This is a genomic window from Kribbella sp. (genome assembly GCF_035687465.1).
In the GTDB taxonomy this organism is placed as follows: Bacteria; Actinomycetota; Actinomycetes; order Propionibacteriales; family Kribbellaceae; genus Kribbella.
Window position 1 is genome coordinate 1 of sequence record NZ_DASRXP010000101.1, and the last position, 40627, is coordinate 40627.

Annotated in this window: 37 protein-coding genes; 18 read left to right on the forward strand and 19 right to left on the reverse strand. The window is 67.2% G+C overall.

Annotated elements, in window-relative coordinates; genetic code table 11:
- A partial coding sequence (locus VFG33_RS05015) for an RNA polymerase sigma factor (protein WP_325022869.1) occupies positions 1-461 on the reverse strand: 461 nt, incomplete at its 3' end.
- A gap of 233 nt (positions 462-694) precedes the next feature.
- Between VFG33_RS05015 and VFG33_RS05020 the strand changes: the two genes are divergently transcribed.
- From VFG33_RS05020 to rsrA, 5 genes are all read left to right on the forward strand, one after another.
- A complete protein-coding gene (locus tag VFG33_RS05020) occupies positions 695-1510 on the forward strand; it encodes a hypothetical protein (RefSeq protein ID WP_325022871.1) in 816 nt (271 codons plus the stop codon).
- A gap of 147 nt (positions 1511-1657) precedes the next feature.
- Positions 1658-2458 carry an SOS response-associated peptidase gene (locus VFG33_RS05025; protein WP_325022873.1) on the forward strand — a complete coding sequence of 267 codons (801 nt, stop codon included), beginning with the start codon at positions 1658-1660 and terminating at the stop codon, positions 2456-2458.
- 217 nt (positions 2459-2675) lie between these two features.
- Positions 2676-3308 (forward strand): alpha/beta hydrolase family protein, encoded by a 633-nt coding sequence (locus VFG33_RS05030; protein ID WP_325022875.1) that lies wholly within the window; start codon positions 2676-2678, stop codon positions 3306-3308.
- 142 nt (positions 3309-3450) lie between these two features.
- Positions 3451-4098 (forward strand): sigma-70 family RNA polymerase sigma factor, encoded by a 648-nt coding sequence (locus tag VFG33_RS05035; protein WP_325022877.1) that lies wholly within the window; start codon positions 3451-3453, stop codon positions 4096-4098.
- Complete coding sequence (rsrA, locus tag VFG33_RS05040; protein WP_325022878.1) at positions 4095-4367, forward strand: mycothiol system anti-sigma-R factor; 273 nt, start codon at positions 4095-4097, stop codon at positions 4365-4367. The genes VFG33_RS05035 and rsrA overlap by 4 nt, the downstream gene beginning before the upstream one ends.
- 626 nt (positions 4368-4993) lie before the next feature.
- On the opposite strand, the gene relB is transcribed toward rsrA, so the two are convergent.
- Both relB and VFG33_RS41220 read right to left on the reverse strand, forming a co-directional pair.
- Positions 4994-7429 (reverse strand): type II toxin-antitoxin system RelB family anti-toxin, encoded by a 2436-nt coding sequence (gene relB / locus VFG33_RS05045; protein ID WP_325022881.1) that lies wholly within the window; start codon positions 7427-7429, stop codon positions 4994-4996.
- 294 nt (positions 7430-7723) lie between these two features.
- Positions 7724-7798, reverse strand: coding sequence for a 50S ribosomal protein bL37 (locus VFG33_RS41220; protein ID WP_369759046.1), 75 nt, complete (start codon positions 7796-7798; stop codon positions 7724-7726).
- Between the two features lie 267 nt (positions 7799-8065).
- On the opposite strand from VFG33_RS41220, the gene VFG33_RS05050 reads away from it, so the two are divergent.
- Complete coding sequence (locus VFG33_RS05050; RefSeq protein WP_325022883.1) at positions 8066-9415, forward strand: HD-GYP domain-containing protein; 1350 nt, start codon at positions 8066-8068, stop codon at positions 9413-9415.
- Positions 9412-10695: an HD-GYP domain-containing protein gene (locus tag VFG33_RS05055; protein WP_325022886.1), complete on the forward strand. Its 1284-nt coding sequence runs from the start codon at positions 9412-9414 to the stop codon at positions 10693-10695. The genes VFG33_RS05050 and VFG33_RS05055 overlap by 4 nt, the downstream gene beginning before the upstream one ends.
- On the opposite strand, the gene VFG33_RS05060 is transcribed toward VFG33_RS05055, so the two are convergent.
- The 4 genes from VFG33_RS05060 to VFG33_RS05075 all read right to left on the reverse strand — a co-directional run bounded on the left by VFG33_RS05060 (position 10657) and on the right by VFG33_RS05075 (position 16427).
- Complete coding sequence (locus tag VFG33_RS05060; RefSeq protein WP_325022888.1) at positions 10657-11241, reverse strand: DUF5317 domain-containing protein; 585 nt, start codon at positions 11239-11241, stop codon at positions 10657-10659. The genes VFG33_RS05055 and VFG33_RS05060 overlap by 39 nt on opposite strands.
- 69 nt (positions 11242-11310) lie before the next feature.
- Positions 11311-14349 carry a S8 family serine peptidase gene (locus VFG33_RS05065; RefSeq protein ID WP_325022890.1) on the reverse strand — a complete coding sequence of 1013 codons (3039 nt, stop codon included), beginning with the start codon at positions 14347-14349 and terminating at the stop codon, positions 11311-11313.
- A gap of 150 nt (positions 14350-14499) precedes the next feature.
- Positions 14500-16155, reverse strand: coding sequence for a monocarboxylate uptake permease MctP (gene mctP, locus VFG33_RS05070; RefSeq protein ID WP_325022892.1), 1656 nt, complete (start codon positions 16153-16155; stop codon positions 14500-14502).
- Entirely contained in the window at positions 16152-16427 is a 276-nt protein-coding gene (locus VFG33_RS05075; protein WP_325022894.1) for a DUF3311 domain-containing protein, read from the reverse strand. Before VFG33_RS05075 ends, mctP begins: the two co-directional genes overlap by 4 nt.
- Positions 16428-16507: 80 nt before the next feature.
- On the opposite strand from VFG33_RS05075, the gene VFG33_RS05080 reads away from it, so the two are divergent.
- Positions 16508-17569 (forward strand): endonuclease/exonuclease/phosphatase family protein, encoded by a 1062-nt coding sequence (locus VFG33_RS05080; RefSeq protein WP_325022896.1) that lies wholly within the window; start codon positions 16508-16510, stop codon positions 17567-17569.
- Here the strand turns inward: VFG33_RS05080 and VFG33_RS05085 are convergent.
- A complete protein-coding gene (locus VFG33_RS05085; RefSeq protein WP_325022898.1) occupies positions 17566-18471 on the reverse strand; it encodes a DUF2785 domain-containing protein in 906 nt (301 codons plus the stop codon). The genes VFG33_RS05080 and VFG33_RS05085 overlap by 4 nt on opposite strands.
- Positions 18472-18565: 94 nt before the next feature.
- Here VFG33_RS05085 and VFG33_RS05090 point away from each other — a divergent pair, with 94 nt between their 5' ends.
- Positions 18566-20041, forward strand: a complete 1476-nt coding sequence (locus tag VFG33_RS05090) for a sensor histidine kinase (RefSeq protein ID WP_325022900.1) — start codon at positions 18566-18568, stop codon at positions 20039-20041.
- A 50-nt stretch (positions 20042-20091) separates the two neighbouring features.
- On the opposite strand, the gene VFG33_RS05095 is transcribed toward VFG33_RS05090, so the two are convergent.
- Positions 20092-20343 carry a WhiB family transcriptional regulator gene (locus VFG33_RS05095; RefSeq protein ID WP_012922773.1) on the reverse strand — a complete coding sequence of 84 codons (252 nt, stop codon included), beginning with the start codon at positions 20341-20343 and terminating at the stop codon, positions 20092-20094.
- Positions 20344-20752: 409 nt separating this feature from the next.
- Here VFG33_RS05095 and VFG33_RS05100 point away from each other — a divergent pair, with 409 nt between their 5' ends.
- The gene (locus VFG33_RS05100) at positions 20753-21163 is read left to right on the forward strand and encodes a hypothetical protein (protein ID WP_325022909.1); all 411 of its coding nucleotides are present in this window, start codon (positions 20753-20755) and stop codon (positions 21161-21163) included.
- Positions 21164-21167: 4 nt separating this feature from the next.
- On the opposite strand, the gene VFG33_RS05105 is transcribed toward VFG33_RS05100, so the two are convergent.
- The 5 genes from VFG33_RS05105 to VFG33_RS05125 all read right to left on the reverse strand — a co-directional run bounded on the left by VFG33_RS05105 (position 21168) and on the right by VFG33_RS05125 (position 24961).
- A complete protein-coding gene (locus VFG33_RS05105; protein ID WP_325022911.1) occupies positions 21168-21962 on the reverse strand; it encodes an RNA polymerase sigma factor SigF in 795 nt (264 codons plus the stop codon).
- On the reverse strand, positions 21959-22351 hold the full coding sequence (locus VFG33_RS05110) for an ATP-binding protein (protein WP_325022913.1): 393 nt from the start codon (positions 22349-22351) through the stop codon (positions 21959-21961). Before VFG33_RS05110 ends, VFG33_RS05105 begins: the two co-directional genes overlap by 4 nt.
- 194 nt (positions 22352-22545) lie before the next feature.
- Entirely contained in the window at positions 22546-23298 is a 753-nt protein-coding gene (locus VFG33_RS05115) for an amino acid ABC transporter ATP-binding protein (protein ID WP_325022915.1), read from the reverse strand.
- On the reverse strand, positions 23298-24119 hold the full coding sequence (locus tag VFG33_RS05120; RefSeq protein WP_325022916.1) for an amino acid ABC transporter permease: 822 nt from the start codon (positions 24117-24119) through the stop codon (positions 23298-23300). The genes VFG33_RS05115 and VFG33_RS05120 overlap by 1 nt, the downstream gene beginning before the upstream one ends.
- Entirely contained in the window at positions 24116-24961 is an 846-nt protein-coding gene (locus VFG33_RS05125) for an ABC transporter substrate-binding protein (protein ID WP_325022917.1), read from the reverse strand. The genes VFG33_RS05120 and VFG33_RS05125 overlap by 4 nt, the downstream gene beginning before the upstream one ends.
- Positions 24962-25247: 286 nt before the next feature.
- On the opposite strand from VFG33_RS05125, the gene VFG33_RS05130 reads away from it, so the two are divergent.
- From VFG33_RS05130 to VFG33_RS05145, 4 genes are all read left to right on the forward strand, one after another.
- Positions 25248-26447, forward strand: a complete 1200-nt coding sequence (locus VFG33_RS05130) for an NAD(P)-dependent malic enzyme (RefSeq protein ID WP_325022919.1) — start codon at positions 25248-25250, stop codon at positions 26445-26447.
- Between the two features lie 316 nt (positions 26448-26763).
- Entirely contained in the window at positions 26764-27732 is a 969-nt protein-coding gene (locus VFG33_RS05135) for a zinc-binding dehydrogenase (RefSeq protein WP_325022922.1), read from the forward strand.
- A 7-nt stretch (positions 27733-27739) separates the two neighbouring features.
- On the forward strand, positions 27740-28297 hold the full coding sequence (locus VFG33_RS05140) for a GNAT family N-acetyltransferase (RefSeq protein WP_325022924.1): 558 nt from the start codon (positions 27740-27742) through the stop codon (positions 28295-28297).
- Between the two features lie 421 nt (positions 28298-28718).
- Positions 28719-29021: a WhiB family transcriptional regulator gene (locus VFG33_RS05145; RefSeq protein WP_325022926.1), complete on the forward strand. Its 303-nt coding sequence runs from the start codon at positions 28719-28721 to the stop codon at positions 29019-29021.
- 70 nt (positions 29022-29091) lie between these two features.
- On the opposite strand, the gene VFG33_RS05150 is transcribed toward VFG33_RS05145, so the two are convergent.
- On the reverse strand, positions 29092-30324 hold the full coding sequence (locus VFG33_RS05150) for a calcium:cation antiporter family protein (RefSeq protein WP_325022928.1): 1233 nt from the start codon (positions 30322-30324) through the stop codon (positions 29092-29094).
- Positions 30325-30438: 114 nt separating this feature from the next.
- Between VFG33_RS05150 and VFG33_RS05155 the strand changes: the two genes are divergently transcribed.
- Both VFG33_RS05155 and VFG33_RS05160 read left to right on the forward strand, forming a co-directional pair.
- Complete coding sequence (locus VFG33_RS05155) at positions 30439-30795, forward strand: ArsR/SmtB family transcription factor (protein ID WP_325022930.1); 357 nt, start codon at positions 30439-30441, stop codon at positions 30793-30795.
- 89 nt (positions 30796-30884) lie between these two features.
- Positions 30885-31529, forward strand: coding sequence for a collagen-like triple helix repeat-containing protein (locus VFG33_RS05160; RefSeq protein ID WP_325022932.1), 645 nt, complete (start codon positions 30885-30887; stop codon positions 31527-31529).
- A gap of 407 nt (positions 31530-31936) precedes the next feature.
- Here VFG33_RS05160 and VFG33_RS05165 read toward each other — a convergent pair whose 3' ends face one another.
- The 4 genes from VFG33_RS05165 to VFG33_RS05180 all read right to left on the reverse strand — a co-directional run bounded on the left by VFG33_RS05165 (position 31937) and on the right by VFG33_RS05180 (position 37561).
- On the reverse strand, positions 31937-32680 hold the full coding sequence (locus tag VFG33_RS05165; protein ID WP_325022934.1) for an AAA family ATPase: 744 nt from the start codon (positions 32678-32680) through the stop codon (positions 31937-31939).
- A gap of 25 nt (positions 32681-32705) precedes the next feature.
- Positions 32706-32882 carry a DUF6104 family protein gene (locus tag VFG33_RS05170; protein ID WP_325022936.1) on the reverse strand — a complete coding sequence of 59 codons (177 nt, stop codon included), beginning with the start codon at positions 32880-32882 and terminating at the stop codon, positions 32706-32708.
- Between the two features lies 1 nt (position 32883).
- Positions 32884-36744: a multifunctional oxoglutarate decarboxylase/oxoglutarate dehydrogenase thiamine pyrophosphate-binding subunit/dihydrolipoyllysine-residue succinyltransferase subunit gene (locus VFG33_RS05175; RefSeq protein ID WP_325022938.1), complete on the reverse strand. Its 3861-nt coding sequence runs from the start codon at positions 36742-36744 to the stop codon at positions 32884-32886.
- 412 nt (positions 36745-37156) lie between these two features.
- Positions 37157-37561, reverse strand: coding sequence for a DUF3052 domain-containing protein (locus tag VFG33_RS05180; protein WP_325022940.1), 405 nt, complete (start codon positions 37559-37561; stop codon positions 37157-37159).
- Between the two features lie 67 nt (positions 37562-37628).
- Here VFG33_RS05180 and VFG33_RS05185 point away from each other — a divergent pair, with 67 nt between their 5' ends.
- Both VFG33_RS05185 and VFG33_RS05190 read left to right on the forward strand, forming a co-directional pair.
- Positions 37629-38300, forward strand: a complete 672-nt coding sequence (locus VFG33_RS05185) for a FadR/GntR family transcriptional regulator (protein WP_325022942.1) — start codon at positions 37629-37631, stop codon at positions 38298-38300.
- 160 nt (positions 38301-38460) lie between these two features.
- Entirely contained in the window at positions 38461-40041 is a 1581-nt protein-coding gene (locus VFG33_RS05190; protein WP_325022944.1) for an ABC-F family ATP-binding cassette domain-containing protein, read from the forward strand.
- Positions 40042-40627: the final 586 nt, after the last annotated feature.

Consider the following 40627-nt stretch of genomic DNA (forward strand, 5'->3'; position numbering starts at 1 on the left):
GGAGCGATGGCGGCGGGCTTCTCGCCCTCGACCTCGGTGTGCCAGAGGACGGCCTGCCAGCGCTCAGGCAGGCTCGCGAAGGCCTTCGCCGCGGCGCCACTCTCGAACCCCGTGACAGTCGGATCGTCGAATGTCTCGGGCTCACGCTCGTACGACGCGATGTCGTCGGTGGTCTGGACCTTCCGGCCCGAGCGGATCCGGTCGACGTGGACCCGGCGGACCGTGGTCAGCAGGTAGGCACGGAAGGAGATGTCCGGGCCGCCACCGTTGCGGAGGGCATCGAGCACCTTGGAGAAGGCGTCACTGGCCAGATCGTCGGCGTCATTCGGCGGGACCAGCTGCCTGGCCATCCGGACGGCAGCGTGCTGATGGCGGCCGAAGAGCTCGCCGTACGCCTCGAGATCGCCGGTGCGCACGCGCGCGATGAGTTCCGCGTCGCTAGGCGCTTCCGGCGTCTCCATCTGGCTTCCCCCTGTACTTGTCACTCCACCGTCACCGTCTGTCACATAGTTGCCGGAATCAAGGCTCCCATGGGTGACGGATTCGCGCACCTTTCATGACGACGACAGCGGTCCTGAGGTTACGCGAAAAAACTTCGGAGAATCCGCGTCATGAACGTGTCACGGCACTGTCTCACTCCCAGAACGACGCCTCCGGCCACCCGGGCGGGAGACGAAGGGACCTCAGGAGGGACATGTCGCTGTTCGCGGACTTCCGCAGGCGGTTCGATCTGCGTCCGTCCTGGTCCCTGAACCTGGCGGGGTCGCTCGCCCGGGACCGGTCGGAGGCGTCGTCGCCGGAGCAACCGTACGGACGGAGGGAGCCGTACGGCACAGCTGGCACCGACCGCAGCGCCTACCTCGCGATCGCGGAGGCGTTGCAGGACGGTGCCGACGTTGTGCCTGCGAGCGACGAGGTCGGCCGCCGTTTGGCGGAAGACGGAGTCTCGTTGCTCGAGGCACTTGATGGGCTGAGTGCGTTGTACCGCTCGATCGCCGGGGGCGAGCCGGCTTTCGACGCGGTACGCGCACTCAGTTCCAGCTGGGCCGAGGCATCACTGATCTATCTGCACTCGCTGTCGTGCGAGGACCCGCTGACCGGGCTGTCCAGCCTGGCGCACCTGCGGTCCCGGCTCGGCGAGATCTACCGGGAGGCTGAGCTCCGTGGAACTTCCGTACCGGCGACCCACGCACTGGTGGTTGTCGAACCGCTCACTCCGGCGGGGATCACGCCGGTCGAACGCGAACTCCGGCTCATCGACGTCGCGGAGTGCCTGCGGATCGTGTTCGCGGGTGGCGACGTACTGGGGCGCCTCGGCACACGGCGCGCGGCGGCGCTCGTCGATCGCAAGCCGAACCTGCCGGACCAGGTCGAGACGGTACGAGCCCTGATCACCCAGTGGCGGCTGGACAGCGACGAACCCCAGCTGGCCCGGGTCTGGATCGAGGGCCTGCCCGCCTCCTTCGAATGGGGCGGCCGGGTGCTGGACGAACTCGCAAGACCTTCCTAGGGACTTGCGTCCGGTCACCAACAGGGGGGTGCCCGGACGCAACAAGCCGGTGGCGGATCGCCTATCACGGGGTAGGCGATCCGTCGCCGCCGTCCTGAGCTCCCGTAGTACGGGAATCTGTCGGCGTGCTTGGCTAGGGTGGTTTTCATGTGTGGCCGATATGCGTCCAGCCGTGATCCCGCTGACCTCGTGATCGAGTTCGAGATCGAGGCGGGCAACGTGCGGGAGTCCGTCGAGGACCTGCCGGACAACTACAACGTCGCCCCCACCGACCCGGTGATCGCGGTGGTCGAGCGCCGCAACCGCGAGCAACCCGACGAGGTCGTCCGCAAGCTCACCACGGTCAAGTGGGGCCTCGTCCCGTCCTGGGCCAAGGACACCTCCATCGGCAGCCGGCTGATCAACGCCCGGATGGAGACCGTCGGCGAGAAGCCCGCCTTCAAGAAGGCTTTCGCCGTACGCCGCTGCCTGCTGCCGGCCGACGGCTATTACGAGTGGTACGAGACCGAGCAGAAGCTCAACGGCAAGCCGGTCAAGCAGCCGTACTTCATCCGCCCGTCAGACGGCGGCGTCCTCGCGATGGCCGGCCTGTACGAGATCTGGCGCAACAAAGCAGTCGCCGACGCCGACCTCGACGAGGCCTGGCTCTGGACCTGCACAGTCCTGACGACCACGGCCGAAGACGACCTCGGTCGCATCCACGACCGCATGCCGCTCCTCGTCGAACGCGACCGGTACGACGCGTGGCTGGATCCCCTCAAATCCGACCCGGACGAGCTCCTGGACCTCCTGGTCCCCGCCGCCCCCGGCCGCCTCGAGGCCTACGCCGTCTCCAAAGCCGTCAGCTCGGTCAAGAACAACGGCCCCCACCTCGTAGACCCCCTCCCACCCGACGGCGTCGACCCGCTGGACAAGCCCGCGGAGCCGGAGGAGACGACTCTCTTCTGACACACATCCGTCAGCGGCCAACTTAGTGGTCGGCACCGTCAATTCGTCGGCGTCTGCGGCGCCCAGGCGGGCACCTCGCCGCGTTGGAGAAGAAGCCACGATGAACACCGCATCGAGGCTCCTTCTCCGCCTTGCGATGCACCCACCTGGACACCGCAGCCACTCGACGAATTAACGGTGCCGACCACTTGTGGCCGGGGAGTGACAGGATGTGCGGGTGACCGACGAACGGATTGTGTCCACGCCCCACGGTGAGGCCCGGATTATGGCGCACCGCGCCCGCCGGCCGGTGGCGACTCTTGCTCTCGGTCATGGTGCGGGCGGTGGGATCGAGGCCGGTGACCTGGTCGCGCTCGCCGCGCGGCTGCCCAAGCAGGACATCAACGTCTTCCTGATCGAACAGCCCTGGCGCCGGGCCGGGAAGAAGCTCGCGCCGGCGCCGAAGATCCTGGACGAGGCGTGGATCGCGATCATCGGTCAGCTCCGGATCCGGACCCCGCTGGTGCTGGGTGGGCGGAGTGCCGGGGCCAGGGTTGCCTGCCGGACCGCCTCGCAGCTCGGAGGTTCCGGCGTACTGGCGCTGTCTTTCCCGTTGCATCCGCCCGGCAAGCCCGACAAGAGCCGGGTCGACGAGCTGAAAGGGGCCGGGCTGCCCACGCTGGTCGTGCAGGGGGAGCGGGATCCGTTCGGGACGCCCGAGGAATTCCCCCCGCTGACCGAGATGGCCGTCGTACCGGACGCCGATCACGCGTTCAAGGTGCCGAAGCGGGCGGAGCTCAGTCAGGACGAGAGTTTCGAGCTGCTGGTCGAAGCTGTGTTCGAATGGGTCAGCCGCGAGGTCTCGGGCTGACCTACGGGCCGGTTCTGGCGGCTTTCAGTGGGCTTCCGGGCTCGGGAATGACCTGGTTCCCGGGCGTGTTGTGACGAACATGATGGCAACGAGCCTGGCTCCCGCGCAGAAGACTGTGAAGACACCGGTATTCTCGATCACGATGCCGACTCCTACGACCACCGAGACACCCGAGCAGCGGACCGAGCGCTTCGAGCGCGAGGCCCTGCCTTTCCTTGACCAGATGTATGCCGCCGCGATGCGGATGACCCGCAACCCGTCCGACGCCGAGGACCTCGTCCAGGACACCTTCGCGAAGGCGTACAGCTCGTTCCACCAGTTCACGCCGGGCACCAACCTGAAGGCGTGGCTGTACCGGATCCTGACGAACACCTTCATCAACGGATACCGGAAGCGGCAGCGCCAGCCGACCCAGTCGCCGACCGAGGAGATCGAGGACTGGCAGCTCACCGCTGCCGAGTCGCACACTCCCGGTGGGCTGAAGTCGGCCGAGGCGGTCGCGCTCGAGCACCTGCCCGACTCGGACATCAAGTCTGCTCTGCAGTCGATCCCCGAAGACTTCCGGCTGGCCGTCTATCTGGCCGACGTCGAGGGCTTTGCCTACAAGGAGATCGCCGACATCATGGGGACGCCGGTCGGCACCGTGATGTCGCGGCTGCACCGTGGCCGGCGCCAGCTGCGCGAGTTGCTGGGCGACTACGCCCGCGAGCGGGGCCTGATCCCCGCCGAGGACGAGGACGAAACAGCCGGGGCCGAGGCCCCCGCCACCGCCAAGGAGGAGAAGTCGTGAGCTGCGGCGAGCACCACGACGTCGACTGCAGCGAGATCCTGCAGCGTGTGTACGTCTTCATCGACAACGAACTCGAAGACGCGAGCAACGACGAGATCCGCCAGCACCTGGAAGAGTGCGCTCCCTGCCTCGACCAGTACGACCTGGAACGCTGCGTCAAGAAGCTCGTCCACCGCTCCTGCGGCGACGAACACGCCCCCGAGGCCCTCCGCCAGAAGATCCTCTTGCGCCTCACCCAGATCCGGGTAGAAATCACCACCCAGGACTAGCTCCCGTCGCCAACGACGGCCTCAGAGAACTTGAGATCGCCCAGCGGGGGTTTCCGCCGGTCTCACGCGTCGACTCTTGCGGCGACGTGACGTTCAAGCGGAGCGAGTTTGCGCCCTTCGTCCAAGAACTTCGCAGGCTTGCCATCGGAGCATCGCCGTCGGTCGTGGCGGTCACCGGCGAACTCATCAGGCTCTGCGAGATCGGGCTGGACGCCACCTCTGCGGAACTCAGGTTCGTGGGACTGACGACAAGGGCAGGCGTGACGATCGCGGCGCGGTCGTTGGCGTCGGGGACGAGTCATTGCTCGCGTACTGGCGAACCTGGCGTCCGTCGCGCAAGGTTTGTGCGGGTCAACTGTATTGGTTGTCGCTGGTGGCGACGGGGCTGTCGCTGCAGAGTTGTGTGCAGAGGCTTCAGTGCTGGTACAGCGCTTCGGTGAGGATGTCGAGGGGAGTGATGGGCGACGGCCGTTGGGACTGGTAAGCGTTGGTAATCGGCAGGCGCAGCGTCGAGGCCGGGGGGCCGTCGGTCGCGGGCGATCGCCGAGAGCGATGTGAAAGGCGGCTCGCATTTGGTTGTGGTTAGGTGACGTGCCGTTCGACGGTGCATGGCCGTCGCGGATGTGCTACTGATCCTTTGTGTTCGGTGGATTCAGCTGCAGAAGTTCTAATGCAGCAGATTCGTCGCGGGGTGAGACGGGGTGGAGGAGGGTGGCGGCTTGGTGCCAGAGGGATTCGGCCTGAGAGAGGTCGCCGGCCGCTTGGGCGAGCTTGCCTAGTTCGGTGAGGAGTTGGCCTTCGCGTTGTTTGTTGCCGTAGGTGCGGGCCAGACGGAGCCCGGTCTCCGCCTGCGCGGTAGCGGTGGTCAGGTCGCCTCTGGATCGGTAGATGGCAGCCAGGCTGAGATGGCTTTCCGCCTGCGTGTTGCCGTCGGAGATCTGGCTGAACACCTCCAGGCTCCTGCTGAGTGAATCGATCGCCTGATCGTAGAGTCCCGCGGCTTCGTAGGACTGGCCGGCGATCTGGAAACGTTTGGCCAGTGAGCGGAGGTTGCTGGTCCCGTGTGCCAGCGCGAGGGAACGGTTGAACGAGCGTTCGGCCCGGAGGTGGTCGCCGCGGCGGTTATAGAGGGTGCCGAGCGCGAGGTAGCTGATGCCCTCGACCGTCTGGTCGTCGATCTGCTGGCTAAGGCTCAGCGCCTGTTCAGCCGAGGCCACCGCCTCGTCAATCAGCCCCTTCCGCTCGAGGACATGGCTGAGCGAAGAGCAGCATCGGGCTTGGCCGGCGAGGTCGGAGATCTCCTGGAACATGGTGAGACTGTTGCGCAGATGGGTCAGCGAGGGTTCGAGGTCGCCGGCCTCGGCATCCGGGATCGCGAGGTCGTGCTCGAGCCACGCGGCGAGGTGGCCGAAGCCGAGCTCGCCAGCAATCTCCCGGCCGACAGCGTCGAACAAGCGCATTTCTGCCCACCGTGATCGCGTCTCGTGGTAGCCGAAGAGCGCGAGCGCCAACTCTGGGAGTAGCGGACGCAGAGCGGAGGAGCGCCGCCCCTGATGGAAGGCCTCGACGATGTTGGCTCGTTCGTCGTCCAACCACTGCAGTATTGCGCCGATATCGGAGAGGATCGGCGCAGCCTGGAGGCTGTCGCCTGCCAAAGACAGTTTTGGAGTCTCTCTGTGCGTCAGCTGTTGGCATCGCCAGGCGATGCCGGTGTAGAGCTGCAGGACCCTTGCGAGCGCATCGATCCGTGCGCCCTCGGACAACACCTGGTTGGCGCGTTCACGGGCGTACGCGCGAATCAGGTCGTGGAGGCGGTAGCGACCTGGCGCCATCGACTCCAGCAGATTGAGGTCGACGAGCCGCTCCAGCAACTGCTCTGTGTGTTCGTCCGATTTGCCGAGTAGGCGCGATGTGGTCAAGGTGATCAGATCAGAGCCGTTGGGTAGGCCGAGCAGGTCAAGTGCAGCTGCCGCTTGCCGGTCGAGTGCCTGTTCGCTCGCAGCCAGGAATTGGACCGAACCGACGATGTTGGCCCGTACGCCGGACTCGCCCGTGCCGAGCTCATCCAGCCGCCGCCGCTCGTCCTGGAGCTGAGTCACCACGTGTTCGATCGGCCAGGTCGGGCGAGCAGCCAACCGCGCGCCGATCAGCCGCAGTGCAAGCGGCAGGTGTCCCGTGAGCTGGGCCAGAGAATGTGCCGCCGGACCCTCCGCTGACACCCGCGCGTCTCCCGCGATTCGTCCCAGCAACTCCACTGAATCTGTCTCCGACAGGGGAGCGAGACTGACCTGGAGAAAGCCGGGCAGGGTGGTCAGACCTCGCCGACTCGTAACGATCACCGCGGAACCCTGAATGCCTGGAAGCAACGGTCTGATTTGGGCGGCGCCGTTTGCGTTGTCGAGCAGTAAGAGAACACGCAGGCCGGCCATCCGCGATCGGTAGAGAGCAGCGGCCTCGTCGACGCCCTCAGGAATCGACTGGCCGCTGATACCGAGAGACCGCAGGAGTTGGCTTAGTGCGTCGGCCGGGGTGATCGGATCTCCGGGGCCATAGCCGCGTAGATCCAGATAGAGATTGCCGTCGGGGTAGGAGGCGGCGGCGAGATGAGCGGCATGAACGGCGAGCGCGGTCTTCCCGACACCGCCCATGCCCGTCACGGCAGCCATGCCCACCAACCCGACCGCCTCGCCCGGTGTCAAGACCCGAACCAAGGCCTCAAGCTCAGATGTGCGGCCAGTGAAGTCTGACAACGTCGGTGGAAGTTGTCGGGGAACGACAGTGGCTTCCTCGCGCAGGAGAGCCATGGACCGATTGGATGGCCCACGACGAGAGCCTCGAGCGGCCGATGACAATCGGTCTGCTGATTCGGAGTCGAGTCCCAAGGCTGCGGCGATGGCCTGCAGTGTCTCGGTCCGGGGGCGCTTTCGGGATCCACGCTCGAGCATGCTGATGGCCTGCTCGCTCAGACCGGCCTTCTCGGCCAGGGCGGCCTGGGTCAGGCCGGCGCGGGTCCGGTAGCCACGGAGGAGGTCCCCCAGCGTCTCCGTGCTCAGCCGACCCACCTCCGTCTCCCGCTCCGAGTCTGCAGTGATGCGGTATACAAAACATCACCCCGGCCAACTGTAGGAGGTTCGTGCGTCGACGTGCCGTCGATATCCACAGGGAAGGACAAAGGCTTCCCCAAGTGTTCGCCAGACTGAATAGCATGGAGCAACTGTTTGAAAATAGCATTCAGTTACTTAACGAGGACGCTCCGGATACAGGACCTGTTGTTTAGTGGTCTTGTTGTGACATGTGACCAAATTGCAAGGACCCCGGGTTATCGCCGGGGTCCTTGCTCTGCGTAGCCGCCTGACTCAGGCGTTGGGACGCTTGCCGTGGTTCGCGCCCTTCTTCTTGCGTGCGCGACGCTTGCGGCCGGTCTTACCCATTAGAAAGCCTCCTTGTAACAACTGCAAAGAGTCACAGTCTCTCATACCACGAAGGTGTGTTGAGCACAGTGCGGCGAGTCACGGTCTGGCCTACAGTGTTTCGCGGCGCGCCTGATGAGCAGAATTATGAAGAGTCAGCGATGTGCTGTCTGCCCCCCTGTGCCTGAATCCAGGCACAAGACCGCGACGCTGATCGGAGGTGACCTATGCTAGGCGACTACTGGGACTGGTGAGCCAACGCTCCGGACAGAAGCGGGTGGGCGGGCGATGAGGCGTGTGGCGTTGCGCACGTTCGTCTCGTTGGCGACGCTCCTGGCTTTGCTGATCCTCGGGCTGGCTTGCGGGCAGGTTTCGGACCTATGGACACTCCTCGCGTTGTGTCTTCTCATGCTTATCGGCGGATTCCTCCGATTCTCGGTTGCGCCGAACTACCTGGCCTCGCTGGACTCAGTCGTTCTGATGACCGTCTATGTGATCGCTGGACCGTGGGCCGCGGTGATAGCCGCGGCCGTCGCCTACTTACCTCAGGTACGTCGCCGGATTCCGCTCATCCGGCGGGTCTTCAACGGAGCCCAGCGCATCCTGGCTACAGCCGCTGGTGGCATCGCCTACACCCTGGCCGGGGGGCCAGTGGGTGATAGCGCTCTCAGCCATGAAGGCCGTGCCATTTTCGCCACCACGGCGGCCACCTTGGCGCAGCACGTCGCCAACGCCGCTCTGGTCTGTCTGGTGATCTGGATCGACGGCAAGGCCAGTCCGGTCGAATTCCTGCGGCAGGTGGTGCTGCCGACCTTCCTTCCGATGGCTGGCTACGGCTTCCTTGGTCTGTTGCTAGCGGTGCTCTGGCTCGGTGGGTTGGGGCCGCTGGCCGGTCTGGTCGTGCTCGTGCCGCTACTGTTCGCACGCTGGGCTCTGTCCCAGTACGAGGTTGAGAAGACGGCACAGGCGGCCACGATGCGGGCGTTCATCCAGGTGATCGAGACGAAGGACCTCTACACCCGCGGTCACTCAGAGCGCGTGAGCGAAGGTGTCGGCATGCTGGGCAGGTTCCTCCGATTGAGTGAGGACCGGCAGAATGCGCTGGAACACGCCGGTCTCCTGCACGATGTCGGCAAGGTCGGTGTGCCGACGAGCATCATCCAGAAGCCAGGTCGGCTTGACGACTCAGAGATGGATGCGATCCGGCTGCACCCCGCCCGCGGCGTCGAGTTGATCGGCAACATCCCGTTCCTGGAGGAAGTGAAGTCGGCAGTACTCCATCATCACGAGAAGTTCGACGGCACCGGTTATCCCGCCGGCCTCAGCGGAACCAACATCCCGTACTTCGCTCGCATCATCGGCATCGTCGATGCTTTCGACTGCCTGACATCGACCCGTTCCTACCGTCCAGCGCGGAGTGTCGAGGAGACTCTCGCCATCCTCGAACAGGACAAGAACTCGCACTTCGATCCCGGCCTCGTCGACGCCTTCGTAAGGCTGATCAAGAAGGATGGCTGGAAGGCGGCCGAGGTCGATCAGCCGGCGCCGGACGCCAATGTCCAGGCGGGCTTCGATCACGACGACCTCAGCCTCGGTAGCAGTGGTGGCGCCTCAGGTTCGGCAGCGGGGCCGACATGACCGCCCCCGGAGACGTGGAAGGTCTCGAACTTCGGAAGCTCGGCAGCGGCGTCGTGATCGTCCTGGCCGGCGTCGGACTCGGGTTCACCGCGCTCTTGATGACCGCGCGCAACGGCGTAACCGAGTGGCCATTCGTGCTGACCTTCGGATTCCTGATCGCGATCGGCGAGATGGTGCAGTTCAAGGTCGATCGCAGCCGCAACAGGGCCCCGATCGCCACCAGCGCGGCTCTGGCCTATGCGATGCTGCGAGGGCCGTCCCTAGCCACCCCGCCCGACGTCGCGCAGATCATCGCGGTCACCTTCGTGGCGACCATGGTAGGTGTCGGGCCTCGCGCGATCGCGGGCCTCCGATGGGACCTCGTGGTCTCTTGCCGTCGGGTTCTGTCAGTGGCTTGCGCAGCGGTTGTCTTCGCAGCCGTAACGCCGGCCGACCTGTCTTGGAACGGCTCGTGGCGGCACGCCTTTCCACTGATTCTGGCCATGCTGCTCGGGGTGCTCACCGCAGGAGTGGTCGATGCCCTGGTCGGGGCAGGGCAGGCGACCGAGCGCTACAACAAGCCGTTCCCAGCGTCCTTACGCGACGAACTGATGGTGATGGGACAGATCGGTATGGCCATGGGGCTGGGCGGCGTGATCCTTGCCGCGGGAACCTCATTGCTCGGATTGTGGGCGCCGCCGTTGGTGGTGGTACCGCTCTTGTTGACGCAGTTTGCGTTCAGGCGGTTTGCGTCGGCTCAGCGGACGTATCGGACTACGGTGCGGTCGATGGCTCGGAGTACGGAGATTGCTGGGTTCAGTAGTCCGGGGCAGAATGCGCGGACTGCCGCGCTGGCTGTGGCTATTGGCAACGACCTTGGGTTGACGCCGGCTCGGATGGAGGCGTTGGAGTACGCCGCCCTACTGTCCGGTGTCGGGCAGTTGGCGTTGGCGGATCCCAGTCCGGGTGGGGCTTCGCTTCTCCGCAGCAGGGAAGAGCGGCAGCAGGCCGCGGAGATTGGGGCCTCGATTATCGAGCGGTCCGGGGTGCTGGATCATGTTGCGGAGATCGTGCGGCACTCGAATGATCCGTATCGCCAAGGTCGCGCCAACAACTCGGACATCCCGCTGGAGAGCGGCATTGTCAATGTGTCGCTGGCCTACGAGCAGCTGGTTGGTGAGGGGACCGGGCAGAGTCCGGACAAGGCGATGGAGTCGATCGGCCTCGGGATCGGCGCGGAATACGACCCAGTGGTCGTGGAGTCACTTCGCCGGGTGATCGGCCGCGGTTTTCGCTTCTAGTTCTTCCCACGAAGGCGCTGCCTCCACTGGGACGCGGCCGGTGCCGCCCATGCCGGAGTACAGGAGTAGGCCCGCGCCGGCGGCGATCAGTACGTCGCCGGGGCTCACCGCCTGGCCCAGCCAAGGCAGAGCAACCGGTACTACGTCTCCGAGCCAGGGGAGTCTGGTAGCCGCAGTGGCGATCTCATGGCGTGGGTCATCCACGACGACCATGTCGAGCCCGGCGCGAGCCAGAGCCGCCAAAGACACGGGCATCGCGCCGTTCAGGGCCACCACCAGGGCGTTGCTGCCGAAGCCGACCGCCAGCAGGGCGACGCCAGGACGCAACAGGTTGAGCCGGAGGAACACGGCGATGCAGGCAGCCGAGCCGATCAGGCCAACGGGGTAAGCGATCCCGCCGGTCAGCGAGCCGAGGACCTGTCCGGTCGCAGCCGCGGCCAGCCAGTGCAGACCGGCCAGAGTGTTGTCGGCGAGGTAGCTGAGGTGGCCGCCCGTCAGCAGCGCCGCTCCCGCGGCGAGCACCATGACGAGCAGAACCAGCAACACCTTCGCGATTCTGCCCGCCATGGCCCGCTAAATCGGAGCACCTGGCTCCTTAGCGTGTCGGAATCACCACTATGCGTTGATGCGTACCACCGTTCGCCCCAGGGTGGAGGTGCCGTCGCCGTACGACAAGGTGCCGAGGTAGCGCGTCCCCTTGGTGAGGCCCGACCAGGCTGCCGTCAGCGTGAACGACTGGCCGATGGTGGTGGCCTTGCTCGCCGGAGTGGCGGTCAGGTTGCCGCTGGCGGTGCTGCCGAGCTGCCAGTCGAACTCACTGATCGCCTGCTGCGCCGCGGGATTCGCCTGGGCGAACATGTTGACGTACAGGTCGTAACTGCCGGCCTCCGGGTACTCCAGGTCGATCTGCTCCGCCGCGGTACCGCCCCCACTGGAGCTGACCAGGTTGGCGGTGCCGGCCTCGTAGACGTACAGGTCGAGGTCAGTCCCCGCCGCCACATCCGCGTCGAAGGTCGAGAACCGGGCCAAGGTGGTCCCGGCCGGGACGGTCACGGTGTACTTCGCGGTGTGGGCCGAGGCGACCGGGTTCGCCGTCGGGAAAGCGGAGCCGTCCGGGTTCGTCAGCGTCGTGGTCCGCTTGGCAGCCGGAACCAGACCGGCGACAGAGGTCTTCAGGGTGCCGGTGAAAGCACTCTTCACCGCGACTCCCGTCTGTCCTGACTTTCCGGTGCCGTTGAGGTCGTAGGCAGCCCTGACGCCGACCGGACGCACCACCACCTGGCTGCGAACCGTGTGGGTCCCATCGCTCCAGCTCAAGCTGCCCGCGGCATACTCCCCGTACGGCGCGGTCGTCCGCTTCAAGGTCACCTTGTACGACGCGGTGCGGCCCGGCGCGATCGTCAGAGTCGCCGGCGAAACGCTCGCCGTGACACCGGCGGGCGCGGTCACCTGGGCCTTGTAGGTGGCCTTCTTGGTTCCGACGTTGGTGACGGTCCTGGTCACCGTCTGGGAGTCGGCCAGGTCACCGATCGCGATGTTCGGGGTGTTCAGATCGCTCGGGTCGCGGGTGCCGAAGATGAGGCACAGGAGGTTGTTCGCGGGGAGTTCCCCGGTCCCGCAGAGGTACCTGGTCCAGTCGATCGGGCCACTGTCGTAGACCAGACCGGGATCGGCCGCGGAGTTCGGCGTGACCTGGCCCGAGCCGTAGTCGAACGCACCGGCCGGACCACCGGTGTCGGTGGTGATCGCGTTGCCCTTGTTGTCCACCGTCGACGACGAGGTCATCAACGCGGACTTGATCATCATCGGCGTCCACTTCGGGTGCAGCTGACGGATCAGGGCCGCGATCCCGGTGATGTGTGGTGCCGCCATCGACGTACCGGAGAGGAGGTCGAAGTTGCGGCCGTTGGCGGCCGGTGAGACGGCGGCGAGTACGTCCACGCCGGGTGCCATGATGTCGGGCTTCAGCAGGTCACCGTGCCCGGCCAGGGACGGTCCGCGGGACGAGAACGCGGCGACGGACGGGGCCTCCGCGCCGACTACCTTCGCTCCGGCACCCAGCGACGCGGTCGCGGCGGGGTTGCTGCTCACATAGGCCTTGATCGCCGCGCCGGCGGTGTCGCTGACGTGCACGGTCGGCACGCTGTGGAAGTCGGCGTTGAGCGAGTTCGGGCTGGTGTTGGCCAGGACCACTCCGACGCCACCCGCCTCGCGGACGGCATCGCTCTTGTCCGTCCGGGCGTTGTTGCCCCGGTCGCAGACGACGATCTTGCCGGCCACCTTCACCGGGTCGAGGAAGCCTTCCGGGTGGGCGGGATCGAACGCCTTCGAGTAGCACAGCCGGGCCCCGGTCGGGTCGGCGCCGGCCCGCGCGGCATCGGTGGACAGGATGAGCGGGCTACTCGGTACTGCGGCTCCGCTGCCGGCGCCGATGTAGCTCGCGCCGTTCCCGAGGGTCACCTTGGCCTCGAAGAGGCGGTCGTGGGTACCGGCCGCGACCGTGGTCAGCCAGGGAGAGTTGTGCGCCACAGTGCTGCTGCCGGGGCCCGAGTTCCCCGCCGAGGCGGAGACGAAGATGCCCGCGGTGGCGGCGTACAGGAACTGGATCTCGACCGGGTCGACGGTGCTGGTGGTGCTGCCGGAGATCGAGAAGTTGATCACGTCGACGCCGTCGAGGATGGCGTCGTCGATCGCTGAGACGATGTCGGCGGTGCTGCCGGAGGCGCTGGAGCCGGTGTTCCACAACGCCTTGTAGACGGCGATCCTGGCCGCCGGGGCCATCCCGCTGCCGAAGCCGAGGGAGTTGCCGTTCACGATCATGTCGGTGTGGTAGTTGCCGGCCGCGGTCGATGCGGTGTGCGAGCCGTGGCCGTTGATGTCCCGGGCCGAGGCGACCTCGTCGACGTACGGCGCTGCCTTGATCGCCGCGTCGCCGCCGAGTCCGGCGTTGTAGTACCGGGCGCTGACGATCTTGTTGCTGCAGTTCGCGGGGGTCCACTGCTCGGCGGCCGCGCAGCTTCCCCGGAAGCCGGTCAGCTTGCTGGGGTTCGCCAGTGGGGCGAAGGAGGGGTTCTCGGGCCAGAGGCCGCTGTCGATGTCACCGATGACAATGCTGGCGCCGCCGCCGGCCTTGGCCGGTCCGCCGAGCTGGTCCCAGAGGCCACCGGGCTTGTCGAGGCCGAGGAAGGTCGGCGTACTGACGGTGTCGGCCTGCCGGATCTCGTTCTTGCTCACGCTCAGAACGCCGGGGGTCTTGGCCAGCTGGGCGGCCTTGGCGGCGGTCATCTTCGCGGAGAATCCGTTGAAGCCCATCGAGTAGTCGTAGATCTTCGCCACACCGGCCTGCCGGGCGACCGTTTCGTGGCGGCTGTTGAGGTAGTTGCGGTACTTGCCGGCCTCGGCTGACTTGCCGTTGAACTTCGTCCCGGCGGCAGGCCTGGTGGCCTTGTACCCCGCGATGTTGCCGGTGTACCCGGCTACCGGGATATCAGCCAGCTGCACGATGTACGTGCCGGCCGGACCGGTCGCGGTCGCTTCGGCAGGCGCGGCGGTTGTGGCCGTCGCCGGCCCTCCCGCCGCTCCGGTCGCCAGCACGACGGCTGCAGCGACTGCAAGGCCCAGCGGCTGGCGCCAGGACGTGGTCAACTTGCGCATGCGATGCGCCCCCTACCCGTTCATGCGCCGATCCGAGCGACCAGCGCGAAGATACCCCGGGGGAAACTTTGCGGCACAGGTCGCTGTTGAGCAAGCTCTGGGCGGGAAATAGTTGCCCACGGCCCGGGTGACCGGGCCGTGGGCCTCGTACTACGCCTTGGCGGGTGCGGCGCCGCCTTCGTCCAGCAGATCGGGCAGGTCCTTGACTCCTGGGTCGCCCGCGTCGGCGGTGTAGTCCGACAGGTGCGTGGAGTCCTTGCCCTCCGGCACCTTCAGGGCCCGGAAGATCAGCGTCAGCACGACCACGATCACCAAGTTGATACCAAAGGCCGTCAGGGCGATGTAGACCTGCGTATCGGTGAACGGGATGTTCGCCAGCGAACCACCGAAATGCTTCTTGGTCGCCGGGTTGATCACGTTGTACGCCTCGATGGTGCCGAACACCATCGCCACGGCCCAGCCGGCCAGCAGCGCCCAGCGGTGGAACCACCGGGTGAAGAGCCCACCCACGATCGCCGGGAAGGTCTGCAGGATCCAGATCCCTCCGAGCAACTGCAGGTTCAGCGAGATCGTCTTGTCCATCCCCAGGACGAAGACCAGCGCGCCGAACTTCACCAGGAGTGACGCGAGCTTCGAGACCTTGGCTTCCTGCGCCGGGGTGGCGTCCTTCTTCAGGAAGTCCCGGTAGATGTTGCGGGTGAACAGGTTCGCCGCCGCGATCGACATGATCGCCGCCGGCACCAGCGCCCCGACCGCGATCGCCGCGAAGGCGATCCCGGCGAACCACGACGGGAACTCCTGATCGAAGAGCCGCGGGATCGCGAGCTGCGGATTCGCCAGGCCGTCGAGCCCCTTGACGTCCACGTTCGCCTTGATCGCCATGAACCCGAGCAGCGCGAGCAGCCCGAGCAACAGCGAGTAGGCCGGCAGCATCGCGGCATTACGCCGGACGATGTTGCGGTTCTTCGTCGAGAGCACCGCGGTCACGGAGTGCGGGTACATGAACAGCGCCATCGCGGAACCGAGCGCCAGCGTCCAGTACGCCGAGTAGCCAGACTCGCCCGGGATGAACACGCCGGTGGGCTTCCCGGTCGCTTGGGACGTGGTCTCCATCTTGGTCTGCGCGGCGTCGAAGATGCCGCCCCAGCCGCCGAGCTGGCCCGGCAGGTACAGGATCGCCACCGCGATGACCAGGTAGATCAGCCCGTCCTTGACGAAGGCGATCATGGCCGGCGCCCGCAGGCCCGACGAATAGGTGTAGGCGGCCAGTACTGCGAACGCGATCAGCAACGGCAGGTCCTTGGCCAGCAGGTTGTCGCCGCCGAGACCCATGGTCTCGAAGACGGCCTGCATACCGACCAGCTGCAGCGCGATGTACGGCATGGTCGCGAGGATGCCGGTGACCGCCACCGCCAGTGAGAGGCCTTTGCTGCCGTAGCGGCCGCCGACGAAGTCCGCCGGCGTCACATAGCCGTTGCGATGCGCCACAGACCAGAGCCGCGCCATGAAGACGAAGATGATCGGGTAGACCACGATCGTGTACGGCACCGCGAAGAAGCCGCTGATCGCTCCGGTCGCGTACATCGCCGCCGGCACCGCGACGAACGTGTACGCCGTGTAGAGGTCGCCGCCCAGCAGGAACCAGGTGATGAACGTGCCGAAGCCCCGTCCACCCAGCCCCCACTCGTCGAGGCTGTCGAGCTCGCCGGTCCGCCGCCAGCGCGCCGCCATGAAGCCCATCACCGTGACCGCCGCGAAGATCACGATCACGATGATCAGCTGGACCCAGTCGACCGAGTGGTTCATCGCTCGTTCCCTTCCGCCGGTGCGTCCGGATTACCCAGCCCCTGGGCCGCCCGCCGTCTGCGTTCCTCCCGAATGATCAGCTGGTAGGAGATGCCCACCGTGATCACGGAGATGAACACCCACGCGAGCTGGTACCAGTAAAAGAACGGGAAACCCCACAACCGGGGTTCGTCCCTGGCGTAAGTGGAGACTAGAAGTGGTACGACGACCGAGACAGCCAGCAGGACGCCGGCTATCCAGTACGCGGGTCTGACCGCAGCCAACTTGGACACAGCTACCTCCTCGGGACACAGGCGCAACGGTGCACGCTACCGTCCGGCACTAAGCAGTTACTAGACCCTCAGGGTGGGCCATGGAGACAGAGACAGCTTGGAAGGTACGGCGGGTCGTCCTGTCGGTGTTGTTCCTCGGAGTCGTTGCCCTGCCGCTCTATCCCGAGCTGTTCGGCCTGGACGAGGTGACCCCGTTCACCCAGCTGGTGGCGTTCCGCCCGCAGGCCCTGGTGTTCGTCCTCCTGGTCGGTCTGCTGATGCTGATCCGGCCGGGCTGGCGGCTCGCTGCCGCGATGGTGGTCGTGCTGGCGCTGACCGGGGGAGTGTTGACCGCGCCGCGGCTGCTGAACGATCCGGAGCCGCCGGCCGTCGGCAGCAGGGCGCTGACCATCATGGTGGCGAACGTGCTCGGCGGCGGGGCCGACGCGGGGGAGGTCGCCAAGGTGATCCGGGCCCGTCGTCCCGATGTGGTGTCGTTGCCTGAGGCCCAGGTCGACGTCCGGCAGGAGATCCAGGCCCATCTGCAGGGCCTCACCTACAACGGTTACACGCAGCAAGCGAACGCGGCCGTCGAGAGTGCGACCAGCGTCCTGGTGGCGGGCACGCTCGGCAGCGTCCAGTTCGATTCGGAGAAGCTCGACACCGGCCGGGTGAACGTCGCGCAGCCCAAGCCGGGGGCGGGGGAGCCGGGCGCCGAGACGATCGGCCCGGTCCAGCAGACCACCACGCAGTTCGGCCACATCATCATCACCGGCGGCAACCTCGGCAAGCTCCGGCTGATCGCGTACCACGGTTACCCGCCGCTGCCGTCCTCGGTGAGCATCTGGAAGCAGGACCTCGAGGTCGTGCGGAACTGGTGTTCGCAGGACCAGCCCACCGTCGTGGCCGGTGACTTCAACGCGACCACGGACCACGCGGACTTCCGGGACGCGATGGACCCGGGCTGCCGCAGTGTGGCCACGACCGTGGGTGCCGGTCTGCAGGGGACCTGGCCGTCGGACCGTCCACGCATCGTCCGGACGCAGATCGACCACGTGGTGGTGAGCGACGGCGTCACCCCGAACAGCTTCCGCACGTACGAGATCGAAGGCACCGATCACCGCGCGGTGATCGCGACGATCTCCGTCCGGAAGGATTCCTAGGTCGGGTTGGCGGCCGGGCGGTAGATGTAGGGCTGGGAGGCGCGGACCGCCTCGGTGACCATCAGGAGCAGGTCCGCGCGGGCCTCGATCGAGCGGCCGAACAGGTCGTCGTCGCCCGGGATCGGGAATCCCTTGACCCCGATCGCCAACTGGCTCAGCAGCACGTGCAGCACGCCGCGGGCGTTGAAGACGCTCGGGGTCGGCCACTCCGGCAGGGTCTCGTGCATCAGCGGCTGCTGCGCCGCGGTCGCCGCGATCGGCTTCAGCCAGCGCTCCAGTTCGTCGCTGGTCAGCATGTTCCGGTGCAGGATCGTCATCACCGCATGTGCGACGCGGTCGTGCTCCTCGTGCACCCAGCGGTACTGCGTGTCCTTGACGATCCGGTCCGCGAGCACGTCGAGGAGCGCACGCAGTACGCCGGCATCGCAGTGCCGGGACCGCGCCAGGGCCCCGATCGCGTCCGCTCCATGAGCCACGGCATGGGCCCAGCCGCAGTCGGCGACGTACCCGCGCAGGTCGCGCTCACGCAGTAGCCAGGTGGCCAGCCGGTCGCCCCAGCGCATCACCACCTCGTCGTGCACCAGGAACTCGGCGTTGTCGCGGTGGATCACCTCCGCCAGCGTCAGCGCGGTGAAGGAGCGGCGGAAGACCGTGTCGGTGCCGTCCTCGCCCAGCCCGTAGGCGAGTCCGGCGCAGAGACCGTCACCGAAACCGGGCAGCAGGTCGTCATAGACCCCGCGCTCGAGCCAGGTGGCGAGCGTCGGATAGGCCAGCGCGTCGCGGATCTGCGGGTTGGTGCTGGCGAGCCCGCGGACGAGCTCCTCGGTGAGGTCGGTCAGCGCACGATCGCGGGGTACCGCGTAGTCCGCGGCCATCACGTCCTGCCAGTACGTCGACTCCACCCGAGCATCCTTTCACTTGGACTTGAACAATCAACACCTCTTCGGCCGATCTGTCGAGCCTGTCCAGATCGGGCCAGCGGCTAGGCTCGGGGTTGTGCCGTCCTTGACCGATGTGGCGCGGAACCACACGACGCTGGACCAGGCGGACCTGGACCGGTTGCAACTGCTGGTTTCCGACTGGCAGATGCTGGCGGACCTGTCCTTCGCCGACCTGGTGCTCTGGTTGCCCGACACCGAGGGACTCGGCTTCTGGGCGGGGGCCCAGATGCGGCCGACGACCGGGCCCACGGCGTACCTGGACGACATCGTCGGCAGCTTCATCCCGCGCGACCGCCGGCCGCTGCTGGACCAGGCCTACGACGGCGGCCGGATCTGCCGCGAAGGCGATCCCGAGTGGCGCGACGACGTCCCGGTCCGGGTCGAGACCATCCCCGTACGCCGCGGCGCCCGGGTGATCGCGGTGATCGCCAGGAACACCAACCTGCTCGGGGTCCGGACGCCGTCCCGGCTGGAGATCGCCTACCTGCAGAGCGCGACCGACCTGGCCCGGATGATCACCGACGGCATCTTCCCGTACGGCGGGGAGCGGCTGCTGTCCACCAGCCCCCGGGTGGGAGACGGGTGTATCCGCGTCGACCGGCACGGCATGGTGACGTTCGCCAGCCCGAACGCGTTGTCCGCCTACCGCCGGATGGGGCTCGTCACCGACCTGGTCGGCAGCCGGCTGAAGGACATCACCGCGGACCTGATGCACATCGGCATCCTGGTGGACGACGTGCTCGCCTCGGTGCTGACCGGACGGGCCGCCAAGGAGTACGAGATCGAGAACTCCGAGGCCACCCTGTTCCTGCGGGCGATCCCGCTGCGGGCCGACGGCGAGCATGTCGGCGCGCTGATCCTGCTCCGCGACGTGACGGAGCTGCGGAGCCGGGAGCGGGAGCTGGTCACCAAGGAGGCGACCATCCGGGAGATTCATCATCGCGTCAAGAACAACTTGCAGACGGTCGCCGCGTTACTCCGGATGCAGGGCCGCCGGATCACTGTGCCCGAAGCCCAGGCCGCCCTGGCCGAGGCCGTACGCCGGGTCGGGTCGATCGCGATCGTCCACGAGACCCTGTCCGAGTCGTTCGACGAGCACGTGGATTTCGACGATGTGGCGGACCGGGTGGCCGCGATGGTGGCCGACGTGTCCACGGTCGCGACCCAGGTGGAGATCCGGCGCACCGGGAGTTTCGGAGTACTGGACTCCGAGGTGGCGACGCCGCTGGCGATGGTGCTGACCGAGCTGATGCAGAACTCCGTGGAACACGCGTTCGGGACCCGGTCGGGGGAAGACGCCGTGGGCAAGATCGAACTGGAGGCCCAGCGGTCGGTGGGGCGGCTCAGAGTGGTCGTCAGCGATGACGGCAAGGGTCTGCCGGCCGGCTTCGACTCCGAGACTTCAGGGAATCTGGGGCTGTCGATCGTGCGCACGCTGGTGATCGGGGAACTCGACGGGGTGCTGGAGTTCCACCCGCGCACCGACGGCCCGGGCACCACGGTCACCCTCGACATTCCCGTGAAGGAATAGGGCAACCAAAAAGGCCCCGCGGATCCCGCGGGGCCCCATCGCGTTGCAGTTCAGGCGGTGCGGATCCGAGCGCGAGCATTCCGGCGCTTCAGCGCACGACGCTCGTCCTCACTCAGGCCACCCCAGACACCGTGGTCCTGGCCGGCCTCCAGTGCCCACGCAAGGCACTGCTCACGCACGTCGCAACGGCGGCACACCTGCTTGGCCTCCTCGATCTGCATGATCGCGGGCCCGGTGTTGCCGATGGGGAAGAACAGTTCCGGGTCCTCATCGAGGCAAACGGCCCGGTGGCGCCAATCCATGGCGAATCCCATCTCTCTCAGTTGGTTTCCTACGCTGCAGGCTTGGTCTGTGCCCAATCAGCGCGGCTGTACTCGCACGGGGGTGGTGCGAAGCGTTGTGAACGTTTTCACGAACGAGTCCATGTTCCCAATCTCGGGATGATGAAACAAGGGTTCTGGACTTGTCGATCGGATCACAACACTTCCTTAACACTACGTACCGGTGCGCAACGGTTCACCCTGTCCGGTTAACGGACGGGACCTCCCCACTGCGATCACCCGTTCACTGCAAGTAACCGATGCAACCGTCTTGGGGTTACGCAAAACCTGAAAACCCTGTGGGGCAAGGCTCGCGACCCTGTGGAGCACTGGGATAGTGGTGGTCCCCCGCATCTCCAGCCCGTGCCGACGAGACACTAGGCTTGCGGGCGTGCCGACCGATTCCTCGCCAGCAGTCGTCCCGCGCCCGCTCAAGTTAGCCGCGGCCGTGGTCGCCGCGGAAGGCCTTGTGGTCGCCGTTCTCGGAATTGCCGAAGCATTTACGATCCACAGCGACCGCCTGGAGCGCGGCATCACCACCACGGTCTTCCTGCTCCTGTACGGCGCTGGGCTGGTTCTCGTGGCTCGTGGGCTCTACCGGACGTCCACGTGGAGCCGCGGACCGACACTGTTCTCGCAGCTGCTCCAGCTCGGAGTCGCGTGGAGTTTCTGGGGTGGTTCCACCACCGCCGTGTCCGTAGTACTGGCGGTGGCGGCGGTCGCCGTACTGGTGGCGGTGTTCCAGAAGGCGTCGATGGCGGCGCTACAGGACGATCCGACCAGGGATCACCCGGTGCTCTGAGGGTTCACTCCTTCAGCAGGCCGGCCCGGAGCTCGTTGAGGGTGCGGGCCAGCAGCCGGGAGACGTGCATCTGGGAGATGCCGATCTCCTCGGCGATCTGGGACTGGGTCATGCCACGGAAGAACCGCAGGGTCAGGATCCGCTTCTCCCGGGTGTCCAGCTGCGCCAGCAGCGGTTTGAGCGACTCCCGGTACTCCACGCTCTCCAGGGCCTCGTCCTCGCCGCCCAGGCCGTCCAGCACGGTGGTGGCGTCCGCCTCGTTCTGGTCCGGGGCGTCCAGCGAGAGGGTGTTGTAGGCGTTCGCCGACTCCAGGCCCTCGATCACCAGGTCCTCGGCGAGGTCGAGCCGGCGCGAGAGCTCGGCGACGGTGGGAGCCCGGCCGAGCTCCTGGGTCAGCTCGGCGGTCGCCGCGGTCAGGGACAACCGGAGCTCCTGCAGCCGGCGGGGGACGCGGATCGCCCAGCCCTTGTCGCGGAAGTATCGCTTGATCTCGCCGAGGATCGTCGGGGTCGCATAGGTGGAGAACTCCACCCCACGGTCCGAGTCGAACCGGTCGACCGCCTTGATCAGGCCGATGGTGGCGACCTGGACCAGGTCGTCGTACGGCTCGCCGCGGTTGCGGAAGCGGCGGGCCAGGTGCTCGACCAGCGGCATGTGCAGCGAGACGAGGCCGTCCCGGGCCAGGATGTGCGCCGGATCCCCGCGCTCGGCGGACGCCATCGCAGCGAAGAGTCCGGCCGTCCGGGTGCGTAGGTCTGTTGGTTCCTGGGGTTCGCCCAGGGATCGTTCGTCGGTCACGCCTTCTCCGAGGCGGTGGCGGACGCCGTCACGGTGATGGTGAGCCGCCCGCTCTCGGACTCGGCGGCGGCAGACTCCACCAGGGCGGTCAGCACGGTCCAGCCGAAGGAATCGGTGTCCGGAAGCCAGCCGTTCGGCACAGTGGCCGTGGTGCGCACGGTCAGCTGCGGCGGGTCGATGTAGAAGATGCAGTCCAGGACGCCGTCGGACGCCTGCGGGAGCAGCAGCGCGCAGGCCTCGTCCACGGCGATCCGCAGGTCGTCGATCGCGTCGACGGTGAAGTGGTTGCGGGCGGCGAGGTTGCCGACCACCGACCGCGGCACCGCTATGTAGGCGCTGTCCGCCGGGATGCTGAGGTGGACCTCTGCGGCTTGTCCGGTGCTGCTCACTGTGTTGCCTCCCAGGCGCTGTCCATGGGCGATCGGCCCACGGCGTACATCTTCCCCTCTGCCCACCCCGACCGCATCTCCACCTCATCCATTGCGTCCGAAGAAGTGGAGAGACGTCTCGCCGGTTCTTCGGACGCAACGAACGAGGCCGAGCTCCCGGTACGCCGGGAGTCGGCCTCGCCGCGGGTGGTTCCTTAAGTCGGCTCTACGTGGGTCGGGTCGAGAACCCGGCGCAGGAACGTCCGGGTGCGCTCCTCGGCCGGGTTGCCGATCACCTCGGCGGGTGGTCCCTGCTCGACGATCACGCCGCCGTCCATGAACACTACCCGGTCCGCGACCTCACGGGCGAAGGCCATCTCGTGGGTGACCACGAGCATCGTCATCCCGTCCAGGGCGAGCTTGCGCATCACGGTCAGGACGTCGCCGACCAGTTCGGGGTCGAGCGCCGAGGTGGGCTCGTCGAACAACATCAGCGCCGGGTCCATGGACAACGCCCGAGCGATCGCCACGCGCTGCATCTGCCCGCCCGACAACTGGGCCGGGTACGCCGTGACCTTGTCGTTCAGGCCGACCCGGTCGAGGTTGGCCCGGGCGACCTTGTCGGCCTCGGCCGGCTTCCGCTTCAGCACTGTGGTCTGGGCGACCGTGCAGTTCTGCAGCACCGACAGGTGCGGGAACAGGTTGAACTGCTGGAACACCATGCCGATCTGCTGACGGGCGGCGTCCAGGTGGCAGTCCGGGTTGGTGATCTCCTCACCGCGGACGAACACCTTGCCCTCCTGCGGTACCTCCAGCAGGTTGACGCACCGCAACAGCGTGGACTTGCCCGAGCCGGACGGCCCGATCACGCAGACGACCTCGCCCTGCTCGACCGTGAAGTCGATACCGCGCAGGACGTGGTTGCTGCCGAACGACTTGTTCAGGTTCTTGATCTCCACCAGTGCCATCAGCGCGTCCTCGCAGCCTTTGCCTCGAGCCGGCGCACCAGGATACCCAGCGGCAGGGTGATGATCAGGTAGCAGAAACCGGCGGTGACCAGCGGGGTCAGGTTCGAGTAGGTGTTGGCCAGGTCCCGGCCGAACCCGGTCAGCTCGTACCCGGCGGCGGTGGTGCCGATGATGAACACCAGCGACGAGTCCTTCACCAGCAGGATCAGGTCGTTGGTCAGCGGCGGCAGCACGATCCGGAACGCCTGTGGCAGCACGATCTTGCGGGTTGCCAGCGCGGGCGGCATGCCGAGCGACCGGGCCGCCTCGATCTGCCCCTTCGGCACCGCCTGGATGCCGGCCCGGATCACCTCGGCCATGTACGCCGCGGCGACGATGCCCAGCGCGAGCCAGACCGTGCCGTACGGGTCGAGCGGGATCGTCATCCCCTCGAACGCCAGCGGCAGCAGGCTGAACGCGATGAAGACGACGATCGCCGGCAGGCCACGGAAGAACTCGATGTAGGCGGTCGAGATCCACCGGTACGGGCCGACACTGGACAGCCGCATCAGCGCCAGCACGGTGCCGCCGATCAGGCCGATCACGAAGGCACCGGCGGTGTACTCCACCGTCTTGACCAGGGCGTTGAGCAGGCCGTCCTCGAAGGCGGACCTGATGTAGGCCGGCTTGAAGAAGACGCTGCCGATCTGGCCCCAGTCGGCGGTGAACGCGGCGACCAGGACCAGCACGACCAGGATCGAGTACTGGATCCGGCGGGAGCGCTGAGACCGCTGCCGCGGGCTCAGCCCCTTCCTCTCAACGGTGTCGCTTGGCGCGCTCACTTCTTCGGCTCAACCCCGAACCACTTCTTGTAGATCTCGTTGTACTTGCCGTCGGCCTTGGCCGCGGTCAGCAGGGTGTTGAACTTCTCCACCAACTTCGGGCCGCTGCCGTCCTTGAGGGCGCCGAAGCCGTACTGCTCACCGGTGTCGAACTCGGCGACTACGGCCATGTCCGAGTTCGCCTTGACGAAGTCGTAGAGCACGCCGTTGTCGTTGATGGCGGCTGCCACCCGGCCGGACTTGACGTTGTTCTCCTGCAGCGACAGGTCGTTGAAGGGGATCACCTCGAAGCCGTACTGCTTGGCCTGCTCGTCGGCGTACGTCTTGCCGGTGGTGTCGGCCTGGACGCCGACCTTCTTGCCCTTCAGGTCCGCCAGCGACTTGATCCCCGAGTCCGCCTTGACCATCAGCACCTGGGTGGCGTCCATGTACGGCGCGGTGATGCTGATCGCGGCCTGGCGCTCGGGGGTGATGGTCATCGCGCCCATGCCCATGTCGCACTTCTTGGCCTGGAAGGCGGCGCCGGAGGTGACTTGGGCCCACTCGAGGCTGACCACTTCCTGCTCGACCCCGAGATCGTTGGCCACCAGGTCCAGCAGATCGACGTCGAAGCCGACCACGTCGGTGCCGTCCTTGTACTCGAACGGCTTGTACGACAGGTGCGTGCAGACCATCAGCTTGCCAGGCTTGACCAGGGTGATCCCGGCGGCCGCGGCTTTGTCCTCGGTTCCACCGCTGCCCGAGTCATCGCTGCCGCAGGCGGAAAGCGTGAGTACGAGCACGGCGACCGAGGCGACGGCGACCGTGGCGCGACTCTTGCGAAGGGTGGAGACGATGTTCATCGCGAATACTCCTCGACACTGGTTGTGAACGCCGGTCCGGACGATACCGGGCCGGAATGCCCGCATCCTGACACAGCAGGCAGGCGCCTGTCGGCTGGTAACGGGGGCCGAGACTCGATCGTCACCCGGATGAGGCCGTGTGGGGTCCCTCACAGACCAGACCACTATGGCCTGTGGTTTACTCGTGACGACGGGTGACCCCCTGGCAACGGCGCCGTTCGACGCATCCTCATCGGACCGCCACCTTCCGCGCACGCCTGCCCAGTTCTTCACGAAGGGTCCCCCCATGGTCGCCGAACCCTATCCGTCCGAGACCGTTTCCGATCCGTACGCCGGTGACGCCGTGTTCGAGTTGCACCGCGGCGGCAAGATCGAGGTCACCTCGTCGGTCCAGGTGAACGACGCGGACGACCTGTCGAAGGCCTACACCCCCGGAGTCGCCCGGGTCTGTACCGCGATCGCGGAGGACCCTTCGCTGGCTCGCAAGTACACCTGGAAGTCGAACGTGGTCGCGGTCGTCACGGACGGCACCGCAGTACTGGGTCTGGGTGACATCGGCCCGGTCGCGTCCCTGCCGGTGATGGAGGGGAAGGCGCTGCTGTTCAAGGAGTTCGGCGGCGTCGACTCGGTGCCGATCGCGCTGGACTGCACCGATGTCGACGACTTCGTCGACACGGTGGCCCGGATGGCGCCTTCGTTCGGTGGCATCAATCTGGAGGACATCTCGGCGCCGCGCTGCTTCGAGATCGAACGCCGGCTGAAGGAACGCCTCGACATCCCGGTCTTCCACGACGACCAGCACGGTACGGCGGTCGTCGTACTGGCCGCTCTCCGCAACGCACTGCGGGTGACCGGTAAGTCGATCGAGGACGTCCGGGTGGTGATCTCGGGAGCGGGTGCGGCCGGGGTCGCGTGTGCGCGGATCCTGTTGCAGGCCGGGGTGGGTGATCTGGCCGTTGTCGACAGCAAGGGTGTGCTGTCCGAGGACCGGTCCGACCTGACCCCGGTGAAGCTGTCGCTGGCGCAGGACACCAACACCGGCGGGCTTTCCGGCCGTTTGGTGGACGCGCTGGACGGGGCGGACGTGTTCCTCGGCGTCTCCGGCGGTACCGTCCCCGAGGACGCGATCGCCCGGATGGCGCCGGGCGCGATGATCTTCGCCCTCGCGAACCCGAACCCCGAGGTACACCCGGACATCGCCCACCGGTACGCCGCGGTGGTGGCGACGGGGCGCTCCGACTTCCCGAACCAGATCAACAACGTGCTGGCCTTCCCCGGCATCTTCCGCGGCGCCTTCGACGTGAACGCCTCCCGCATCACCGAAGGCATGAAACTGGCCGCGGCCGACGCCCTCGCCGGCCTGATCGCCGCCGACGACCTGCGAGCGGACTACATCATCCCGTCACCCTTCGACGCCCGAGTCGCCCCCGCAGTAGCCGCCGCAGTCTCCACCGCCGCCCACCGCGACGGAGTCTCCCGAGCCTGACCAGCTCGCCCAAACACCTCGGGCTCGCCCTGACGCTGTCGGATGCGCCAGGCCGAGCCCGAGCCACGTCCCCCGGTCCCCGGCCCCTGTCTCCGGGCCCTCCCCGGCCCTCCGCCCCCTGCGTCCACGCCCTACACGGCGAACCCACGCTTTGGGGGGTTATCCCCTGAAAGCGTTGGTTGCTGCGGTGCATTCCGGGCGCCAACCCACCTTTTCAGGGGATAACCCCCGAAAGCGTGGGTTCGCCGAAGGAGGAGGAGGAGGGGGGTGATGTTTGTGACTGACGGATGCGGGGTGGGGTTCTAGGGTGGGCGGCATGCTTGCTGCGTTTGCTGCCAGGTTTGATGCCGAGGACCCGATCTCTGCGTTGGAGGTGGGGGAGCGCCCGGATCCGGTGGTGCCGGACGGGTGGGTGACGATCGATGTGCGGGCGACGGCGCTGAATCACCATGATTTGTGGTCGTTGAAGGGTGTCGGGCTTGCTGAGCAGAATTTGCCGATGATCCTGGGCTGCGACGCCGCGGGGATCGACCCGGACGGCAACGAGGTCGTGGTGCATGCGGTCATCTCCGATCCCTCGTGGAAGGGCGACGAGACGCTGGATCCGAAGCGGTCGCTGTTGAGTGAGCGGTACCAGGGGACGCTGGCCGAGAAGGTGGTGGTGCCGGCGGGCAACGTCGTACCGAAGCCGGCTGGGTTGAGCTTCGAGCAAGCCGCCTGTTTGCCGACGGCCTGGCTTACGGCGTACCGGATGCTTTTCACGCAGTCGGGGCTGAAGCCGGGCGACACCGTGCTGGTGCAGGGTGCCGGTGGTGGGGTCTCGAGTTCGCTGATCACGTTGGCGCGGGCGGCGGGGATCCGGGTCTGGGCGACGAGCAGGGACGAGGGCAAGCGCGCCAAGGCGGTGGAGATCGGCGCGCACGAGGCGTTCGAGCCGGGCGCGCGGCTGCCTGAGCGGGTCGATGCGGTGATGGAGACCGTCGGGCAGGCGACCTGGTCGCATTCGCTGAAGTCGCTGAAGCAGGGCGGCACGCTGGTGATCTCGGGCGCGACGAGTGGTCAGGCGCCGAAGTCCGCCGAGCTGAACCGGATCTTCTTCCTGCAGTTGCGGGTGCAGGGTTCCACGATGGGGACCCGGACGGAGCTCGGCGAACTGCTCCGGTTCATGGCGAACGCGGGGATCTCGCCGCACATCGACACCACACTGCCGCTCGCGGACGCCCGGAAGGGCTTCGCGAAGATGAACGAGGGCGACGTCTTCGGCAAGATCGTCTTCACCGTCTGAGCTCTCCATGGACCCCGAGATCCGGCGCGCGATCGACCCCGAGGTCCGGCCCGCGATGGACGTTGAGGTCCGGCGCGCGGAGGTCGCGGATGCCGCGGGCGGCGCCTGGTGCCACTTGAGTTGCTGGCGCGAGGCGTACGCCGGGATCGTGGAGCCGGGGTTGCTCCTCGAGCGGACGAGCGACCTGGACCGCCGTACGGAGCGCTGGGCCTCCGCGCTCGCCGCCGGCGTGGTCCGCTGGATCGCACTGAACCCGGACCCGTCGGTGGGGGTCGAGGAGCAGGTCATCGGGTTCTCCTCACCGGGGCCGGCCCGGGACGACGATGCGCCGACCCCGCTGGAGCTGTACGCCATCTACGTCCGGAAACAGTGGTGGGGGACCGGCCTGGGGACCCGGCTGCTTGACGTTGCCATCGGCAAGGAGCCGGCCAGCCTCTGGGTTCTCGAGGGAAACCAGCGCGCCCGAGCCTTCTATCACCACCACGGCTTCACCGAGGACGGCACCCAGGTAGACGAACCCTTCTTCGCCGTCCCAGAAATCAGAATGACCCGCCCCGCCCAATAACCCACCCGCCCTCTCACCCACCCCGCCCCCCGCTCTCGCGCTCCCGGCCATCCCTTCTGCTCGGCAGTGCGGCGCAGGTGCCGGCGTTGTCGGTGGCGCTCTCGTGCTCTCGCGCTCCCGCGTACTCGCGCTCCCGCGTACTCGCGCTCCCGCGTACTCCGCGCCTGCGCTCCCGACCCCGCGCGCCGCCGTGCGACCTGCAGGCGCGGAGGACACAGCTCCCTCTCTTCTTCGTTTTCCTTCCCTTCTTTCCTCTCGCCTTTGGGTAGTGACGGCGGCACGGATGTGACGGAGGTTGGGTGTGACGTTTCATTGCTGAAACATTGCCGTCTCACCGGGGCAACGAGGCTGGCGCAGTCTGTTCCTACCGCGGAAACCCCACGGATTCGATCCGCCCGATCGATGAGGAGCAGGAGTGCCCATGAGGCCGACCTTGACGGTGATCGCCGACCCCGCCGACCGCTGGATGACGAAGGCCGCCTGCGTCGGCCAGGCGCCGGCGTACGACGAGAGCGCGAGCCAGTGGGAGCAGCGCAAGGCGCAGGCGGTCTGCCTGACGGCTTGCCCGGTCCTCGAGGAATGCCGGGAATGGGCCCGCCGGACCAAGTTCACCGGTACCGCCGCCGGCGAGAAGTTCCTCTACGGCCGTCGCCGCGGTCGCCCCGGCCCCGCCGAGCGCCGCCGTCCCGCGGTCACAGTGGAAGAGCAGCAGCAGGCCAGCTGAAAGCTTGCCCCCCAGCAAAGGCCGGCGGTCCACCTGGACCGCCGGCCTTCGCCGTTCCCGCCGAGTGGGTTCAGACCCCGACCAGTTCGTCGGAGCGCTCGTCGGGGGTCTTCTGGGTACGCCGGAACGGCGCGGTGATCGTCGGCAGGAGTTCATGCCGATGCCGGACGAAGGAGACCAGCGCCAGCGCCAGGTAGATGCCGGAGAGGATGTAGCGACCGGTCTGGCCGGGGATGGCGAACTGAACCGCGAAGAGCCCGAGCAGTGTCCAGGCGGCCCAGCGGGGGAAGCGCAGCGTCAGGAGGATCGCGATACCGAGCAGCGTCTGCGTAGCCGTCAGCAGGAACTCTTCTACCTGCCGGCCGTCCAGTTGGAGCGCAGCCGGTCCGCCGCCGATCCCGTAGGCGATCGGCAGGCTGCCGATCAGCAGCGTCCACTGGTTCACCTTGGCCGAGATCAGCAGGCCCAGTGCGGCCCCGCCCTTACCGCGCCAGGCGAACAGCAGCGCCACGATGAACTCAGGCGACTCCGAAGCAAGTGGCGCCAGCCACTGCACCAACAGGAACTGGTCGATCCCCAGTGTCTGCCCGCCCTCGACCAGCGAGTTGGCGAACGGCTCGGCCGACAGCACGATGACACCGGCCGCCACCAGGAACATCGAGATGACAATGATCCGGCGCTGCACGGTCGGCAGACCACCGATGCGCTTGGCCGGGCCTACCAGATCCGGGTCCTCGTCGTGGCCGGATGAGGCCGCCCGGTAGAGATAGAAGGCGAAGAAGGCGAGTAGTGCGATGCCCAGCACCAAGTGGATCTCGCCGGTCACCGGGATGATGAAGGCGACCACGCTGGCCACCGCCAGGAAGCCCAGTTCGCGCCGGTAGCCGGAGTCCAGTACCAATGCCTTGACCGAACGCCCGCTGCGCCGACTGGCGACGTACAGGCTGACCAGGACGACGCTGGACCAGCCCAGGCCGAGCAGTAGCCGGTTGGAGCCGGTCATGTTGGCTGCGGCGTACTGCACGTAGTCCGGGTTGCTGCCTGCGGTGTGCGCGAAGTAGAGGTCTACGGCGTACTCGGGCAGGACGGCGATGACTGCAAGCAGCGCGATCGCCAGGCCGCCGGAGATGTCCACCTCGGCGGCTTCCGCGGCCCAGGCGAGCACGAACGACGCGGCGACCACGCCGAGGCCGAAAACCACGATCGCCAGCGGGGCTGACGGATGCACGCCGGAGAGCCGGAGTGCGACCGCCGGAACCGCTGCGATCAGGAGGAGCAGCACGGGGCGAAGAGCTCTGAACATGGTTCCAGCCTGCCACCGTTTTAACACTTTCGCAATTGCGAAAGTGTGAGACCGTCCTCACCACCGGCCCGCCGTACTGCGAACTGCCTCCGTAGAGGCGACAATGACTGCGCCATGACGACCACGCCGCCTGAGCCGACCAAGGCCCAGCTCGAATCCGCCGCCGGTACCTTCGCGATGCTGTCCGCGCCGGTCCGGCTGCATCTCGTGTCGCTGGCCGCGCAGGGCGAGTACGACGTGGGCACCCTGGCGGAGCGCGCGGGCGTCAGCATCGCGACCGCGAGCCAGCACCTCGGCAAGCTCCGCCTGGCCGGCATCATCACGGCCCGGCGCGACGGCCGCCGCCACATCTACACGGTCGACGACCCGCACGTACTGAACCTGGTCGACCAGATCTTCGAACACATCGCCCCCGACGGCACCCTCGCCCCCGACCCACCCCTGCGCAGACGCCCACCCCACGCGGACTAGAGCGCCAGCCTTAAGGCTGTCTGAAGCCCGCTCGCCAGCATTTGGATAGGCCGCCGTCCGGTCGGCTGACCAATGTGGGGGAGACGCAGATGCTCAAGACACGGATCGCCGGGGTTGTTGCTGCTGTTGCTTTGATCGGGGTGGGGACGGTCGCGTATGCGGCGATTCCGGGGGCGGATGGGGTGGTTCACGGGTGCTACAACAAGGGTGGGTTGTTGCAGGACAAGGGTGCTGTGCGAGTGGTGGACGAGGGTGAGCAGTGTCGTTCGACCGAGACGGCGATGACCTGGAACCAGAAGGGGGCAACCGGAGCAACTGGGCAGACGGGGGCTACGGGTCCGAAGGGCGACACGGGGCCGGCCGGTCCCGCGGGGTTCAGTGATGGCTACATGCAGGCCACTGCGGACCACAACGGCATCGCGTTGGTCGGCTATCAGCCGGTCAAGGTGGCTGAGCTCTCGCTGCCTGCCGGCTCGTACATGGTGTTCGGCAAGGTGGGGCTCCTCAACTCCGACTGGAACAACAAGACCGCCGAGTGCAAGCTGAGCACAGGTGACATCGTCGTCGTGGTCATGGGTGCGCTCTCGACCACGGACACCCAGCCGGTCAGCCTCCAGGACATGGTGACCCTGCAGTCACCGGGAACGATCACGCTGAACTGCGCGACCACTGATGGCTACGCGTTCCACGGGAAGCTCTCGGCGATCAAGGTCAGTGAGGCTCACACGCAATGACGTGCCGTTGAAAGCAGGCGCTCCGTAGTTGCACTGATCGGGGCGGGGGCATCGCGTACGCCGCCATTCCGGATCCGTCGGGGACGGTCCACGGCTGCTACAACAAGGGCGGTCTGCTGCAGGACAAGGGCGCGCTCCGCGTCGTCCAGTCCGGTGAGAAGTGCCGCTCCAACGAGCTCGCCATGACCTGGGACCAGGCCGGCCCGGCCGGGCCCCAAGGCGTGGCCGGGCCGCAGGGTGTTCCGGCGCCCGCAGGACCCGATTTCCCTGCGCCAGACGCAGGGGTGACCTCGAGGTCGTGCTCCAGGATGTGCTGGTTCTGAGTGCGCCGGGATCCGCCACACTGAGCTGCCTGGTGCAAGGGGCGGCCGCCGCCAAGGAGGTCACCGCCATCAAGCTGACTGCCGTCAAGGTCGGTCAGGTTCACTCTCAATGATGTGGCGGAGGTAGCGTTCTGGCGCGTCGAGGTAGGCGCGCCAGTTCTGCACCAGTTCCAGGTCCTGCCAGGCCGCATTGCGGATGCCCCAGTCGCCGATCTCGAGGATGGTGGCTCCGGGCAACGAGCAGACGATAGGGGAGTGGGTCGCGCAGAGGACCTGTGAGCCGGCCGCCGCCAGATCGTTCAGTACGCCGACCAGCGCCAGGCTGGACGAGAACGACAGGGCTGACTCGGGTTCGTCCAGACAGTAGAGCCCGGGACTGGTGAACCGGCTCTGCAGCACCTCCAGGAACCCCTCGCCATGGCTCAGTTCGTGAAACCGAGGGTCCTCCCGGTAGGGGCTCGGGTTCTGTTCCAAGTAGGTGTAGTACCCGTGCATCGTCTCGGCGCGGAGGAAGAAGCCCCACCGAGGAGCACCGGCTCCGCGGGTGAGGACCAGGTCTCGAGCCAACGACGACTCCGAGGCACGGGTGGTCAGCCGGGCGCCGGTGGAGCCGCCCTCGGGTGACATGCCGAAGGCGATCGCGACGGCTTCGACCAGCGTGGACTTGCCGGCGCCGTTCTCCCCGACGAGGAAGGTGACGCCGGGCGTGAGATCCAGCCCGTCGAGCAGGATCTGCCGGACCGCCGGGATGGTGTGCGGCCAGGTCCGGGAAACACTGGTGCCCTCCGCCGCGGCGACCCGGCGTACGGGGTGAACGGCGAAGGGCATCCAGTCACGCTAAAGCAACGAGGGTCTAGTCGTCCTCGTCGTCCAGGCGGGCGAGCCAGGTGGCGAAGCGTTCGATCGGGGTCTCGAACTCGGGGTTCAGGTCGACGAACTCGCGAAGCCGCTCAGCGACCCAGGCCAGCGTGACGTCGTCGCCGCCACGCCGGCCCTCGAGTTCCTCGATCCCTCGGTCGGTGAAGTACACGTCAGCTGAAGGCCTGCTTCATCAGCGTCGCCAGCTCGGTGAGGTGCACGTTGTGCGAGCCGACCGACGGGGCGGACATGGCCGGCCGGGACACCCGGTAGAACGGCTTGCCGCCCAGGTGCTCGGTCAGGTTCAGCGCCATGAACGGCCACGGGCCCTGGTTCGCCGGCTCGTCCTGCACCCAGCGGATCTCCTGCAGGTTCGGGTACTTCGCCAGCTCGGCCTTGATCTCCTCGGACGGCAGCGGGTAGAGCTGCTCGACCCGAAGGATCGCGGTGCTGATCTTGTCCGGCTCCGCCTTCTTGCGCTCGGCAAGCATGTCGTAGCTGATCCGGCCCGATGCCAGCAGCACCCGCTCGACAGCAGCGGTGTTCTGCTCGGCCTCGGGGTCGTTGATCACCGGCCGGAACGCGCCGCGGGTCAACTCCTCGGGCTGCGACACCGCTGCCTTCAGCCGGAGCAGTTGCTTCGGCGTGAAGACGATCAGCGGGTTGTGCTCCTCCTGCAGCGTGTGCCGCCGCAGCAGGTGGAAGTACGACGCGGGCGTCGACGGCTGGGCCACGGTCATCGCGTCCTCGGCGCACAGCGCCATGAACCGCTCGATCCTGGCGGACGAGTGGTCCGGCCCCTGGCCCTCGTACCCGTGCGGCAGTAGCAGCACCACACCGGACTTCTGTCCCCACTTCGCCTCACCGGCCGAGATGTACTCGTCGATGATCGACTGGGCGCCGTTGACGAAGTCGCCGAACTGCGCCTCCCAGAGGACCAGTGCGTCCGGCCGCGCCACGGAGTACCCGTACTCGAAGCCGAGCGCGGCGTACTCGCTCAGCAGCGAGTCGTAGACGAAGAAGTTCGCCTGGTTCTCGTCGAGGTGCTGCAGCGGGACGTAGTCCTGGCCGTTGACCCGGTCGACGATGGAGGCGAACCGCTGCACGAAGGTGCCCCGGCGGCTGTCCTGCCCGGCCAGCCGGACCGGGCGTCCGGCCAGCAGCAGCGAACCGAACGCGGTGATCTCCGCGCTGGCCCAGTCGATCGGGCCCTGCGTGATCGCGGCGGCGCGGCGCTGCAGTTGCGGCATCACCTTCGGGTGGGCGGTGAAGCCCTCCGGCAGGCTGATGTGTGCGTCGGCGATCTTCTTCAGGACCTCGGGCGTGATGGCCGTCGCGTCCGGACCCTCGGGCTTGTCCGGGTAGACCGGGACGGTCACGTACGGCGCCGGCGTGTCCGGCTGGCTCTTCGCCTCGCGGACCTCGGTGAAGACCCGCTCCAACCGCTGCTGGAAGTCGCGCATCGCCTGCTCGGCCTCTTCGACCGTGATGTCGCCGCGGCCGATCAGGGCCTCGGTGTAGAGCTTGCGGACGGACCGCTTCTGCTCGATCAGGTCGTACATCAGCGGCTGGGTGAAGCTCGGGTCGTCGCCCTCGTTGTGACCGCGGCGGCGGTAGCAGACCAGGTCGATCACGACGTCCTTGTTGAACGCCTGGCGGTACTCGAAGGCCAGGTCCGCGACCCGGATGCAGGCCTCGGGGTCGTCGCCGTTCACGTGGAAGATCGGTGCCTGCACCATCCGCGCGACGTCGGTGCAGTACATCGACGAGCGGGACGAGGCAGGGGAGGTGGTGAAGCCGACCTGGTTGTTCACGATCACGTGGATCGTGCCGCCGGTGCGGTAGCCCCGCAGCTGCGACAGGTTCAGCGTCTCGGCCACGACGCCCTGGCCGGCGAAGGCCGCGTCACCGTGGACCAGCAACGGCAGCACCGGGAACGCGGCGCCCTGGTCGAGGATGTCCTGCTTGGCGCGGACGATGCCCTCGAGGACCGGGTCGACGGTCTCCAGGTGGGACGGGTTCGCCGCCACCGACACCTTGATCTTGTCGCCGAACTCGGAGACGAACTCGCCTTCGGCGCCCAGGTGGTACTTGACGTCACCGGAGCCCTGGACCGTCCGCGGGTCGATGTTGCCGTCGAACTCGCGGAAGATCTGGCCGTACGACTTGCCGACGATGTTGGCGAGCACGTTCAGCCGGCCGCGGTGCGCCATCCCGATGGTGACCTCGTCGAGGCCCGCACCGGCGGCTTCCTCGCAGAGCTCGTCGAGCAGCGGGATGGTGGTCTCGCCGCCCTCGAGGGAGAAGCGCTTCTGACCGACGTACTTGGTCTGCAGGAAGGTCTCGAAGGCCTCGGCCTCGTTCAGCTTCGCCAGGATCCGGAGCTGCTCCTCGCGCGGCGGCTTGGTGTGCGGCCGCTCGACCCGCTCCTGGATCCACTTGCGCTGCTCGGGGTCCTGGATGTGCATGTACTCGATGCCCGTGGTGCGGCAGTACGAGTCGCGCAGGATGCCGAGGATCTCCCGCAGCTTCATGAACTTGCGGTCGCTCTGCTGGCCGAACGAGCCGGTGGCGAACTCGCGGTCCAGGTCCCACAGGGTCAGGCCGTGGGTGGCCACGTCGAGGTCGGGGTGGCTGCGCTGCTTGTACTCCAGCGGGTCGGTGTCGGCCATGATGTGGCCGCGCACCCGGTACGCGTGGATCAGCTCGAGGATCCGGGCCTGCTTGCTGATGTCCTCCTCGTGGCTGTGCGGGAGGTCGGCGGCCCAGCGGATCGGCTCGTACGGGATCCGCAGGCTCTGGAAGATCTCGTCGTAGAAACCTTCGTCGCCGAGCAGCAGGCGGTGCAGCCGGCGCAGGAACTCACCTGACTGGGCGCCCTGGATGATCCGGTGGTCGTAGGTCGACGTCAGCGCCATCACCTTGCTGACCGCGAGCTTGGCCATCGTCTCCTCGGCCGCGCCCTGGTACTCCGTCGGGTACTCCATCGCGCCGACGCCGATGATGCAGCCCTGGCCGCTCATCAGCCGCGGCACCGAGTGCTGGGTGCCGATGGTGCCGGGGTTGGTCAGGCTGATCGTGGTGCCCTGGAAGTCGGGCAGCGCCAGCTTGTTGTCCCGGGCCCGCCGGACGATGTCCTCGTAGGCCATCCAGAACTCGGCGAACGTCATCGACTCGGTCGCCTTGATCGACGGCACCAGCAACTGCCGGGTGCCGTCCGGCTTCTGCATGTCGATGGCCAGGCCGAGGTTGATGTGCTGCGGCTGGACCAGGGTCGGCTTGCCGTTGGTCTCGTCGTACGACGCGTTCATCTCCGGCAGCGTCTTCAGGGCCTTGACCAGGGCCCAGCCCACCAGGTGGGTGAAGGAGATCTTGCCGCCGCGGGCACGCTTGAGGTGGTTGTTGATGACGATGCGGTTGTCGATCAGCAGCTTGACCGGCACCTGCCGCACGCTGGTGGCCGTGGGGACCGTGAGGCTGGTCTCCATGTTCTGGGCCGTCCGCGCGGGCGCGCCGCGCAGGATGGTCCGCTCGGCGTCCGTGCTGGTCGCGGGAGCGGGCTTGGGCTGCGCGCTGGGCGGCTGGTTCACCGTTCCTCCGGTCGGGGCGCCGCTCCCAGCGGGCGCTGCCTTGGCTGCTGATGCTGCGGGCTGGTTCTGTACTGCGGGCTTCGCCGGGGCCGGTGCGGCCGCCGCCGGAGCCGATGCGGCCGGGGCCGGGGCGCTCGCTGCGGGGGCAGCGGCTGCGGCCTTGGCGGCCGGCTGACTGGATGCGGGAGCGGCGGCCGCGGTGCCCCGGCTCGGAGCCTCGGGCGTCTTGTTGTCTGACACAGCGTCGGGCCGGGGTGCCAGGTTGTCCTGGCTCTTGTTCGCCGGCAACCCGTCCTGACCGGGCGTGTACCCCTTGAAGAAGCTCGACCAGGCCTGATCCACCGACTTAGGGTCCTGGAGGTACTTCTCGTACATCTCGTCGACCAGCCATTCGTTCGCACCGAAGGCTGCAAGGGGATTCGTCTCTGATGGCTCGGTGGCCACTTGGCAGTTCGCCTCTTCCGATCGTGTCAGGTACCGCTGTTATGTCTACTGAAGTTATGGGTGTGGTCCCGAGGCAAGGCTAATAGCAGCCGCAACACATCTACAGCCCGGGATCACCGGACCAGTGGATCGAGTGGTTGGCGTCTCACGGCTTGATCGATCGACAGCTGAAACACCTTGGTCTGCTGTGTTTCACGGCGATGAACGTGGGTTCGGCCTCTGATGGCGCGACCGAACGTCCGGTGGACTGCCGGACGCGTTGTAGTGGTGGGGTTCCGGCCTAGGCAGGTGGGTGCCGGCGACAGCGCGGTACGCCTCACTGCCCACTGTATGCAGCCGCTCGCTTGCGGGCTGTGTTGCGCAGATGTGAACAAAGATGTGATGAAGGTCATGCGAATGATCAGTCCACTTCTCACCGATTGGCCAGACGGCGGACCAGCTTGAGACCGGACCAGGTGGCGTCCACGGCGCAGACCTTCACGTCCACCACGCCGAGCGGCAGGGCGAGCTCCCGGATCCCGTTCTCGTCCAGATCCGTCGGTACTCCGGAGGCCCGCTTCGGCCAGGCGATCCAGATCATCCCCGCGGTGGTGATCCGTTCCAGCAGCGCGGGCAGCCGCTTAGCCAACCGCGCCCGGTCGGGGCAGAAGGCCAGAATCACGTCGTACTCCGCCCGCCCGGGCCGGCTGACCGGCCGGATATCCGCGGGCAGACCCTCGACCACGAAGCCGGCCGGAGCGTTGTCGAACGCAACCAAGTGGCCGGACTTGATGCCCAACTTCACAGCCAGCGGCTTGCCCGAGTACCCGGCGGTCATGGCGCGATCATAAATCCGGCGGCGCGGGGTGGGGTGGAGAAAGGCGGTGCGGCGGCATACTGAGCGGATGGCGTTGACGGATGAGGCGATCGTCAAGATCAAGGACATGATCACCTCGGGGGAGCTGGGGCCGGGAGACCGGTTGCCGAAGGAGGCGGATCTCGCCGCCCGGCTGGGGTTGTCGCGGAACTCGCTGCGAGAAGCGGTCAAAGCGCTGACCCTGGTCAACGTGCTCGACGTACGGCACGGTGACGGCACCTACGTGACCAGCCTGGACTCGGCGCACCTGCTGGACGCGCTGAGCTTCATGGTCGACCTGCACCGGGACGACTCGGTCTTGCAGTTCTTCGAAGTACGCCGCCTGCTCGAGCCCGGGGTCGCCGCCCTCGCGGCCGGCCGGATCTCCAAGGAGCAGTTGGCGGATCTCCGTTTGCTCACCAGCGATCTCACCGCCGATGCCCAGGTCGACGAGTTGGTCGCGAACGACCTCCGCTTCCACCGTGGCATCGCCGAGGCCACTGGCAACGCGGTCGTCTGCTCCCTGCTCGACGGCATCTCCGGCGCGACCCAGCGAGCCCGCATCTGGCGCGGTGTCACCCAGGCCGGCGCGGTCGAGCGAACCCTCGCCGAACACACCGCCATCCTCGACGCCATCGAACTAGGCGACGCCGACGCGGCCCGAGCCTGGATGATCGCCCACATCGCCGGCGTCGAAAACTGGCTCCGCAAGGCCCCCTAGTAAACCGACTTGATGCCAGGTGGGGCTGTTGCCTAACCTGGGTCTCGTCACATCGCCTACGTCAGGGGTTCGGGTTGTCGAACTGAGATCTCTCTTCAGCAGCGGTTGATCGCCACCGGTCCGGTGTGCGATCTCGTTCGAGATCTCGGAGTGCACCCTGATGAGTTATTCACTGACCTGTACCGACCTCTTCTTCGCCTGGCCCGACGGCGACGTGCTGTTCGACGGGCTCACCTTCGTGGCGGGACCGGTGAGATCCGGGCTGGTCGGCCGCAACGGCGCCGGCAAGTCCACCCTGCTCAGGCTGATCGCCGGGCGTCTCACCCCGCAGCGCGGCACGATCCGCGTCGCCGGCGAACTCGGGTACCTGCCGCAGGACCTCACCCTCGACACCAGTCTCCGGGTGGACCAGGCCCTCGGCATCGCCACGATCCGGCAGGCGATCACCGCGATCGAGCAGGGCGACGCCTCCGACGCGAACTTCGCGGCCGTCGGCGACGGCTGGGACGTCGAGGAACGCGCCGAGGCGATGCTCGGCAAACTCGGCCTTGGCGCGATCACCCTCGACCGCAGCGTCGGCGAGCTGTCCGGCGGCGAGACGATCCTGCTCGGCCTGGCCGCCGAACTCCTCAAGCGACCGGACGTGCTGCTGCTCGACGAACCGACGAACAACCTCGACCTGCGCGCCCGCAAACACCTGTACGACGCGGTCGACACCTTCCGCGGAGCCCTGCTGATCGTCAGCCACGACCGGGAACTCCTCGACCGGGTCGACCAGATCGGCGACCTCCGCAAGGGCGATGTCACCTGGTACGGCGGCAACCTCACGGCGTACGAGGAAGCCGTCGCGGCCGAGCAGGAGGCGGCCGAACGGATGGTCCGCGCGGCCGAGTCCGACCTGAAGAAGCAGAAGCGCGAACTGGCCGAGGCGCGGATGAAGATGGACCGCCGGCGAGCCGCGGGCCAACGGGCATTCGAAGCGGGCGGCATTCCGAAGATCGTCGCGGGTGGGTTGAAGCGGTCCGCGCAGGTCTCGGCGGGCAAGCACATCGGCATGCACAGCGAGCGTCTCGAGTCCGCGCAGGAGGCGCTGAACGAGGCGGAGGACAAGGTCCACGACGACGACCGGATCCGCGTCGATCTGCCGAAAACCGCCGTCCCAGCAGGGCGGATCGTGCTCAAACTCGAGGACTATGTACTACGAACCGGCCTCCCCGTGGACTTGGAGATCCGCGGCCCCGAGCGGATCGCCCTGATCGGCCCGAACGGCGCCGGCAAGAGCACGTTGCTCCACGCAATCACCGGCGAGGGGTTGCCGCTGGTCCCGTACCGCCTGCTCCCACAGAGGTTGGACCTGCTCCAGGACGACCTGTCCGTAGTGCAGAACCTGGCGTTGCTGGCACCGAGCGCGGACAACCAGGACCGTCGGGCCCGCCTGGCCCGCTTCCTCTTCCGCGGCCGAGCAGCCGACCAACCCGTCAGCACCCTCTCCGGCGGCGAACGCTTCCGAGCAACCCTCGCCGCGTTGTTGCTGGCGGAACCCCCACCCCAACTCCTGATGCTCGACGAACCAACCAACAACCTCGACCTAGCCAGCGTCGCCCAACTCCAAGAAGCCCTCGCCTCCTACAACGGCGCCCTCATCGTGGCCAGCCACGACCTCCCCTTCTTGCGCGAGATCGGCATCACCCGCTGGCTCGAACTAACCCCCGACCAACTATCGGAAACCGACCCCCTCTAACCAGGACCGTCTCCGATACGTCGGTACGCCGCGCTGCTGTGGTTGCCCCAAGCAACTACAGTCCTTGGTGCTCCGGGGTTGGCCCGGGTGGTTGCGTCCGGTGCATTGGCAGTGTGGTTGCGCGGTCTCCGCTGCGGGAGTGTGCTAGCCGAGGTGCTGGGTATCAAGGGCGCTTCGCGTCCCTTCGGGATCGAACAAGTTCGACTCTTGACCTGCCCCATCCCGACCAGGGAAGGACGCAGCTACGCGGATCCGCGCTGACGTGTGAGCTGCATCCAGGAGATTCCGTTCGCCCGGGTCGTTCGGTGTAGAAGCGGGGGGATAACTCCTCCTGGTGGGGTTCGCCCACTGTTCTGCCAGTGGGCTAACCACCACACCGTGGGTAACCACACCGAGCGGGGGGTGAGCCGACGCTCAATCGTGGGTTTCCGGGGGGGGCGGCACCACCCGGACCTACAGAACTCGGCAGAACCCTGTCCAGTAACCGGTTTCCCGGGTGGGATCGGCGGGTTCTGTAGGTCTGGGTGGGGCCGGGCGGTGGGCCTTGCGTCGAGCAGTGGCGTGGTTCGGTCGGCTGCCGGCTTGT

What these genes read in the sequence shown, in the direction of transcription:
- VFG33_RS05145 (WP_325022926.1), top strand. Translation starts at nt 28,719, where the DNA reads ATGAGGCCGACCTTGACGGTGATCGCCGACCCCGCCGACCGCTGGATG.
- VFG33_RS05125 (WP_325022917.1), bottom strand. Translation starts at nt 24,961, where the DNA reads ATGAACATCGTCTCCACCCTTCGCAAGAGTCGCGCCACGGTCGCCGTC.
- VFG33_RS05095 (WP_012922773.1), bottom strand. Translation starts at nt 20,343, where the DNA reads ATGGATTGGCGCCACCGGGCCGTTTGCCTCGATGAGGACCCGGAACTG.
- VFG33_RS05035 (WP_325022877.1), top strand. Translation starts at nt 3,451, where the DNA reads ATGCCGACTCCTACGACCACCGAGACACCCGAGCAGCGGACCGAGCGC.
- VFG33_RS05150 (WP_325022928.1), bottom strand. Translation starts at nt 30,324, where the DNA reads ATGTTCAGAGCTCTTCGCCCCGTGCTGCTCCTCCTGATCGCAGCGGTT.
- VFG33_RS05155 (WP_325022930.1), top strand. Translation starts at nt 30,439, where the DNA reads ATGACGACCACGCCGCCTGAGCCGACCAAGGCCCAGCTCGAATCCGCC.
- VFG33_RS05140 (WP_325022924.1), top strand. Translation starts at nt 27,740, where the DNA reads ATGGACCCCGAGATCCGGCGCGCGATCGACCCCGAGGTCCGGCCCGCG.
- VFG33_RS05025 (WP_325022873.1), top strand. Translation starts at nt 1,658, where the DNA reads ATGTGTGGCCGATATGCGTCCAGCCGTGATCCCGCTGACCTCGTGATC.
- VFG33_RS05065 (WP_325022890.1), bottom strand. Translation starts at nt 14,349, where the DNA reads ATGCGCAAGTTGACCACGTCCTGGCGCCAGCCGCTGGGCCTTGCAGTC.
- VFG33_RS05050 (WP_325022883.1), top strand. Translation starts at nt 8,066, where the DNA reads ATGAGGCGTGTGGCGTTGCGCACGTTCGTCTCGTTGGCGACGCTCCTG.
- VFG33_RS05020 (WP_325022871.1), top strand. Translation starts at nt 695, where the DNA reads ATGTCGCTGTTCGCGGACTTCCGCAGGCGGTTCGATCTGCGTCCGTCC.
- mctP (WP_325022892.1), bottom strand. Translation starts at nt 16,155, where the DNA reads ATGAACCACTCGGTCGACTGGGTCCAGCTGATCATCGTGATCGTGATC.
- VFG33_RS05055 (WP_325022886.1), top strand. Translation starts at nt 9,412, where the DNA reads ATGACCGCCCCCGGAGACGTGGAAGGTCTCGAACTTCGGAAGCTCGGC.
- VFG33_RS05190 (WP_325022944.1), top strand. Translation starts at nt 38,461, where the DNA reads ATGAGTTATTCACTGACCTGTACCGACCTCTTCTTCGCCTGGCCCGAC.
- VFG33_RS05115 (WP_325022915.1), bottom strand. Translation starts at nt 23,298, where the DNA reads ATGGCACTGGTGGAGATCAAGAACCTGAACAAGTCGTTCGGCAGCAAC.
- VFG33_RS05130 (WP_325022919.1), top strand. Translation starts at nt 25,248, where the DNA reads ATGGTCGCCGAACCCTATCCGTCCGAGACCGTTTCCGATCCGTACGCC.
- VFG33_RS05080 (WP_325022896.1), top strand. Translation starts at nt 16,508, where the DNA reads ATGGAGACAGAGACAGCTTGGAAGGTACGGCGGGTCGTCCTGTCGGTG.
- VFG33_RS05135 (WP_325022922.1), top strand. Translation starts at nt 26,764, where the DNA reads ATGCTTGCTGCGTTTGCTGCCAGGTTTGATGCCGAGGACCCGATCTCT.
- VFG33_RS05165 (WP_325022934.1), bottom strand. Translation starts at nt 32,680, where the DNA reads ATGCCCTTCGCCGTTCACCCCGTACGCCGGGTCGCCGCGGCGGAGGGC.
- VFG33_RS05160 (WP_325022932.1), top strand. Translation starts at nt 30,885, where the DNA reads ATGCTCAAGACACGGATCGCCGGGGTTGTTGCTGCTGTTGCTTTGATC.
- VFG33_RS05185 (WP_325022942.1), top strand. Translation starts at nt 37,629, where the DNA reads ATGGCGTTGACGGATGAGGCGATCGTCAAGATCAAGGACATGATCACC.
- VFG33_RS05180 (WP_325022940.1), bottom strand. Translation starts at nt 37,561, where the DNA reads ATGACCGCCGGGTACTCGGGCAAGCCGCTGGCTGTGAAGTTGGGCATC.